General features: G+C 60.8%; 51 protein-coding genes (1 of these 51 cut by a window edge). 24 read left to right on the top strand and 27 right to left on the bottom strand.

Annotation, left to right across the window (positions count from 1 at the left end; genetic code table 11):
- Both NCR39_RS25000 and NCR39_RS24995 read left to right on the top strand, forming a co-directional pair.
- Positions 1-204, top strand: the end of a protein-coding gene (locus NCR39_RS25000) for a circularly permuted type 2 ATP-grasp protein (protein ID WP_250454849.1). 2,379 nt of this gene lie to the left of the window's left edge; the window shows 204 of its 2,583 coding nt (coding positions 2,380-2,583); its start codon lies off the left edge, out of view; its stop codon occupies positions 202-204.
- Positions 201-1,109: a transglutaminase family protein gene (locus NCR39_RS24995; protein ID WP_250454848.1), complete on the top strand. Its 909-nt coding sequence runs from the start codon at positions 201-203 to the stop codon at positions 1,107-1,109. The genes NCR39_RS25000 and NCR39_RS24995 overlap by 4 nt, the downstream gene beginning before the upstream one ends.
- Before the next feature lie 14 nt (positions 1,110-1,123).
- Here NCR39_RS24995 and NCR39_RS24990 read toward each other — a convergent pair whose 3' ends face one another.
- Positions 1,124-1,876: a FadR/GntR family transcriptional regulator gene (locus NCR39_RS24990; protein ID WP_250454847.1), complete on the bottom strand. Its 753-nt coding sequence runs from the start codon at positions 1,874-1,876 to the stop codon at positions 1,124-1,126.
- Between the two features lie 137 nt (positions 1,877-2,013).
- Between NCR39_RS24990 and NCR39_RS24985 the strand changes: the two genes are divergently transcribed.
- The 5 genes from NCR39_RS24985 to NCR39_RS24965 all read left to right on the top strand — a co-directional run bounded on the left by NCR39_RS24985 (position 2,014) and on the right by NCR39_RS24965 (position 5,918).
- The gene (locus tag NCR39_RS24985) at positions 2,014-2,862 is read left to right on the top strand and encodes an NAD-dependent epimerase/dehydratase family protein (RefSeq protein WP_250454846.1); all 849 of its coding nucleotides are present in this window, start codon (positions 2,014-2,016) and stop codon (positions 2,860-2,862) included.
- Between the two features lie 94 nt (positions 2,863-2,956).
- Complete coding sequence (locus tag NCR39_RS24980) at positions 2,957-3,703, top strand: amino acid ABC transporter permease (RefSeq protein ID WP_250454845.1); 747 nt, start codon at positions 2,957-2,959, stop codon at positions 3,701-3,703.
- Positions 3,700-4,353 (top strand): amino acid ABC transporter permease, encoded by a 654-nt coding sequence (locus tag NCR39_RS24975; protein ID WP_250454844.1) that lies wholly within the window; start codon positions 3,700-3,702, stop codon positions 4,351-4,353. Before NCR39_RS24980 ends, NCR39_RS24975 begins: the two co-directional genes overlap by 4 nt.
- On the top strand, positions 4,337-5,065 hold the full coding sequence (locus NCR39_RS24970) for an amino acid ABC transporter ATP-binding protein (protein ID WP_250454843.1): 729 nt from the start codon (positions 4,337-4,339) through the stop codon (positions 5,063-5,065). Before NCR39_RS24975 ends, NCR39_RS24970 begins: the two co-directional genes overlap by 17 nt.
- Positions 5,066-5,123: 58 nt before the next feature.
- A complete protein-coding gene (locus NCR39_RS24965) occupies positions 5,124-5,918 on the top strand; it encodes a transporter substrate-binding domain-containing protein (protein ID WP_250454841.1) in 795 nt (264 codons plus the stop codon).
- Positions 5,919-5,958: 40 nt separating this feature from the next.
- On the opposite strand, the gene NCR39_RS24960 is transcribed toward NCR39_RS24965, so the two are convergent.
- Positions 5,959-6,639 carry a dihydrofolate reductase family protein gene (locus NCR39_RS24960; protein ID WP_250454839.1) on the bottom strand — a complete coding sequence of 227 codons (681 nt, stop codon included), beginning with the start codon at positions 6,637-6,639 and terminating at the stop codon, positions 5,959-5,961.
- Positions 6,640-6,685: 46 nt separating this feature from the next.
- Positions 6,686-6,934, bottom strand: a complete 249-nt coding sequence (locus NCR39_RS24955) for a hypothetical protein (protein WP_250454836.1) — start codon at positions 6,932-6,934, stop codon at positions 6,686-6,688.
- Between the two features lie 92 nt (positions 6,935-7,026).
- Here NCR39_RS24955 and NCR39_RS24950 point away from each other — a divergent pair, with 92 nt between their 5' ends.
- Positions 7,027-7,668 carry an SLATT domain-containing protein gene (locus NCR39_RS24950; protein WP_502800277.1) on the top strand — a complete coding sequence of 214 codons (642 nt, stop codon included), beginning with the start codon at positions 7,027-7,029 and terminating at the stop codon, positions 7,666-7,668.
- On the opposite strand, the gene NCR39_RS24945 is transcribed toward NCR39_RS24950, so the two are convergent.
- Positions 7,592-8,257 carry an ATP-grasp fold amidoligase family protein gene (locus NCR39_RS24945; protein ID WP_350029696.1) on the bottom strand — a complete coding sequence of 222 codons (666 nt, stop codon included), beginning with the start codon at positions 8,255-8,257 and terminating at the stop codon, positions 7,592-7,594. The two genes, NCR39_RS24950 and NCR39_RS24945, sit on opposite strands and share 77 nt — an antisense overlap.
- On the opposite strand from NCR39_RS24945, the gene NCR39_RS29830 reads away from it, so the two are divergent.
- Positions 8,144-8,515 carry a hypothetical protein gene (locus NCR39_RS29830; RefSeq protein ID WP_350029698.1) on the top strand — a complete coding sequence of 124 codons (372 nt, stop codon included), beginning with the start codon at positions 8,144-8,146 and terminating at the stop codon, positions 8,513-8,515. The genes NCR39_RS24945 and NCR39_RS29830 overlap by 114 nt on opposite strands.
- Here NCR39_RS29830 and NCR39_RS24940 read toward each other — a convergent pair.
- The 6 genes from NCR39_RS24940 to NCR39_RS24915 form a co-directional block, all read right to left on the bottom strand.
- A complete protein-coding gene (locus NCR39_RS24940; protein WP_250454832.1) occupies positions 8,497-8,892 on the bottom strand; it encodes a diacylglycerol kinase in 396 nt (131 codons plus the stop codon). The genes NCR39_RS29830 and NCR39_RS24940 overlap by 19 nt on opposite strands.
- On the bottom strand, positions 8,883-9,167 hold the full coding sequence (locus tag NCR39_RS24935) for a hypothetical protein (protein ID WP_250454829.1): 285 nt from the start codon (positions 9,165-9,167) through the stop codon (positions 8,883-8,885). The genes NCR39_RS24940 and NCR39_RS24935 overlap by 10 nt, the downstream gene beginning before the upstream one ends.
- Positions 9,168-10,250 carry a BMP family ABC transporter substrate-binding protein gene (locus NCR39_RS24930; protein ID WP_250454827.1) on the bottom strand — a complete coding sequence of 361 codons (1,083 nt, stop codon included), beginning with the start codon at positions 10,248-10,250 and terminating at the stop codon, positions 9,168-9,170.
- Positions 10,251-10,322: 72 nt separating this feature from the next.
- Complete coding sequence (locus NCR39_RS24925; RefSeq protein WP_250454825.1) at positions 10,323-11,249, bottom strand: ABC transporter permease; 927 nt, start codon at positions 11,247-11,249, stop codon at positions 10,323-10,325.
- Entirely contained in the window at positions 11,246-12,412 is a 1,167-nt protein-coding gene (locus NCR39_RS24920) for an ABC transporter permease (protein WP_250454823.1), read from the bottom strand. Before NCR39_RS24920 ends, NCR39_RS24925 begins: the two co-directional genes overlap by 4 nt.
- 25 nt (positions 12,413-12,437) lie before the next feature.
- Positions 12,438-13,979, bottom strand: a complete 1,542-nt coding sequence (locus NCR39_RS24915; RefSeq protein WP_250454821.1) for an ABC transporter ATP-binding protein — start codon at positions 13,977-13,979, stop codon at positions 12,438-12,440.
- Positions 13,980-14,577: 598 nt separating this feature from the next.
- Here NCR39_RS24915 and NCR39_RS24910 point away from each other — a divergent pair.
- The 3 genes from NCR39_RS24910 to NCR39_RS24900 all read left to right on the top strand — a co-directional run bounded on the left by NCR39_RS24910 (position 14,578) and on the right by NCR39_RS24900 (position 19,808).
- Complete coding sequence (locus NCR39_RS24910) at positions 14,578-17,394, top strand: PAS domain S-box protein (protein ID WP_250454819.1); 2,817 nt, start codon at positions 14,578-14,580, stop codon at positions 17,392-17,394.
- 25 nt (positions 17,395-17,419) lie between these two features.
- Complete coding sequence (locus NCR39_RS24905) at positions 17,420-17,788, top strand: response regulator (protein WP_250454817.1); 369 nt, start codon at positions 17,420-17,422, stop codon at positions 17,786-17,788.
- A gap of 715 nt (positions 17,789-18,503) precedes the next feature.
- A complete protein-coding gene (locus tag NCR39_RS24900) occupies positions 18,504-19,808 on the top strand; it encodes a glycosyl hydrolase (protein WP_250454815.1) in 1,305 nt (434 codons plus the stop codon).
- Positions 19,809-19,898: 90 nt separating this feature from the next.
- On the opposite strand, the gene NCR39_RS24895 is transcribed toward NCR39_RS24900, so the two are convergent.
- From NCR39_RS24895 to NCR39_RS24880, 4 genes are all read right to left on the bottom strand, one after another.
- A complete protein-coding gene (locus NCR39_RS24895; RefSeq protein ID WP_250454813.1) occupies positions 19,899-21,587 on the bottom strand; it encodes a glycoside hydrolase 5 family protein in 1,689 nt (562 codons plus the stop codon).
- A gap of 41 nt (positions 21,588-21,628) precedes the next feature.
- Entirely contained in the window at positions 21,629-22,858 is a 1,230-nt protein-coding gene (locus NCR39_RS24890; protein ID WP_250454811.1) for a hypothetical protein, read from the bottom strand.
- Between the two features lie 125 nt (positions 22,859-22,983).
- Positions 22,984-25,269 carry a polysaccharide biosynthesis tyrosine autokinase gene (locus NCR39_RS24885; protein WP_250454809.1) on the bottom strand — a complete coding sequence of 762 codons (2,286 nt, stop codon included), beginning with the start codon at positions 25,267-25,269 and terminating at the stop codon, positions 22,984-22,986.
- A gap of 403 nt (positions 25,270-25,672) precedes the next feature.
- On the bottom strand, positions 25,673-26,749 hold the full coding sequence (locus tag NCR39_RS24880) for a glycosyltransferase family 4 protein (protein WP_250454807.1): 1,077 nt from the start codon (positions 26,747-26,749) through the stop codon (positions 25,673-25,675).
- Between the two features lie 799 nt (positions 26,750-27,548).
- Here NCR39_RS24880 and NCR39_RS24875 point away from each other — a divergent pair.
- Positions 27,549-28,748: a glycosyltransferase family 4 protein gene (locus NCR39_RS24875; RefSeq protein ID WP_250454805.1), complete on the top strand. Its 1,200-nt coding sequence runs from the start codon at positions 27,549-27,551 to the stop codon at positions 28,746-28,748.
- Positions 28,749-28,762: 14 nt separating this feature from the next.
- Here the strand turns inward: NCR39_RS24875 and NCR39_RS24870 are convergent, their stop codons facing one another.
- Positions 28,763-30,118 (bottom strand): hypothetical protein, encoded by a 1,356-nt coding sequence (locus tag NCR39_RS24870; protein ID WP_250454803.1) that lies wholly within the window; start codon positions 30,116-30,118, stop codon positions 28,763-28,765.
- Positions 30,119-30,230: 112 nt separating this feature from the next.
- Positions 30,231-31,424: a glycosyltransferase gene (locus NCR39_RS24865; protein ID WP_250454802.1), complete on the bottom strand. Its 1,194-nt coding sequence runs from the start codon at positions 31,422-31,424 to the stop codon at positions 30,231-30,233.
- 649 nt (positions 31,425-32,073) lie between these two features.
- Here NCR39_RS24865 and NCR39_RS24860 point away from each other — a divergent pair.
- Positions 32,074-33,186, top strand: coding sequence for a zinc ribbon domain-containing protein (locus NCR39_RS24860; protein WP_250454800.1), 1,113 nt, complete (start codon positions 32,074-32,076; stop codon positions 33,184-33,186).
- 171 nt (positions 33,187-33,357) lie between these two features.
- On the top strand, positions 33,358-34,488 hold the full coding sequence (locus tag NCR39_RS24855; protein WP_250454798.1) for a DSD1 family PLP-dependent enzyme: 1,131 nt from the start codon (positions 33,358-33,360) through the stop codon (positions 34,486-34,488).
- 71 nt (positions 34,489-34,559) lie between these two features.
- Here NCR39_RS24855 and NCR39_RS24850 read toward each other — a convergent pair whose 3' ends face one another.
- Positions 34,560-36,485 (bottom strand): AAA family ATPase, encoded by a 1,926-nt coding sequence (locus tag NCR39_RS24850; protein ID WP_250454797.1) that lies wholly within the window; start codon positions 36,483-36,485, stop codon positions 34,560-34,562.
- A 457-nt stretch (positions 36,486-36,942) separates the two neighbouring features.
- Between NCR39_RS24850 and deoC the strand changes: the two genes are divergently transcribed.
- The 8 genes from deoC (at position 36,943) to NCR39_RS24810 (ending at position 46,599) form a co-directional block, all read left to right on the top strand.
- The gene (deoC, locus tag NCR39_RS24845) at positions 36,943-37,950 is read left to right on the top strand and encodes a deoxyribose-phosphate aldolase (RefSeq protein ID WP_250454794.1); all 1,008 of its coding nucleotides are present in this window, start codon (positions 36,943-36,945) and stop codon (positions 37,948-37,950) included.
- Between the two features lie 24 nt (positions 37,951-37,974).
- Entirely contained in the window at positions 37,975-40,365 is a 2,391-nt protein-coding gene (locus NCR39_RS24840; RefSeq protein WP_250454792.1) for an aldehyde dehydrogenase family protein, read from the top strand.
- Positions 40,366-40,439: 74 nt separating this feature from the next.
- Positions 40,440-40,913, top strand: coding sequence for an RbsD/FucU family protein (locus tag NCR39_RS24835; RefSeq protein WP_250454790.1), 474 nt, complete (start codon positions 40,440-40,442; stop codon positions 40,911-40,913).
- Complete coding sequence (gene rbsK / locus NCR39_RS24830; protein WP_250454788.1) at positions 40,910-41,845, top strand: ribokinase; 936 nt, start codon at positions 40,910-40,912, stop codon at positions 41,843-41,845. Before NCR39_RS24835 ends, rbsK begins: the two co-directional genes overlap by 4 nt.
- A complete protein-coding gene (locus tag NCR39_RS24825; RefSeq protein WP_250454786.1) occupies positions 41,842-42,885 on the top strand; it encodes an ABC transporter permease in 1,044 nt (347 codons plus the stop codon). The genes rbsK and NCR39_RS24825 overlap by 4 nt, the downstream gene beginning before the upstream one ends.
- 67 nt (positions 42,886-42,952) lie before the next feature.
- On the top strand, positions 42,953-43,957 hold the full coding sequence (locus NCR39_RS24820; protein ID WP_040049172.1) for an autoinducer 2 ABC transporter substrate-binding protein: 1,005 nt from the start codon (positions 42,953-42,955) through the stop codon (positions 43,955-43,957).
- A 54-nt stretch (positions 43,958-44,011) separates the two neighbouring features.
- Positions 44,012-45,541, top strand: coding sequence for a sugar ABC transporter ATP-binding protein (locus tag NCR39_RS24815; RefSeq protein WP_250454784.1), 1,530 nt, complete (start codon positions 44,012-44,014; stop codon positions 45,539-45,541).
- 38 nt (positions 45,542-45,579) lie between these two features.
- Positions 45,580-46,599, top strand: a complete 1,020-nt coding sequence (locus NCR39_RS24810) for an ABC transporter permease (RefSeq protein ID WP_502800281.1) — start codon at positions 45,580-45,582, stop codon at positions 46,597-46,599.
- Positions 46,600-46,605: 6 nt separating this feature from the next.
- On the opposite strand, the gene NCR39_RS24805 is transcribed toward NCR39_RS24810, so the two are convergent.
- The 8 genes from NCR39_RS24805 to NCR39_RS24770 all read right to left on the bottom strand — a co-directional run bounded on the left by NCR39_RS24805 (position 46,606) and on the right by NCR39_RS24770 (position 53,191).
- Positions 46,606-47,331, bottom strand: a complete 726-nt coding sequence (locus NCR39_RS24805) for a DeoR family transcriptional regulator (protein ID WP_250455172.1) — start codon at positions 47,329-47,331, stop codon at positions 46,606-46,608.
- Positions 47,332-47,460: 129 nt separating this feature from the next.
- Positions 47,461-47,880: a hypothetical protein gene (locus tag NCR39_RS24800; RefSeq protein WP_250454780.1), complete on the bottom strand. Its 420-nt coding sequence runs from the start codon at positions 47,878-47,880 to the stop codon at positions 47,461-47,463.
- 47 nt (positions 47,881-47,927) lie between these two features.
- Complete coding sequence (locus tag NCR39_RS24795; protein ID WP_250454779.1) at positions 47,928-48,746, bottom strand: alpha/beta fold hydrolase; 819 nt, start codon at positions 48,744-48,746, stop codon at positions 47,928-47,930.
- Between the two features lie 45 nt (positions 48,747-48,791).
- Positions 48,792-49,613: an anti-sigma factor family protein gene (locus NCR39_RS24790; RefSeq protein WP_250454776.1), complete on the bottom strand. Its 822-nt coding sequence runs from the start codon at positions 49,611-49,613 to the stop codon at positions 48,792-48,794.
- Complete coding sequence (locus tag NCR39_RS24785; protein WP_250454774.1) at positions 49,610-50,128, bottom strand: RNA polymerase sigma factor; 519 nt, start codon at positions 50,126-50,128, stop codon at positions 49,610-49,612. The genes NCR39_RS24790 and NCR39_RS24785 overlap by 4 nt, the downstream gene beginning before the upstream one ends.
- 145 nt (positions 50,129-50,273) lie before the next feature.
- Entirely contained in the window at positions 50,274-51,536 is a 1,263-nt protein-coding gene (locus tag NCR39_RS24780; protein WP_250454773.1) for a LysR family transcriptional regulator, read from the bottom strand.
- Positions 51,537-51,588: 52 nt separating this feature from the next.
- Complete coding sequence (locus NCR39_RS24775) at positions 51,589-52,425, bottom strand: siderophore-interacting protein (protein ID WP_250454770.1); 837 nt, start codon at positions 52,423-52,425, stop codon at positions 51,589-51,591.
- A gap of 10 nt (positions 52,426-52,435) precedes the next feature.
- On the bottom strand, positions 52,436-53,191 hold the full coding sequence (locus NCR39_RS24770) for a PadR family transcriptional regulator (protein ID WP_250454769.1): 756 nt from the start codon (positions 53,189-53,191) through the stop codon (positions 52,436-52,438).
- 269 nt (positions 53,192-53,460) lie between these two features.
- Here NCR39_RS24770 and NCR39_RS24765 point away from each other — a divergent pair, with 269 nt between their 5' ends.
- Positions 53,461-54,561, top strand: coding sequence for an NADH:flavin oxidoreductase/NADH oxidase (locus NCR39_RS24765; protein ID WP_250454767.1), 1,101 nt, complete (start codon positions 53,461-53,463; stop codon positions 54,559-54,561).
- A 36-nt stretch (positions 54,562-54,597) separates the two neighbouring features.
- On the opposite strand, the gene NCR39_RS24760 is transcribed toward NCR39_RS24765, so the two are convergent.
- Together NCR39_RS24760 and NCR39_RS24755 are read right to left on the bottom strand one after the other, a co-directional pair.
- Positions 54,598-56,778 carry a TonB-dependent receptor gene (locus tag NCR39_RS24760; protein WP_250454765.1) on the bottom strand — a complete coding sequence of 727 codons (2,181 nt, stop codon included), beginning with the start codon at positions 56,776-56,778 and terminating at the stop codon, positions 54,598-54,600.
- Positions 56,779-56,962: 184 nt separating this feature from the next.
- Positions 56,963-57,313, bottom strand: a complete 351-nt coding sequence (locus tag NCR39_RS24755) for a winged helix-turn-helix domain-containing protein (RefSeq protein WP_250454762.1) — start codon at positions 57,311-57,313, stop codon at positions 56,963-56,965.
- Between the last annotated feature and the right edge of the window lie 358 nt (positions 57,314-57,671).

The raw sequence follows: 57,671 nt of genomic DNA, 5'->3' as shown, positions 1-57,671 counted from the left end.
CGCGCGAATTTCTCGGGCATCGTTCCTCACGTGGATGCCTTGCCTCAACTCGAAACGCTCTGCGAAACAAGCGATGACGGCCGCTATGCGAATCTCATTGCGTTATGCGATTCGATGATCGCATCGGTGAGCGCGGCATCGAACGAAGTCAGCGCGCGCTATTTCAGCCACGCGAATACGCTTGCCGCGCAGGTGTCGTCATGACCGCAACGCTCATTTCAAACGATAAATCCACGACGCTTGCGGTCACGCATCGCACGACGTACCGCTATTCCACGCCTGTCGAAATCGCGCAGCATCTCGCGACCATTCGTCCGTTGCATTGCCCGTGGCAGCAGGTGATCGCGCATACGGAGCGCATCGAGCCGCCGCCTTCGTATGTGCATAGCCGCGTCGATACATTCGGCAATGACGTGCTGTACTTTTCACTCGATGCCCCGCACGAGCGTCTTTCTATGACGAGTGAAACCACCGTGCGTTTGAGCCCGCGCTGGGACCGTCTCGATCCGCATGCAACGCCGCCGTGGGAAAAAGTCGCGCAGAGGCTGCGTTATCGCGCGGGCGCGGCGTTCGTGGCGGAGAGTGAGTATTGCTATGCGTCGCCGAACATCATGATGAACGACGCATTGCGCGAGTACGCGCGCATGAGCTTTGCAAAGGGCACGCCGCTGATTGCAGGCGCGATCGATCTCATGCATAGAATTCATTCGGACTTCGAATATAAACCGTCGTCCACGGCATTCGATACCCCCGCCACGCGCGCATTCGAACTGAAGCGCGGTGTATGTCAGGACTTCGCGCAAGTGATGATCGGATGTCTGCGCGCGCTCGGCTTGCCCGCGCGTTATGTGAGCGGCTATTTGCGCAACGATCCGCCGCCGGGACATCCACGGCTCATTGGCGCGGATGCGTCGCATGCGTGGGTGTCGCTGCATTGCCCGCAAAACGGATGGGTCGATCTCGATCCGACCAACGACGTGCTCGCCGACCTCGATCACGTGACGCTGGCGACGGGCCGCGATTACAGCGACGTGTCGCTATTGCGCGGCATGATACTCGGCGGCGGCACGCATCATGTCGATGTCGCGGTGAACGTGCTCGCGCTCTGAGCACATGACCACGCCTAACTCTGCGCGCGCCGCAAGCGCTCTCTGCTGTTGATGAGATGCAAACGCATCGCGGTGCGCGCTGAATCGGCATCGCCACGTTCGATGGCATCCGCTATCTGCTCGTGCTCGCGATTCACGCGCAGCAGATAGTCCGCATATTCATCGCGCGGAATGGACGTGGCCGTCAGACGCGTGCGCGGAAACATGCGCAGGCCGAGATGCTCCATGATCTCGACGAAATAGCGGTTGCCCGTCGCATGCGCGATCTCCAGGTGAAAGCGGAAGTCGGGCGACACGGTGCCGCCCGCCGTGTCCACGCTGCGCGTGAAATCGTCGAGCGCGGAACGCATCGTGGCGAGCCTCGCCGAATCGCAGCGCATGGCCGCGAGTCCCGCGCATTCGGTCTCCAGGCTGATGCGCAATTCGAGGATCGCGAGCGCGTCCAGCGAGCCGGCGACATCGGCGGGATCGAGCTGCAATAGCGACGATGCCGCTGCTTCGCATACGAACGTGCCGATGCCATGCCGCGTCTCGACGAGGCCCGCCGCCTGTAGCCGCGATAACGCCTCCCGCACGACGGTCCGGCTCACGCCGAAGCGCTGCACCATCTCCGCTTCGGTCGCGATCCTGCTGCCGGCCGCAAGCTCGCGCGATTCGATCTGCGCGCGCAGCGCATCGACAAGTTGCGTCGTGAGGCTGCGTCGGACGCCCGGCGCGAGCGTGGGCGATGCGTTGGAAGCGGCAAGCGAATCTGGCGGTGGCGTCACGGCGCTCCTGGCGTGGTTTTGACAAACGTTGACAAAACATTCGGTAAGTGATGATATGCGCCATGTTGTGATATGACAACGTACAAGAACAGTCGCGCGGGTAATCCCTAGTCGTGAATGCAGGAGACAAAATTCGCATGGCACATCAATTGGACGCGCCCGCAACGGGCGGCGGCTACACACGCTTGCTGCTGACGGGCGCGGCGGGCGGCATCGGGCGGGCGATCCGGCATCGCGTCGCCGAATTTGCATCTTGTATTCGAATCTCGGATTTGCCCGGCGTGCTTTCGAGTGATGCATCCGCCGGCGAGGAAGTCGTGCCGTGCGATCTTGCCGACCGTCAGGCGGTGGATGCGCTCGTCGCCGGTTGCGATGCCATCGTTCATCTCGGTGGCGTCTCGGTGGAGCGGCCCTTCGAGGAGGTTCTCGAGGCGAACATCAAGGGCGTGTTCAACCTTTACGAAGCGGCGCGGCGTCATGGCGTGAAGCGCGTCGTGTTTGCAAGCTCGAACCACGTGACCGGCTTTTATCGGCAGGACGAACGGATCGACGCCACGGCACGCAAGCGTCCCGATGGGTACTACGGCGTGTCGAAGTCCTTCGGCGAAGACATGGCGCAACTGTACTTCGACCGCTATGGCGTGGAGACCGTGAGCATTCGCATCGGCTCGGTGTTTCCGGAGCCGAAGGACCGCCGCATGATGGCGACGTGGATGAGCTACGACGACTTCCACAAGCTCTTGCAATGCGCGCTGTTCACGCCGCAAGTCGGGCACACGATCGTATTCGGCATGTCGGCGAATGCGTACACGTGGTGGGACAACCGCGAGGCCGCGCATCTCGGCTTCGAGCCGCGCGACTCGTCCGAGCAGTTCCGCGCCAAAGTGGAAGCGACGCCGCCGCCCGCCGCCGATGATCCCGTCGCCGTCCTGCAGGGCGGGGCGTTCACGGTCACCGGTCCGTTCGATCCCGTCGCGCCGGTTTAATGCATGCAGCATGCAGCATGCAACATGATGAATGCCATCGCGCGTAGTCAGTCGTCATACGTCGATTGCGCGTGAAGCAAAGGACATCGCCGCCATGTTTTCTCTCGACTTCTCTCCGTTGCTGCCTTACTGGCCGACGTTCCTGTTAGGCGCATGGCTCACGCTCAAGATGACGTGCGTGGCCGTGTTCTTCGGCCTGATACTCGGCATGCTGGTCGCGTTCGCGAAGCGCGCGAAGGTGCCGGTATTGACGCGCCTGTGCATCGTCTATGTCGAGGCCGTGCGCAACACGCCATTCCTCGTGCAAATCTTCCTGCTGTATTTCGGACTGGCGAGCATCGGACTGCGGATGCCGACCTTCGCTGCCGCCGCGCTCGCGATGACCATCAACATCGGTGCATATGCAGCGGAGATCATTCGCGCGGGCCTTGAATCCGTGCCGCGCGGACAGATCGAAGCAGCCGAATGCCTCGGCTTGCCGAAGTGGCGCATCGCGTGGCATGTGATGTTGCAGCCGTCCATCGAGAAGGTTTATCCGGCGTTGACGAGTCAGTTTCTTTTGATGATGCAGGCATCCGCGATCGCATCGCAGATTTCCGCTGAGGAACTCACTGCTGTCGCCAATACGGTGCAATCGGACACGTTCCGCTCGCTCGAAACGTACATCGTGGTGGCGGCCTTGTATCTCGCGTTGTCCCTGCTCATCAAGCTGATTGCGTGGGCCATCGGCGAGCATGTTTTCAAGCGCCGCCGCGCCATTCGACTTGCGGCCAAACGCGCGGGCAAGACGCCGCCGGATCAGCAGCGCATCGATACCGTCATTCCCGGAGGCGCGGCATGAGCGGCGGATTCACTTACGCGCACCTCGTCTATCTGGTGCAATCCATAGGCTGGACGCTCGTGCTGTCCGCGCTCGCTTTCGTGCTGGGCGGAATAGGCGGCTTCGTCGTGATGCTTGCGCGCATCTCGCCGCGTGCGTGGCTCGCACGCACGGCGCTCGTCTATATCGAAGCCATTCAGGGCATCCCGTTGCTCATTCTGCTTTTCATCGTGTATTTCGGGTTGTCGGTCTATGGCTATCAGGTGCCCGCGCTCGTTGCGGCAGGCCTTGCGTTGATGGTTTATTCGAGTGCGTATCTCGGCGATATCTGGCGCGGCTGTATCGAAGCCATGCCCAAGCCGCAATGGGAAGCCGCCGAGTGTCTTTCGCTTTCGCGCTGGCAGAGCTTGCGGCTCGTGATCATTCCGCAAGCCATACGTCTCGCGTTGCCGCCCACGGTCGGCTTTCTCGTGCAACTCATCAAGATGACGTCGCTTGCTTCGGTGATCGGCTTCATTGAATTGACGCGCGCGGGGCAGATCATCAACAACTCGATCTTCCAGCCGTTCCTCATCTTCGGTTTGGTCGGCGTGTTTTATTTCCTGCTGTGTTATCCGCTTTCGCGCTGGAGCCAATCGATGGAGAACAAGCTCAATGTCAGCAATCGTTAAGGTCGATGAGATTCACAAGAGCTTCGGCGCCAATCATGTGCTGAAGGGCGTGTCGTTCGAAGTCAATAAGGGCGAAATGATCGCCGTGATCGGCGCAAGCGGCTCAGGCAAGAGCACGGCGTTGCGCTGCATCGACCGGCTCGAAACCGTCGACCAGGGGCAGATCGAGGTATGCGGCATTCGCGTGGACGATCCGAAGGTCGACTTGCATCTGCTAAGGCGCGAAGTCGGCATCGTGTTCCAGAGCTATAACCTCTTTCCGCACTTGACGGTCGAAGAGAACATCATGCTCGCGTTGCGGCACGTAAAGAAGCTCGCGCGCGACGAAGCGCGGCGCATTGCAACGAACGTGCTCGAACAAGTGGGACTCGGGCAGAAGGCCGAGTCGTACCCCGAGCAATTGTCGGGCGGCCAGCAGCAGCGTGTGGCCATCGCGCGTTCGCTTGCCATGTCGCCGAAGGTCATGTTGTTCGACGAAGTGACATCGGCGCTGGACCCGCAACTCACCGGCGAAGTGCTGCGCGTGATGGAAGACCTCGCCGCCGACGGCATGACGATGCTGCTCGTCACGCATGAAATGGCGTTCGCCAAGCGCGTGGCGGATCGCATCATCTACATGCATCACGGCAAGGTGTGGGAAGTCGGCGATGGCGGCATGCTCGACGCGCCGCGCACGCCTGAATTGCGCGCCTTCCTGGACAACGGGCTTTGACGGTTAGAAGCGATAGTGCGTTTCATTCCTTGAACATCAATAACGACGGAGACATCACTTGAAAGCCAGCCAATTCATTGCACGCGCTTCCCTTGCAGCGTTCATGTTCGCGGGCGCCATGCATGGCGCGATGGCCGATCAGCTCGACGACATCAAGAAGGCGGGCGTGGTGCGCGTCGCCATTGCAATGGGCACGCCGCTTTTCAGCTATGCGGATGAAAATCTCAAGCCCGCAGGCTCGGACGTGGATACCGCCGCGGCGCTCGCCAAAGATCTGGGCGTGAAGCTGGAGCTGGTACAGATCACCAACGCGGCGCGTGTGCCGACCTTGCAGGCGAAGCGCGCCGACCTCGTGATCGCGGACCTTTCGATCACGCCGGAGCGTGCGAAGGTCGTCGATTTCTCGACGCCTTATGCCGTCATCACGATCATCGTCGGTGGCATCAATAGCGCGAAGGTCAAGGACTATGCGGACCTGGACGGCAAGACCGTTGGTTTGACGCGCGCCACCGTCAACGACACGCTCACGACGCAACTCGCCAAGGGCGCGCAAATCCAGCGCTACGAAGACGATGCGACGCTCATCACGTCGATGGTCACGGGCCAGATCGATATCTTTTCGAGCACGCCGTCGAATCTGCAGGAGATGCAGCATCGCGCGCCGCAACGTCACATCGAAATGAAATTCGAGCAAAAGAATTTCGATCTCGGCATTGCAATGAACAAGGATCAGCCGCGCCTGAAGGAGTGGGTCAACAACTGGGTCCACACGAACATGCAGAACGGCAATCTCAATACGATCTACAAGAAGTATCACGGACGTGACTTGCCGGACGCCGTGCGCAAGAGCTAATGGCGGTTGCCTGGCGGCGGGTCATCCGCCGCCGGGCAATTCAGGACTTGCGCGTATAGCGAACCCACACGACGTCATTCTCGAGTTTCTCCACCGAGTCGAGCTTGAGATACGTCGGCTGCTGCCACTTCTCCATGCCGATTTCGAACGACGACGGATGCGTCTCGCGTCCATCGACGAGCGGAATCAGCAGCACACTGACTTCGTCGGCCAATTGCGCATTGACGAAAGCGCCCGACACGTGACTGCCGCCTTCGACGATCAACGTCTTGATCTTCAACTCGCGCTCGAGCGTATCGACCACGCGCTTCAGATCGATGTCGTCCTTTCCGCCGAACAGATACGAAGCGCCGATGGATTGCAGATAGGCGAGATAATCGTCCTCGACTGTTTCGGCCAGTACTTCGACGATATGTGAATCGAGCGCGGTGCTGCTTTTCCATGCAACGCGGCCTTTAGGGTCGATGGAAATGGCATATTGGCTCGCATCGCGCGTGGCGAAATAATCTGTGCGTGGAATGGGGTTCTTTGCAAGTCCGCGCGGATAGTCCCGGTCCTTGCCGTGTGAGATTTCCTGCATCGTCACGCGGCCGCAGACCCACGCATCGGCCTTGAAACGCGCAGCGGTTTCTTCATAGCAAGGGGAAGCGAAGCTGAGATGCCAGCCGTCGGTGAGACTGCGGCCATCGACCGACGACATCATGTGGCAAATGATATGCATGAGTGCTCCAGCGTGAGTAAGTGCAACGCTGGCGCAAGTCACATGCCTATTTTCTTCTTACACCCGAGTCAGTTCCGGGCTTCTCGTCGGGTGGCAGCGGGCCTTCCTCATCGATCGTGCTGCCTTGACGCCAGACATCCTTGCCGGCCTCGGACAGCTCTCCGCTACTCGCGTCCTTGCCGGACTCCGAGCCTTCGATTGCCAACTTGCCACCGGCTTGCTCTTGTGACGGCAGTTTCTTGCCTTCCTCAGCGGCAATGCGGTCCTCTTGCGATCTGCCTGCATACGTGGCCATAGATCCTCCATGAGAGTGCGGTTCCAGGCATTGAGCAGCAAGCAATAAGCCAAGGCCGCGCCGTCGTCCTCGCAAACTCACTCGGACAGAGAGTGTCTCTTCAGGCGCTTATGCTGGCTGTAAATAAATACAGTGCTTCGACCATGACTGAATTACTTTCACGAGGCCCGGCAGACGGCAAAAACTGCCATGTCTATCACCCGCCGGAAAATGCGCAGGCGTTATTGTTTGGCTGGATGAGACGCGCTCGCGACGCGCAAGTGCGCCACTATGCAATGGCGGACCGGTTATCTGCGTATGGCCGACGCCTCGGCCTCGCCGTGATCGGCATTACTGCGTTGACGGGAACGTCGTCGTTTTTGTCGCTTGCCACGAGCGCCGTCACGCCGGAGCTTCGCGTGGTCGTCGGACTGACGAGCATGGGCGCGGCCGTCCTGGCTTCGCTGCAGACGTTTCTGCGCTACACCGAGCGGGCCGATCTGCATCGAAGAGCAGGGGCCCGCTATGGCGCGGTCCGGCGACGGCTCGAAGCCATGCATGTCCGCGATGTCAGTGGCCGCGAGACCGCGGAAATGACCGCCGTGCGCGACGAACTCGACGGCATCGCTCAGGACGCACCGCCCGTTCCGCGACGGGCGATGCGATGCCCCGAGCCGCCTACGAACTCATCAGGCGTCCCCATTCGTAGTCGACGGCATCGGGACGCATCGGAAACACACCCGCCCCCGGCGTGAACGTCAATTCGCCGAAGTAAATCTTGTCGCCCGGCGCGTATAAATCCACGCGCACATATTCGAAACCTTCGGCGAGCGCGGTTGCAATGGCAAGCAGCTTGTCGAAGTTCTCCGGACGCGGCAGCGGCACGTCGCTGCGCGCGTAATGACCGATTGCGATGTCGAGGCGATTCCAGTCGCCGTCGTACATGTCGCCGCGCGGATGCTCGCCGAAGCGATCCGAAATGAGCGCGGTGAACACGGTCGGCTTGCGCTCGCCCGGGCGGAAGAAGCAGTGCATTTTGATGTCCGCGGGCACGATGCCGGTTTGTTCGAGCAGCAGTTCCTCGAAGAAAATACGCGGACTGATGGTGCGGTAATGCCGTTCGCGCGCAACACGATAAAAGTCGGTCGCGAGCCACTGCTGCGCAAGCGCGTGCAGTTCTTCGAACGTGGTTTCCGACTTGTCGTGGACGAGCTTGACGAATCCGCTCCCGTGATTCGCCTTCATCACGAAGCGCTGGGGCAGGGCGTCGAACACCTCGCGCGTAAATTTGTCCGGGGCGGCAAAGAGTTCGGGCAGATGTCCGTCGCCAATCCGGTCCCGCACATAATCGCGAACGGTCAATTTGTCTGTCAGATCGACAAATCGCGGGTCCGGATGAAGGCAGCGGTACAGGATTTTCTCATTGAACGTCCTCGGCGCATTGATGTTCGGAAAACGTCCGACTTTATGCAGATGCGCGATACGCAAGAAAATGCTGTCGGGAAGCCAACCTTTGGCGTTGTCGACCAGCCTTTTGGAAAGCGACATTCTTTCTCCTGGATAGGACGCGGTGTGTCGTTGTGTCAGTTAGCGAACGAATGATACTTACGTTTGTAAAATAGGCAACGACCAAGTTCCCTGTAATCACTGCCGGTAATGACATGCGGGGTATCGCACAGACGCGCGCTGCTTTCGGCGTTCATCGAACGCGGACGTTCGTCCGCCAGGAACGAAGCCCATCGGATAATCACGGGAACACATTGCGTGCCCCAGGTCAATATGCAAATCGCGATGGAAAGCGTGACGGCCGCACTTTCACAGTCTCTCGCGCGCGCCGAAAGTTCATGGCGTTCGAGCGAAATGCGATCGATTACCGCTTCGATGCTCGAATGGACCAGTTCGACGAGTAATACCAGTAGAAGCGTAGGATTAGCAAGAAACAAGCGCTGAATGGCCGGAACGAGCTTTCTTATTCCCACGCTGACTTAAAGCCTTTAGCTGAGTTTTTCAGCGCAAAGAGGCCCCGGAAAGCGCCGGTCAATTTTTCTCTTGTTTTCTTGTCCTCAACGATCGCGTTATTCGATTCACCCATGCATAGAGGCGCGTCGAGTAACTTAGGATGGCAAACCAATATTGCCGATTCGGGCGCGCCGTCGGTGGGCGATCCAGTGCCGGTTTGAACGACGGTTCCGCGCAAGCAGACACGCCGCCGATCGATTTCGACGACGCATCCGCCTGCCATACGGCACAGCATTTACTTCTGCGTGATCACGCCCTTGACGAACCAGTCCATTTTCCAGAGATCCTTGTCCGACAGCACTTGGCCTGCGGCCACGCGCTGCTGGCCATCGCCGGAGCCGAGCGGACCCGCGTAGATCTGCTTGCCCTTGATGATGGCGTCGCGCTCGGCACGAATCAGCGCCTGCTTGTCGGCGGGAACGGCGTCGCTGAAACCGGCGATATCGGTCCCGCCGTCCTTCATTTCGATCAGCGCGCCGTTGGGCGCGGGCTGCCAGTTGCCCGCCTTGATCTTGCGCACTTCGGGGATCAGGAACTTGTCCCACACCCACACGGACGAGCAAAGCGTCGACTTGGGGGCGTACTGTCTCATGTCCCTGTGATGCCCGGTCGCATGCACGCCGCGCTCCTGCGCGACGAGCTGAACGGTCGGCGTATCGGTGTGCGCGCCGAGCACGTCATCGCCGTGGTCGATTAAAGCGGTCGCCGCCGCACGTTCCTTCACGGGATCGTCCCACGCGCCGGTGTACACGACCGTGACCACCGCATTCGGATTGATCTTCCTCGCACCGAGCGCATACGCGTTGATGGTCCAGTTCACCACGCCAAACGGGTGCGCGGCGACGAAGCCGAGCTTGCCGGTCTTCGATACCGCCGCTGCCGCCATGCCGCAGAGATACTGACTTTCGTAGGTGCGGCCGTAGAAGGATTCGAGATTCGGGCCATTGGTCGTGCCCGCCGCGTTCAGGAACGCGACATCGGGATGACGGCTTGCGAGTTCCTTGAATGCATCGGAATAGCCGAACGCGGTGCCGATGATGATGTTGTTTCCACGCTTGATGAGTTGCTCGACAGCGGGCACGACCACCGCGGGATCTTCGCGAATGCTCTCCACGTAGGCGATCTTGTCGCCGAGCGCGGCTTCCATCTTGACTCGCGCTTCATCGAATGATTGAGTCCATCCGGCGTCGTTCTTCGAACTGAAGTACACCATGGCGATCTTGGGTTTGGCCTTCAGCGTGAAACCGTCCGCATACGCGGTGGTGGCAGCGCCACAGCAAGCAATCGACATCGCAAGCAGGAGACAGCGAGTGTTCATGGATCACCTTTTCTATAACGTTAGGATAACGACGCATTACTGATGGATGAATCGACTACGGAATGCGCAAGCTCAGCGCCGCTCTTCGCGAACGTAGGGTTCACCGAGGGCGCATGGCGTTTCGTCGTTGCCGCGCTGCACGACCGCGACCTGGATCATCACGGCGAGCGTGATCAGGTAGGGCGCGCAGAGCACGTAGTACTGAGGCAGGCTGATGCCCGCTGCGGCCATCTGCGGGATGAGCGCTTCGATCCCGCCGAAGAGCAGTGCGCCGATCAGCGCGCGACCCGGCGACCAGCGCGCGAAAATCACGAGCGCCACTGCAATCCACCCGCGTCCGCCGGTCATATCGGCGATCCACATATGCGTGCTCGCCACGGAGAGGTATCCACCGGCGAGTCCCAGCAACGCAGCGCCTGCCATGACGGCCAGAAACCGGATGCGCAGCACCGCGATGCCGGCGGCGTCCGCGGCCTGCGGGTTCTCACCGACCGAGCGCAGGCGCAATCCCCACACCGTGCGATTCAGATACCAGGCCACGGCCACGAAGATCAGCGGTGTCAGATACACCACGACGTTCTGATTGAAGAGCGAACCGACGAGCGGAAGATGAGCCAGCGGTCCGAGCGAGATGGCTTGCAGACCTTGGACCGGCCGATTGATCCACCCGGTCACGGTACCCAGCAGCCCTGTCAGTCCCTGACAAAAGAACACGAGCGCGAGGCCCGAGATCACCTGATTGACGCGCAACCAGACGACCATCACGGCGAACAGTATCGAGACGGTTGCGCCTGCGATCATCGACATGAAGAGAGCAAGGCCGGCATTGTTGAACGTGAGTTGAGTGCCGATGCCAGCGAGCGCACCGACGAGCATGATGCCTTCGGCGCCCAACGAAAGCACGCCGGCACGTTCGCTCACGATGAGGCCGAGTGCCGCGAGCGCGAGCGGCACGGCAACGTCCGGTATATTTCCGATCCAGCTAAAGAGCAGACTCATTCGGTGGTCCCCACGGGCGACAGGCGGTAGCGAGTAAAGAAGTCGGATGCCGCGACGACAATGACGAGAATCGCCTGGATGAGCTGCACCATCGAAAACGGTATCTGGTACAGCACCTGCAGGCTGCGGCCCGTGACGAACAGCACGGCGATCAGCAACGCGACCACGCTGGCGGCGATCGGGTTGTTGCGTGCAAGGAAAGCGATAAGGATTCCGGAGAATCCATAGCCGCTGTAGAAATCCTGCGTGAGGCGTCCGGCCTGTCCCGCGGTCACGGTGAATCCCGCGAAACCCGCCAGCGCTCCCGAGAGCAGCACGACGCCCGCCACGACGTTGCGCACGGGTATGCCCATTGCCTGCGCCGCGCGCGCGTTGACATTCACGAAACGCACATAGATGCCGGCCCGGCTGCGATGAAGAAACCACCATGCGGCGAGCGACAACAACACGGCCAGCAGGATCGCACAGCTATACCCGTTGACGATGTCGGGAAGCCGTTCTTCTGGCAGAAAGTTGCGCGAGTGAGGAAACGAATCCCTCGGGTCTTTCCATTGGCCGTACACCAGATTCAGCAGAAGGTTGGCCGCGACATAGTTCAGCATGAGCGTCGAGATGATTTCGCTGATGCCGAAGCGCAACCTGAGCACGAGCGGCAACACGGTCCATAGCGCGCCGCAAACCAGCGCTGCCGCGCCCATCAGCCACAGTCGCGTTCCGGGCGTGCTGGCATCGGCGAGCGCAACCGCAGTGGCACCGATTGCGCCCCACACCATCTGACCTTCCAGCCCGAGATTCCAGAATCTGGCGCGAAAGGACAGCGCGGCTGCGAGGCCGACCATCACCGTTGGCGCGGCCTGAAAGAGGACCGCGCGGACGTTGTCGGCATCGCCCAGAGTCGCGACGACGAATTCATCGAAGAGATCGCCTGCCGAAACGCCTGCGGCCATCAGGATCGCCACACAGACTGCAAGGCCTATCGCAACCGACACGGCCAGCACGACAGCTTGCTTGTGCCATGCAACGTCCTGGCGCAACTCGACCGCATAACGCCGCGACAACAGCGATGGCCGGCGCGTACGCCGATGAGTCGAGCTGGCGTCGCCGTCGAGCGCGGGGTCGGGAACGCGCACGTCGGTCTGGTTGGACGGTACGGTATTTGTCATAGATGCTCCATGGTTGCAGGACTCCTTATGAATGAGCGACCATCGCCTGGCCGATGGCCTGTCTGTCCACGGGCGCGCTGAAGTTGCCGACGATGCGTCCGCGCACCATGACACCGGCCCGGTCGGCGAGCGCCAGCACTTCGTCGAGGTCTTCGCTGATGACGAGCACGGCGGCGCCTTCATCGCGGGCCGCGCGAAGCCGCGCGTGGACCTGTGCGCTCGCGCGCGCATCGAGTCCCCGGCTGGGGCTATGCGCAAGGACGACGCCGGGGCGCCGGGCGAACTCGCGCGCGATCACCAGCTTCTGTGCGTTGCCGCCTGAAAGCAGCGAGACGCGTTGACGAAGCGAACGCACGCCGAGCACATCGAAGTGCTTGACGGCTTGGGCAGCGTCTTCTTCCATGCGCCGATAGTCGAGCCACAACGGATTGCCGTACCGCCCCGCATGCACCTGACCGATGGCGACGTTCTCGACCACCGAAAGCAGCGGGGCGAGCGCGAACGTCTGCCGGTCAGCGGGGATGCACGCGATACCCATCTCGCGACGATCGACCGCGCTCGCGCGACGCAGGTCGCCCGCGCCTTCGATCAGCATGGAGCCGTCGTCGAGCGGCAGCAGGCCCATGATCGCCTGCATCAGTTCGCTCTGGCCGTTGCCGCCCACGCCGGCAAGCCCGTAGATTTCGCCTGCGTGCACGGTCAGGTCGACGCCATCGAGCGCAGGCAAGCCCTGCCGCGCGCCCGATTGTGAAGCCGCGCTGCGCACGCCCCGAAGACGAAGGCGCGGCGCTGCGCGGTCGCCCATCGCAGCCGTATTCGACGGCTTCTCCGCTGCGACGGTCTCGCCCACCGCGAGCCGCACCATCTCCGCCTCGGACATGTCGGACGGCTTGAACGTATCGACGGTGCGGCCGGAGCGCATCACGGTGACGCGGTCGGCGTAGCGGCGGACATCGGCCATCTTGTGCGTGACGAGCACGACAGCCGATCCTTTCGACGCCAGAAGACGCATGGTTTCGAGCAGTCTCGCGGCTTCCTGGTCGGTGAGCACGGCAGTCGGCTCGTCGAGCACGAGAATGCGCGCGCCGGCCAGCAGCACTTTCAGTATCTCGACGCGCTGCTGTTCGGCCACCGACAATTGCGAAACGCGCCGGTCCGGATCGATTTCGAATCCGAGCGCCGCGCACTGCGAACGAATGGCCTCGCGCACCTTGGCGAGCCGTTTGCGATAAGCGAGCCGTGCGCCGTTCATCGGCATGCCGAGCAGGATGTTCTCGGCAACGGTGAAGCGGGACACCAGCTTGAAATGCTGATGAACCATGCCGATGCCGATACGCGCCGCATCGCGCGGCCCGCTCAGCCGCACGGGATGACCGCCGACCGAAATGGTGCCCGCCTCGGGCGCGTAGAGACCCACAGCCACGTTCATGAGCGTGGATTTGCCCGCGCCGTTCTCTCCGAGCAACGCGTGCACTTCGCCCCAGCTCACATCAAACTGCGCATCGCTCAACGCGATGAATCCATCGAATGACTTGTGGATTCCAACAAGATCGAGTGCCGTCGACATGCGAGTCCCTCGTTAGTATCGTTCGTGGTTCGCCAGGTAATCAGGCGGTTGCCTGCGTTTCTAATAGTTATGCATCTCAGTCTGCAGCACGGCCTTAAAGCGCTTCCTTCGTTCGAAGTCTCGACAGTCAAAATAGCGTCGAACATGCGCAGTCGATGCCGCATCCAATCTGCCGTGAGGGATGTGAAGAGCAGCCGTTAGCTCGTGTTATCTGTACAGATGCGTCGATGCGGCGCGTTGGCGGCAAGCGGTTCGAATCAACTGAAGACGTGGACAGGGAGCGCTCTGCACGCAGGAGCGTGCCGTGGCAGCGCTCATCTATCGCGACGCGTTATCGCGAGCAGCGCAAGATAGCGGCGACAGTCTTCAACCGCTATTCGCCGTTCACGCGTTCCTGCGTCGAGGCCCGCTTCTTTCATCCGATGGAACGCGGCGCGTGGCGTTCCATCCTTTGCCCTGGTTCAGCAGCAACGCAAAGCGGCCACGATTCGGTCGGGTCCGGATGCGTCTGCGCCGCGCGAATGCGCCTTCGATCGATCGCGGAACGCTTTATGCGAGGACTGGCGTGTTCTCCATACGTCATACCCGCTATCGCCACATGCCTTCCGACGTCGAATACACATCCTCCCGTCCTTCCGCAAGTGTCCTTCTCGCCCGCGACTGGGCTGACACGCCGCTCGGACCGCCCGAGCGCTGGCCGGTCGCGCTGCGCACCTTATGCGATGTCATAGACGGCTCCGCGCAGCCGATGTTCATCGTCTGGGGCCCCGAGCGCGTGCTCATCCATAACGGCGCTTACGTGTCGATTCTCGCGGACAAGCAGCAACACGCACTCGGACGCCCGTTCCTCGATGTCTGGTCCGAAATCGCCCGCGATCTCGCGCCGCTCGTCGATCAGGCGTATGCCGGCGTTCCCGTGCATATGGACGACATCACGTTGACGATGCTTCGTCATGGACGCGCCGAAGAAGCCCACTTCGCGTTTTCGTACACGCCAGTGCGCGTGGAGAGCGGCGGCGTGGGCGGCTTTCTGTGCGCGTGCGTGGAGACGACCGAACGCGTGCTCGCGGACCGGCAGCGGCGCGCGGTCGAAGAGCGGCTGCGCGCGACGCTCGCCATCAAGACCGTTGGCGTGATCCGCTGGGACGGCCAGTATCGTTTGGCCGACGTCAACGAAGGTTTCCTGCGCATGACCGGATTTACACAACAGGAAGCGCTCGGGCGGACGTGGCGCGAACTGACGCCGCCGGAGTTCTGGCCGGCGTCGGAGCGCGCGGTATCGCAAGTCATGACGCTCGGCGAGGCGGTGCCCTACGAGAAGCAATATTTTCGCAAGGACGGCTCGCGCTGGTGGGGACTCTTCGCGCCACGGAAGTTCGCCGACGGCGCGATCGAGATCGTCCTCGACATCACCGAGCGCAAGGAAGCCGAGAAGCGCTTGCGGGAGCGCGAGCAGCGGCTGCGGCTCATCGTCGAATCGGCGACGGAATATGCGATCGTCACCGCCGATTCCGATGGCCGCGTGACGACCTGGTCGCCGGGCGCCGCGCACACCTTCGGGTATCGCGCGGACGAGATCGTCGGGCGCTCGTGCGACATTCTTTACGTGCCCGAAGACGCCGAGGCCGGCGTGTCGGCGCAGGAGCTGGAGAAGGCGCGCCGCGACGGACAGGCTTCCAATACGCGATGGCATCAGCGCAAGGATGGCAGCCGCGTCTTCATGAGCGGATCGACGAATCTGCTGCGCGACCCCGCCGGCGCGGAGATCGGCTTCCTCTTCGTCATGCACGATGAAACCGAGCGCCGCCGCGCCGAAGAAGAGCTTCGCGAGGCGGAAGAGCGGTATCGCTTTGCCGCGCGCGCGACCAGTGACGCGATATGGGACTGGGATGTGATCACGGACACCATTCAGTGGAACGAGGCCGCCGAGGTGCATTTCGGCTTCGCGCCGGACGACATTCCGGAATCGAGCGCGTGGTGGAAGGAGCACATTCATGCGCAGGATCGCGAGAGCGTGGTGGCGTCGATCGAGGCGGTGATCGCGAGCGATAACGATAGCTGGATGGCCGAGTACCGGTTCGAACGCAGCGACGGCTCGTACGCCGATGTCCTCGACCGTGGCACCGTGCTGCGCGATGCCGAAGGCCGCGCCGTGCGGATGGTCGGCGCCATGCACGACCTGACGCGCCGCAAGCAGGCAGAAGCGACGCTGCGTCATCTGAACGAGACGCTGGAAGAGCGCGTCGTGCAGGAAGTGAGCGCGCGCCTCAAGACCGAAGAAGCGCTGCGTCAGAGCCAGAAGCTCGAAGCGATCGGGCAACTCACGGGCGGCGTGGCGCATGACTTCAACAACCTGCTGACCGTCATTCGCGGCGCGGCGCAAATGCTCGCGCTGCCGAGCCTGCGCGAAGAAAAGCGCGCACGTTATGTCAGCGCCATCGCGGAGACGGCGGACCGCGCTGCAAAACTCACGAGCCAGTTGCTGACCTTCGCTCGCCGGCAGGCGCTAAAGCCCGAAGTGTTCAACGTCGGCGAACGCATCGATTCGATCGGCGAGATGCTGCGCACCGTGGTGGGATCGCGCGTGAAGCTGACAATCGATTCGAAGTGCGAAATATGTTACGCCGATGCGGATATCAGCCAGTTCGAGACCGCGCTCGTCAACATGGCCGTCAATGCGCGCGACGCGATGGAGGGCGACGGCGAGCTGCTCATTGCCGTGAAAGCGGCGCACGCGGTGCCGAAAGTGAGAGGGCATGGCAAGGCGGACGGCGAATACGTGGCCGTGAGCATCACCGATACCGGCTCGGGCATCGCACCGGAAAACCTTGCGCAGATTTTCGAGCCGTTCTTCACGACGAAGGCAATCGGCAAGGGAACGGGCCTCGGATTGAGCCAGGCGTATGGCTTCGCGAAGCAGTCGGGCGGCGAAGTCGATGTGAAGAGCGTGCTCGGGCAAGGCACGACGTTCACCGTCTATCTGCCGCGCGTGCCCGCCGCGGTCGCGGAGGCGACGCTCTCCAGGACCGCGACGGAAGACACGCGCGGCCATGGACGCGTGCTGCTCGTCGAAGACAACGAGCAGGTCGGGCAGTTCTCCAGCGATCTTCTCTCCGAACTCGGCTTCGAGACATCGTGGGCGGCGAACGCCGAGGCGGCGCTGCGATTGCTCGACGAACAGCCGGACAAGTTCGCCGTCGTCTTCTCCGATGTCGTGATGCCCGGGATGAACGGCGTCGAACTGGGATCGGAAGTGCGCAAGCGTTATCCCGATCTGCCCGTGATTCTGGCGAGCGGCTATAGCCATGTCGTGTCGCAAGGCTTGAATCACGACTTCCAGTTGTTGCAGAAGCCTTATTCGATCGACGAACTCGCGCGGGCGCTGCGCAATGCCATCACAAGTCGCGTGAAATGACTCGGTAAGACCTGGAGGACCTTCAATGCACGAGCTTCACGGTGTCAGCGTGCTGCTGATCGAGGACGAAAGCAGCATTGCCATGCTCATGGAAGACATGCTCGAACTGCTTGGCTGCGACGTGGCCGGCTGCGCGTCGAATCTGGAGGACGCCTGCGCGCGCGCCCGAAGCGACTCATTCGATGTCGCCATTCTCGACGTGAATCTCGGCGGTCATCCCGTGTACCCGGCCGCGGCGATTCTCCGCGAACGAGGCATTCCGTTCGTGTTCAGCACCGGATACGGTCACGGCGGCGTAAGCAATGATTACCAAGGCGTAGCGATTCTGGCCAAGCCGTTCGCAATGGCAGATCTCGAACGCGCCATAGTCAGTGCCCTGGCGTCGCGCCGGTAGTTAATTCATCGCGCATTGCCGCTTCAAACGGGCGAAAGAGAATTCTTTCGCGTACACGCGCGCTCGCGCGTGATTTTCCCCTTGCGATTTCCCGTCTCTTTTACCGATTTCAGGCGCTTCGGCGTTTGGATGCATTTCCGTAGAGAGGGAAAACCCGCTGTCAATCGTTCTCTTTCTGTTTTTCCGACCGGAAAAAATGTCACTCCTGGACATTTAGCCGACACAGAGGCGATGCTCCACTTCGCCCTGTCAAATCTGCCGATCCCAAGCCCAGCAAGCCTTCAAGCGCCAATTTCATCGGTAATTCCCGTTCGAAGGCCTAACGATCGATCGCGCGATTTGGTCGGCTAAATGCCAAAAATCGGCAAATGTGACTTGAGTAAAAAATCTGATCAAACAAAAACCGGCCAATAATGACCGATCGACGGGTATTCATCTTAAATAATGCGAACGTTTGTTCCGCATCCGCAAACGATTGCAGGAGTATTTCCCACCTACGATATGAATAAAGCAAACCCTTACTTTTTTCCTAATCTGTTACATTCTGAAACGTCTTAGGCAGTTTTAGGACCCTATACTGCGGTCTCCTTAACGCCAACACGAATAAATTCCCGTGCCGTCTAACCAAACCATCAGATCGCAGGACGAAACTTCCTTGTTGAACATCGCCCAGCAGAGCAAGTCGCCCCTTTCGCGTAGAAGCTTCCTGTCGTTCATGATGGCAGGTGCCGGCAGTGCCGCCCTTGCCGCTTGCGGCGGCGGCGGGGAAGGAACCGGCGCCGACAGCGTCGTCAATGCACAAGCCGTTTCCAAGGCCGCCTCGGCAAGCGGAACGGTCATTCCGCCCGCAGCATCCATTACCGACGGCTCGGGCGCCGTCTGGACGCTCGTCGGCGGCCGCGTGACCCGCAACGGCAGCGGCGTGTCGACCGGCTCGTCCGTCGCGCTCTCGGCCATCCTGTATTACAACGGCACGATCTACGCGAAGAACTCGTCCGGCACGTGGTACAAGAACGGCAGCCCGTGGCAGAACATCGGCACGACGGACCCGCGCGGCGTCGCTTCGGCGGCGGCAGCGGTGACCAGCAGCAAGCCGCTCTTCTACGGCATCAACGGCCACCTCGCATACGGCTCGGGCATCTACAAGACGATGACGGCCGCAGCGCAGCTCGCCATCCTCAAGGATCTCGGCGTGACCAACTACCGCTGCGACGTCGCCGATTCGGGCATGGCGAAGACGCTCGCGGCAGCGCTCACGGGCGCGTTCAAGGGCAGCGGCGTGTCGATCCTGCCGGTGCTGAACCCGCTGTCGTGCGGCTGGAACACGTCGCTCAGCGAATCGTCGGCTTACACGCTCGGCTACAACCTCGCAACGGGCGCCGCGACGCAGCTCAAGGGTCTCGTGACGCACATCGAATGCGGCAACGAACTCGACGTTCCGCTGAAGGTCAGCGGCGACGGCAGCAGCGCGACGAACTGGAGCCCCGCGATGTGGCCTTCGCTGCGTGGCGTGCTGCGCGGCATGATCGACGGCGTGCGTGCAATCGACCCGACGATCAAGGTCGGCGTGGGCACCGGCATTCCGCTGTCCTACCGCGCATTGCAGATGCTGTGGAATGGCGTCACCCCGAACGGCACGACGAACGGTGCGAGCGGCGCAGCCTCGGTTCGCTGGGACTTCACCTGCTACCACTGGTACGAAAGCTCGGGCGACATGCTGTGCGGCTGGCAAAACAGCCAGTGCTACGACGTGCTGCAGGCGCTGAAGGATTCGTTCGGCGTGCCGATCTGGTTGACCGAGTGGGGTTGGAACGCTCAGAAGGACACGGCGGATCAGCAAGCCGCGTACATCCCGAAGGCGTTGGCCGAGTACTACTCGCTGAGGGACAAGTACAACATCGAGTCGATCCTGATGTACGCGGTCATCGACGACAACTACGGTCTCGTCGCAGGCGATGGCGTCACGAAGCGCGCGTCGTACAACAACTTCAAGAACTTCGTGAAGGCGAACCCGGTTTAAGCGGATCGCGCAACAAAGCAGTTCAGAACGCTCTGGCTCCTTGCGGGCCAGAGCGTTTTTTTCATGCGCGCGCGCTTAAGCGTGGCTTCATCACTTTGCAGGAATCAGGTACTTCGGCAACGCGCCGAGTTTCCACTGAAAACCTTCATTGACCGTGACCGTCGACTTCGCGCCCTGCCAGTCGATCTGCGTGTACGTGCCCGGCGGAACGGGAACGGATGTCGGCACGGGGTCCGCATCCACATCGCTTCGCCAGCCGACGATCACGCGGTCGCCCTCGCCGTACTGATACACCTTCGTGGCCTGGTCATCGACGAGCGCGTGGTCCCACTTGCGCGAGCCGATGTTGCGCATCAGCGTGGCGACCGCCACGTACGAAGGCTTCGGCGTGAGATCGAGCCGCACGAGGCCGAAGTTCGCTTCCTTGTCGGCGGGCTTCACGCCGTCGTCGATGAAGTCGTACCACATCACCGCTTCCACTGCGTTGAAGCGCCGCGAAAGCAGGAACGTGCGCGCCGCGTAAGCCGCCTGCTTCTGCTCGGAGAGGCCCGCCGCCTCCGGACTCGACGGCCAGCCGATCTCCGTGATGTACAGCTTGAGCCGTCCGATGTCCGGCCGTGGGTGAGACTGCGTCATGTTCCGCAGATACGGCCATACGCTCGGCACATTCACGCGCGGTAACGGCGAACCCTTCGCGGTATAGCCGTGATCCGGATCGTATGGCGACATGTACGGATGAATGCTGAAGGCGTCCTGATACTGAAGCGCATTGGCCTTCGCGATCTCCACGATGCAATCGCCGCCGGGACCGCCGCCCGCGCCGCCGCCGCCGCACGACACGACGGTCGCATCGGGACTCACCTTCTTGATCGCGGTATAGACGGGCTTGAGCAGCGCGATGTAGTTGTCATAGCCGATCTTCGGGAACGCGGGCTCGTTCCAGATCTCCCACGTCTTCACATCGCTGCCGAAGAAGCCGACCACCTTTTGCGCGTATCGCACGAACAGATCGCGCTCCTGGTCCGTTCTCGGGAAGGCTTGCGGTCCCTTGAAGAGGGAAGGGTAGGCGCGTCCGTTGCCATAGTCGAGCACGATCAGCGGCTTGATGTTCATCATCGCCGCCTGATGCACGTAGCCGCCATAATCGTTGACGCCGCGTCCGAGTTGAAACTTGCCCGGCGTCTTCTCGACTTCGCTCCAGTAGATTTCGTCGCGTATCCACGTGAAGCCCGCGCGCTTGATGAGCGGAAGCACCGTCGCCGGATTGCCCTTGCGCTGGCCGAAGTGCGTGGCGACGCCCGCGTCCGCGAAGCTGCCGTTGCCCGACGCGAGCGCGGCGAGGCTGACCTTCACGGAATCGCTTTCCGCGCCGCCGGGCGACACGACTTTGGCATCGAGAACATACAAGCCGGGACCGGGCAATGAAATCGATACGGACACCTGACTACCGCTCTTGCCGCCCGATACCGGCGCGCGATACGTATCGACCGGCGTTTGCGAAAGTTCGGCGTTGTCGTCATAGCGATACAGCGTGGCCACGACCTGCGTGCCTTCCGACACGCTTCCCGGCGGCAGCTTGAACGTGATGCGCTTGCTGCCGGCATCGTCGCTGATGAGCGAGCCCGGCGCATTCGCCACGGTGAGGCCGCTGTCGGCGAAGGCATCGTTTGCAAGCGCGAGGCCCGCGCACTGTGCCGCCAGCATGAGCGTGGCGTGTGCGATCAGTCGGGCGTGACGCGGGTAACGCGGCACGCCCTGCTTCATGCGAAGCACTGGCATTGAAACTCCTGTTGGCTGCGTACCTGTGGATGAATCGGCGCTCATTCGCCTTCGATGAGGTGCGCGGCATGCGGCCGTGGCGGACGCGGCGCGCGCGCTGGCGTGAAGCGCCGCACGAGCGCGCGTCGTGGTCCCTGATGCCACGCGGCGAGACGCTGTTCCGCGATATACGTCTGGAAACGCGGCCAGTACAGCAGCAGGTAGCCGAGCGGCACGAACGACGTGACCGTGGTGATGCTTACCGTCGACGAGATCAGCAGGAAGAGCAGAAGCACGAAGCCATCCGACGCGGTGAAGGCCACGACGCCGAACAACATCAGCGCGCTGAAAAGGCCCATGTCCGCGATCGATGCGGGCAGTCCCGCGAACGGCACGCCGGCCACCATCATGTCGCCTTCGATCAGGCGTATGTAAGGCAGATAGCGATAGTGCTTGAGAATCTCAGGCGCGGTGATGCCGGATATGAGGTCTTCGAGCCGTGCTTCGACCATGAACGGATAACCGCCGAAGCGATGCCCGAACGTCTCGGAGCCGAAGAACACGTGGTTCCCCATGTAGACCCCAAGCAGCGTCATCGCCACTGCGAAGCAGCAAAACACGATGAGCGGATGCGTGGCGCGCAGCGGCCTGCGGAAAGGGTAGAGCGCGGCGAACAGGAACAGCAGCATCGACGACTTCGAGAAGCTGATGACGAGACCGAAGAAATACAGCGCGACGACCCGCTTGTCGATGCGCTCGTTGGTCACGAGATACACCACGAGCGATGCCACCAGCAGCGACGAGAAGAAGCCCGCTTCACGCGACAAGCCCGACACGCGCGCGAAGTAGAACACCTCGAAGAAGTTGGTGTAGGCCGCGGTCGCATACGAACCCCAGATCATTTGGCCGAGCTGGCGCGGACCGAGCGCCATCGCGAGATCGCGGTTCACGTAGTACAGCACGAACTGCAGCGCGGCGAAGCCGATGTTGATCATCATCCACGTGTGCAGATAGAAGATGCGCCGCTGCTTCGTGTACATGAGATAGCCGATGCAGACCGCAATTGACAAGACGCGCACCGCTACCGTCGGCGATCCGATCAAACTCACTGCGACCGCAACCACGAGGGGTCCGCTCCAGCGGCGCGCGGTGGCGCCGAGAAAGCGCAGGAAACCGGGATCGAAGAACGGAATGAAGAGGTAGAAGTAAATCGTGAAGCCCGACACTTGCGGATTCAGAATCACGCAAGTGAAGAACATGAAGAACAACATCGAGATGGTACGTGCGTACATGGGTCTCTCCGGACGCTAGCGTCCATCGACTCGAATTGTTATGACGTGCTCAGCAAGACAACGCGCCAATGCCTGGGCGGCATTGGCGGCGGTCCGACTTACTGATCGGAAAGGGGACGATGCGCTTATTCCTCTTCCGTCGCCACGTTGGACATATAGGCGCTTGCATAGGCATACGTGCGCTTCTCGCTGCGGCGCTTGGGCACCGCATTGAAGATCACGCCCGCGATACGCGCGCCCGTGAGATCGAGCCGCTTGATGGCTTCCTGCAGTTCGCCTTCGCTCTGCGCGCTCGGGCGCACCACGACCACCGACGATCCCGCGTTCGCCGCGATCAGGTTCGCGTCGCTGACAGCAAGCACGGCCGGCGTGTCGATGATGACGAGGTCGTAGCGCTGTTGCAGCAGATCGAGGATCAACGGCAGACGCGGCGTCGACAGCATCTTCGACGGATTGGCCGGGAAGCGGCCCGAGGTCATCAGCGAGAGACCCGGCACGTCTGTATCGCGGATGGCCTGATCGATCTGGATCTTGCTCGCGAGCACTTCAGCAAAGCCGTTGCCGCCATGTTGTCCGAAGATCGAAGCGATGCGGCCGCGTCGCATGTCGCCGTCGATCAGCAACACGCTCTTGCCGGTTTGTGCGTGCAGCACAGCCAGATTCGATGCAACAAAGGTCTTGCCGGTGCCGGGCGTGGCGCCCACGACTGCCAGCACGTTGTTCGGCGCCGGCCCGATGTCGAGCATCAGCGATGCATGCACTGCGCGCAACGCTTCGACGGCCATGTCGCGATCGCCGAGGGCGGAAAGCAGGTGATGATTCGCGTCGTCGGGCAGGACCGTATCGGCATCGCGCTCGTCGCTCAGCACGCGGCGCGACGGGTCGCCCGCAATCGCACCGGGACGGCTCTTGCCGGGCAGGAGCGATGCCTTCGACGGACGATCGAGACGCGCCTGCATCGGACTGAAGCTGACCGCGCCGAACACCGGCAGGCTCAGACGGCTTTCGACCGAATGCGGGCTCTTCACGCTGCGCGAGAGTTGATCGCGGAAGAACACGAACAGAATGCTGAGGACGAGGCCCGCGGCCGCGCCGCCACCGATCACGAGCGGACGCTTCGGCTTCGACGGATCCGTCGGATAGATGGCCGAGTCGATCAGATGCACGTTGCCGATGGTGCCTGCACGCGTGACGGCAAGCTCGCTCGCCTTCTGACGCATTGCCACGTAGATGTCTTCGGCGACCTTCGAATCACGCGTCAGATCCATCAGCTTGCGTTCGGATACCGGCAGGCGGCCGAAGCGCTGATCGAATGCCTGTTTCTGGGCCTTGAGCGTCGCGAGTTGTTCGTCGATGGTGCGCACTTCGCGCGTCGTCGGTGCAAAGCGGGCAGCGGTCTGCGTGCGCTGCATCTCGAGCGTCGCGATCTGACGTTCGATGTCGATGCTTCCCTGCAGATACGAATTCGCTTCCGTACCGGGCTGCATCGAATTCGACGACATGCGGTAGTTGCTCAACTCGGTCTCGGTGCGCTTCAGTTCGCTCTCGAGTCGCGGCAGTTCGCCGAGAATGAAGTTGCGCGTGACGCTCGCTTCCTCGCGGTGCTGATCGACATGCGCCGCGATATAGGTCTGCGCGATCGAAGTCGTGATGTCCTGCGCGAGCTTCGGGTCCTCGTTTTCATAGAGAATCTGCACGACGCCGGAATCCTTCATCGATTCCATGACCTTCAGGTTCTTCGAGAAACGCGCGACCGCCTGATACTCGCTGAAGCGAATGACGTTGAATTCCGTGCCCGGACGAGCGACGAGCTTGTCGATCATGATCGACGTGCCGTCCGACGTCGCGACGCGGCCAACGGTGCCATGAAGGATCGAGTTGCCGTCGTTGTCGACGAGCTCATACGCGCCTTGCGGGAGCACGCGCAGCATGAGTTTCTTGTTTTCGAGGCGCGCCGGCACTTCGAGCTGGCTCACGTTCACGTCTTCACCGCCCCATGCGAACGAGCTGAAGCCGAGAAGCGGCGCAGTGGGTTGGCCCGGCGTGGCCAACATACTCGAAATACGGCCGAGCAGCGGCATCTCGCGCGGCGTGATGGAGATGTCCTGATGAAACTTCTTGATGACCGGCAGAAGCACCGCGCGGCTTTGAATGATCTGAATCTCGGCGTCCGTCGGCAATTGCGAAGGGACGACCTGTTGCTGCACTTGCCCGCTATTCACGCCGAGTGCATTGGGATTTGGAAAGTCGACCTTGACGAGCGCATCCGACGAAAAAACGGGCGTGGCAAGGAATGCGTAAGCCGTTGCCAAAGCCGTCACGCCGATGATGATCGACACGACGAGCCAGACGTTATCGACGATGAGTTTCCAGAAATCACTTGCAGAGAATCTATCGTCTCGGCTGCGCATCGGGACTGGATCGATCCCAAGAACTGGTGTGTTCATTAGAGGGTTTCCTTATGGATTCGAATGTCGGTCCAAAGATTCACGGCGCGCGGCGCAAGGAATACCGTTCCCGCGACCGCACGACCCGTAAAAAATTCCAACGTTTGCTAAAGAAGGAGAATGTTTGGGACGGCCAAACATCAGACGGTAGCGCCCCGCGGCAGAAAACTCGGGAAAACGCGTAGCCGTCGCAATACGGTTACCTTCCAGCCTAGTCAATTTACGGTACGTGCGCTAACGCACATTACGAAAAAAGGGACGTAGCAGGCGTGAAAAGTTTTAGCCGATCGCATAGTTAGGCTTGACTCGCGTCTGCTTTTGCTTCTAGCCACTAAATTCAATGGCTTACAAAAGCGAACGTGTAATCTCAACCTGCTGTTTGTAGAATCTGCATGAGTTTCTTTGCAGCGCCTTCCCATCTGAATTGCGATGCATGCGCCAACCCCGCGCGACGATGTCTCTCGCGCAATTCGTCGTTGGTCGCCATCGATTCGATCTTGGCCGCAATGTCCTCGACCGACGTGGCGTCGCAATACATGGCCGCATCGCCGCATACTTCAGGAAGCGACGCTTCAGCCGATACGATCACCGGGCATCCGCAATACATCGCTTCAAGCGGCGGCAAGCCGTATCCTTCATAGAGTGAAGCAAAAACGAGGCACGCCGCGCTGCTGTAGAGCGCCTTGAGTTCGCCGTCGGTGACGAAGCCCGCCCATATCACGCGATCCGACTCCGGCTGCTGTGTCGAATCACGATTGGCGAAGACGCGTGGATTCGCGCCGCCCGCGATGACGAACTTGAAGTCGTCGTCGAGGTGATTGAGCAGCCTGGTTGCAGCGAGCACGCGCTGAAGATTCTTGCGCGGGTCCAGGCTGCCGACGAGGATGCAGTACTTGTCTCTCTTGAGCGCGAGCTTCTGAAGAATGCCGGGTTCGGCCGTGACGCGATCCATGTGATCGGCGCCGGGCCGGATGACTTCCACGCGAGACTCGTCGAGGCCGAGATGATGGCAAATGCGCTCGCGTGAGAAGCGCGATACGGTCAATATCAGGTTCGCTTGCCTGCGCAGCACCGAGAATCTCAGGCGGTACCACATCACGAATTTCTTGGAGAAGCCATGCGGGACGTCGTAGACGGCCATGTCATGGATCATCAGCAGATGATGGCGCTTGAAAAGCGGCCCGGTATTGCAGAGACTGATGAGCGTATCGCGCCGCGATTCCAGCGGAAGTGTGATCTGCTCCCAGAGATTGCCCTTCAGATTACGAGCGATGTGCGTACGGCGCGCGGCCAGTCCCAGGTCGTTCGCATCGGGAGGCACGAGAACGGGAAGCTCGGTTGGCGACGATGCTCGCGACTGCATGGCGCGCGTGAGTTCATACGCAACGCGTTGCACGCCAGTGATGCGCTGTGATGCGAACTTACCGTTTATTGCAAAGCCCATCGAGTGTCCTTGTTTATTGCAAATGCTCATGCTGCATACGACGCGGACGCCGGCCCTCGCATCGAAAGACGTGCGCCAACACGCAGACGAACGGAGCAGCCTTTCTATCAGAGAGTAAGTCGCTTGTCATGCGTGTTCTAATTTATATGTGCGGTACCGGACGCAATTAATCGCGCTTAACAGGGAATTGCTAAAGAAATGCTTTCGTCATGACGATCGGGCGTTTTTATTTCGTTACTGAGTATTTCGTTCATTGCCGAAGCACGATGCATCGCTTAGAGTGTCGTCTTCGCGGGACGGTTGCTGCCTCCAGGACCAGCGCCTTTTAACTGACCAACGAAGTCACACAGGCTCGCATTCCATTTGCGCCTGCCTTGCGCGGTCCTGGCATCAACCATGCTAATAGTCGGTGCCTCGAGTCGTTACCATCGAATCAGCATGCGAACCATAACGTCGTACCGGGGAAGTACGGCTGCGCGCGCCGCGTGTGGCGCGACACACAGGAACGTATGGGACAGGCAATGTCATTCGTTACGCGCGTGCACTCGTTCATCGGGCTCATCGCACGCGCAATCGATATCGTCCGGGTTTTAGGCTTGTTTCTCGTGGCGACGGTCTCGATGTGGTTGTTCGAGACGGCCGAGAGACTCTTGAGCCGCATGAAGAAAAGCCGTCAATAAATCTGGCCGGGTCGCTTCACGTCTGCTGGCTTTTTAGTGAGCGGCGCGGTGGTTAGCACATTCAAATCATCATTGGCAGTCTGCCAAGCCCCGGGAGCGCCCATGTATCAGGAGATACTGTGAAAGTTGCCATTGTCCACGATTGGCTCGTGGTGTCGGGCGGAGCCGAGAAAGTATTGCAGCAGATCATCGACTGCTATCCGAATGCCGACATCTTTACGCTCGTCGACTTTCTGGAAGATCGCACCTGCCTCAGAAATCGTCCGGTTCATACTTCCTTCATTCAGAAGCTGCCTTCCGCGAAGAAGCGCTACAGGAGCTACTTGCCCCTCATGCCGCTCGCGATCGAGCAGTTCGATCTCTCCGGCTACGACCTCGTGATATCGAGTTCGTACGCGGTCGCCAAAGGCGTGATCACCGGCCCGGATCAATTGCATATCAGCTACATGCATTCGCCGATCCGCTATGCGTGGGACCTGCAGCATCAGTATCTGAACGAGGCGGGTCTTTCCAAGGGCATCAAGTCCCTTCTTGCGCGCGGGCTGCTGCACTACATTCGCGGCTGGGACGCCCGTTCGACGAACGGCGTGGACCATATCATCGCCAATTCGCATTTCATCAGCCGGCGCGTCAAGAAGGCGTACCGCCGCGATGCGACCGTGATCTATCCGCCGGTCGATGTCAGTGCGTTCGGCATGCGCACGCAGAAAGAAGACTTCTATGTGACCGCATCGCGCATGGTTCCGTACAAGCGCATCGACATGATCGTGAAGGCGTTCTCGATGACACCGGAGCGGCGTCTCGTCGTGATCGGCGACGGGCCGGACATGCACAAGGTCCGCGCGGCCGCAGGCCCGAATATCACGATCATGGGCTATCAGTCGTTCGAAGTCCTGCGCGATCATCTCCAGCGTGCGCGCGCTTTCGTCTATGCGGCCGAAGAAGATTTCGGCATCTCGATCATCGAAGCGCAGGCATGCGGCACGCCCGTCATCACGTTTGGCAGAGGCGGTGCGCTGGAAACGGTCATCGGCATTCCGCGCGAGCGGCCGACCGGCGTGTTCTTCAAGGACCAGACGCCTGCATCGCTGAATGAAGCCGTTTCGCGCTTCGAGCGCAATAGGCATGCATTCGACCCGCGAGTCTGCCGCGAAAACGCGGAGCGCTTCTCCAGCGAAATCTTCAAGGCCTCGCTCAGCTCGTTCATCGACATGCGGCTCGCGCGCTTCCAATCGGATGCGGCCGCCGATCGGCGTCCCGTGCATGGCGACGTTGCCGTGCCGAGAGGTGCTGTCGAATCGGTCGAGCCTCTCGAGTGATCGAGAGTCAATGATTAGGTGACCGTATCGAAGCGCTTGGCTTGCGCATGCGCCGCGTTCTTCTCGGTGTCGATGAGGGACGTGGCGGCAATCGTCCTGAAGCCCGATGCGATAGCCGCGAGCGCTCGTCCGATGGTGCGTGCGGCCATCGGCACATGTACCTTCGATGGCGCGTGCGCGTTCTCATGGCGCTCCAGTTCACTGGCGGCGTTGGGCGCCTGTCCGTAGAAGCTGAGAAACGGACCCGCGTTCGCCCTGGCGCGGGCATACATGCGCGACTTCTCCAACAAAGCCGCTAGCAGGTTCTGATCGATCTGATCCGCATGCCTTCGTAGCGTCTCGAGCGCCGCGGCCGCCACGGTCAGCGATTGCGCGAGCACCGGAAGATTGCGCCCGATGCCGACATCGAGCAGGCGAAGGACACGGGGCAGATCGGTCGGCGTGTCGGCAAGCTCGCGGTTAGCGAGCAGGATGGCCGCGTCAGGCGATCCGCGCGCGGTCTGGAACAGATTCACGGCATCCGCGAGCGTGAATCTGTCCCGCGCTCGAAGCCGGATGGCGACATGAGCGAGCGCACATGCAATGAGCGGATCGTCACGCACGCTATTCCAGTCGAAGCCGTTAGTGAGTTCTTCGGCGAGGCGCGGCGCCTGCACCATTTCATTCATTGCGAGAAGCGAGAGCAATGCACTGCGCGGTCCTTCCGATGCGCGAGAAACGACGACGCTCAATGGATACTCTTGTCCTTCAGCGCGCATGTTCGGCGTAAGAAGAACCTTCACGTGGCCCGCCGGAAGCGATACGAAGCACGGCGGCAACTCGGGTCCGCCAATCTGAAAGAGACATGGCTCGCGCATGTCCACTTCGAATTGCTCGGCATAAGCGCACGATCGATGCTGATGGATAACAAGCTCGACGGGGCGCCACGTTCCGAATCGCGGCGCCCATAGTTGTCCCCATACCTGATAGGCGGGCGTCTCGTCGAACGACACGCGCGACGCTTCCGCGAGATCGACATGCGCGGCGGCCCACGTGAGCCATTCGGGAATGTCGTCGGGAACGAGGTCGATCGTATGTTGAGCGAAGCGTCCCACGAACGGAATGCGGCGCGTGATGTTCGGACCGTTCATCGTCGACACCTTGACGACCACGGCCGACAAGCCGCTCGCGCCGGGCCGTCCCGTGCTTTCCGATGATCTGCCGCCGCTGTTCGTGTCGTCCGGCAATTCGACCGTGGTTGCGTGCTTCGTGGATATGATGACGCGCTCGACTACCGATCCCCGCTCGCTCTTGACCTCCGCAGGCAATGCGACGTCTTCTTTGTCGTCATCGCTCAACGACGCGAGACTGAGGATAACGACTCGGCTCATGACATGGGGCTCTCGGAATTAAGAAAGTACATAGTAGGTCAAATCAATGAGTTTGACTACGATCGACGTTCGTACCGCATGCTCCGTGCAAGGCGGCGCTTGAATGCGGGCGTCACTTCTTCAGCACATCGGGACTGGGCGCTGACGCGGAGTCGAATGCGTCGGCGTAAGGCGCGGGACGCGTGATGACGCGCTGTGCCTGCGCATCGAATACTTCTCGCGAGAAGCGGCGGCGGAATTCCTGCGCAAGCAAAGCGACCGGCACATCGCGAGCGGCAAAGACGCGTTCGACGAATGCGTCGTGATCGCCCGGGGGAAAGAGCAGCGCTTGGGGCAAGTAGGCATCGAGTCCCGAGACGCGCGCCACGACAATCGGCCGCTCGGCGAGTATCGACTCGATCATGACGAGCGGCACACCTTCGAATGCGGAAGGAAGCACGAGCGTGTCGCTTGCGGCGATATACGGAAGCACGTCACTCTTTTTGCCCAGTATGCGAACGCACTCCGACAGCACCGGGCTCGCTTCGACCATCGCGCCAAGGCGCGCCGCGTCCGGCCCTTCGCCGATAATCAGCACGATGCTGCGCCTGAATGCACCGGCGTGACGTTCGATCGATTCGAGCAGGAAGTCGTGACGCTTCTGTTCGAAATCGATCCGCCCTATGTGCGTGATGATCGTCGTGCCGTCATCGGGCAAACCGAGCGACGCGCGCGCTTCGGCGCGCGTGAGTATCGTGCGGCCGAAGCGGTGATCGACGCAATTCTCGAGGATCATCGTGCGCGCATGTGGTGCGAACATGCGCAACTTGGCGCGCAAATGCTCGTTGAGGGTGATGAACTCATTCGGCATGCGATACACGCCACGCTTGGCAAGCCACTTCGCTTTGTCGATGAGACGAGTGCTCTTGGGTCTGTCGTCGACGAGCGGCAGATAGCTGATGCTTCGCGTGCCCGACAAGCGCGCGGCAAACAGGCCCGCGAGCCCCGAGACGATGGTGCCTTGCGCGATCAGCAGTTTATGCGGCTGCAGCTTGCGAAGAATGGACGCGGTGAAGCGGGCCATGCGCAACATTGCGAGGAGATTGCCGCGTATGGATTCGGCGGTGAAGGGAAGGGCAATTGTCTGTACTTTGCGATGTTCGCTGGCAAGCTCGCTCACATATCGAAAGAGGGCCGCGTTCTCTCGCGGGACGAAGACATGCAAGGCCTCGATATCCGCACTCTGAACGAGTGCGAGCAAGAAGCGCTTGAGCATCTCTTCATGACCGCCGTTGATGCCGGAGTCGCAATAGATTCCCACCTTCACGACGTTCTCCCTTGTTGCGCGCATCGGAGCGCGTCTTTACGGCCTTCGTGACGACATGGACGAACTCGTTCCAGCATCCAAAGTTTAGTGACGGCTTGCTGTCGATGTCCAGAAAACATCGTTGAAGGGCGCTTTACCAAGGGCATGCATGCAAGCGGCTTAATATCAGAAGTAATGGATTTCAAGGAAGTCTCACGTGAGCCGCCATCGCCTCGGAGCGGGGCAGAAAGCGCTAAACGCGGTGCCGTTTCATTATTGGGGCCATCTAAACGTGCAGCCCTTCATGTCGTGCAGACCGGCGCGTCGCATATGCGCGACGCACGTGTGTTCAGCTTACATTCTTCCTGCGCAGAACGCTTGAACGATCGTTCGCAGGGCTATCGATATTGTTGTTCGAAAGCGTTTTCTCGGGTACATAACGGTGCATCGGTATGCTAACGTCGGTTGGAATCATCGTTTGAACCGTTGACATCAGGCCAGGCTTTCGCGTCGACATTGTTACTTGAGTCTCTGAAGCGTTCGTGTCGAAGGGTCGACTCTTTGTCGAGGCGACGCTGCCTCTAGCGGCAAATTGCCCGCCGAACGCGTATCGAGCGCCACATCGGTGCACTGCGCGTTGCGGACGGCACTCATTCGATCGGGTATGACCATGGACCAGCACGATGAGTTGCGGTCGCTTTACTCAGTCATCTGCCCTCGCTGTCAAAGCATCTCTCCGGCGGATGACATCGCATGCCCATATTGCGGCGCGGATCGCCACGGCGCAACGCTCACGAGAGCCGACGAATCGGCAGCCGTCATGTTGCGCGAGTCGTCCGGCATGGGACTCCACGCGCAAACGGAAGGCTACGAACCGGATTCCCGCGCTTCGGCGATCGAGGCCAGCAGAACTTCATTGCTTGCCTTGCCACGCGTGCTATCACCGAAGCCGAATCGCGCGATCTTACTCGCGGTCGGCATTTGTATCTTTGCCAGTGCTTACGCGTTGATGCGCGCCACATTCAATGACGGCGCCCGATCGCAACACACTGGAGTGAGTGCCGTAGGCACCGTGGGACTCGCCGCACCGATCACGCCGGCAGCCCGAACTAACGAACGCCAGGCGACGAAGACGAAAGAGGGTAGCGAATCCATTCCATTTGCGCCGGACCGCTTGCTTGCCTTCGAGACATCGCTACAACGGGTAGCTTTTATCGTGCCAGGGCCCGCGCAAACGACTCCTTGCAGTGTGACGCCCGCCGCGGCGCTCGGCCTCGATATGCTTTGGTGCAATTCACGCCCAAATCAGCGCGTGGCGAACGCTGTCGATTTGAATGAACAGCGCCCAATGAAGGTGGAGAATGCGAAGCCGGATCGTCTGATGAATGCGCGGCCTGCGACGAATGCACAACACACCGCGCGTGTCGAAGAAAAGCAACGGGTATCGCGGTCAGTAAGCAAGGGCAAGGCGACCGTTGCCTCCAGGTCGAACACGTGCTCACGAAAGGGCGATGCATGCATCAAGAAAGCGGTGAGTCGGGGATCGCGAACCGATAAGAAGCCGCAGCGCACAGCTTCGCGGGAGAAAAAGCTAGACACCGGTTATACGCAAAGTCCGACTGTCCTGCCGCCGGTCGTCAATCCCGCGATGACATCGGCGGGCAGTTGGACGCCCAGCACCGGCCCGGATCCATATGCCGCTGCCGTTCGCGAAGACAACGGTGGTTCCGTTCCGCACCCCCGTGCGACGACTCCAAACAAGGGGCGCGGTGAAGCGCATTAATCGTTAGCATGACGGAATAAACGAGCGCGAGTCATCGATGCATCGGCGTCGTCTCCGATTCCACCCGCGACATGATCGCCATGCGCCAACGGGCAAGATCGATGGTGTGCGCGGTGCAGAACGCACATTGCCTTTATAGTGCTTCTACCTGAAACGCCAAAGAGAAGAAGCATGAGTATCCAGACCCTCAACACGCCGGCCGCGCTGATAGACATCCGCCGGATGCGCCATAACATCGAACGCATGCAGTCGCAACTCGATCGGCTAGGCGTGAAATTCCGCCCTCACGTGAAAACGACGAAATGCAGCAAGGTCGTCGCCGCGCAAATCGAAGCCGGCGCGCGAGGCATTACTGTCTCGACGCTCAAAGAAGCGGAGCAATTCTTCGATGCAGGCATTCGCGACATTCTGTATGCCGTCGGCATGGTTCCCGCCAAGTTGCCGCAAGCGCTGGCCCTGCGACGCAAGGGTTGTGACCTGAAGATCATCGTCGACAGTCTGCAAGCGGCGCATGCAATTGCGAGTTACGGTCAGACGCACGGCGAGCGCTTCGAAGTGTGGATCGAGGTCGATGTGGATGGCCACCGGTCCGGCGTTCAGGTCGAAGACAACTTGCTGATTGAAATCGGCCGGGCGCTCGTGGACGGTGACATGACCTTGGGCGGTGTTCTCGCGCACGCAGGCTCCAGCTATGAATACGACACGAAGGAAGCGCTAGAGAAGATCGCGGAGCAGGAGCGCGCGCTGACGGTTCGTGCGGCCGAACGGCTTAGAGAGGCGGGGCTTCCGTGTCCGGTCGTGAGCATCGGGTCGACGCCTACCGCGCTTTCCGCGCAGCATCTCGAAGGCGTGACCGAAGTCAGGGCCGGAGTGTATGTGCTCTTCGATCTCGTCATGCACAACGTGGGCGTGTGCGAGATCGAAGACATCGCGCTTTCCGTGCTGACGACGGTCATCGGTCATCAGGAAGAGAAGGGCTGGGCTATCGTCGATGCGGGCTGGATGGCGATGAGCCGTGATCGCGGCACACAGCGCCAGTCACGCGATTTCGGTTATGGCCTCGTATGCAGCGAGGAAGGCGAGGTGCTCGGCGACTACGTGATGAGCGGTGCGAATCAGGAGCACGGCATCGTGTCGCGAGCCGGTTCGATCGATACGGAAATCGCGGCGAAGTTTCCCATCGGCACGCGCCTTCGCATCGTGCCGAATCATGCTTGCGCAACGGGGGCGCAGCATCCCGAGTATCACGCCATAGCAGAGGATGGTTCGGTCGAGACGTGGCCGCGATTCTATGGCTGGTAAGCGAAACTGACTGAAGTGAATTTGCCGCCGGATGCCTGTTTCAAGGCTTCCGGCGGTCTCGTCGATGCGCTTCAGGCTGCGAGCGCTTCATCGATCTTGTCGATGTCCACGATGGCTTTCACGGCCGCCGCATGCTCGCGAATCAGGCGATAGACGGTTTCGCCCGGCACCGTCTCCGATTCTAGCAATTGATCGGCAATGGCGCGCAACACCGGTTCGTTCGCCTTGAGCAACGAGAAACAGGCATCGTTGAGATCGTGCAGAAGTTCGTTCGCATGCGCAATGGCCGTCTTCAATTGCAGACCTGCGACCTGTTGCGGCAACGCGGCAAGACTGAACAGATTGCCCTCGCTGTTGAAGCCGAACTTCGACACCATATCCAGACCGATACGCGATGCTTCCTGCAAATCTTGAGCCGCGCCGCTCGATGCTTCGTTGAACATCAGCAGTTCCGCATTGCGCCCGCCGAGCAGCACTTGAATCTCATTGCGCATCTCCGTCTCGCGATAAAGATGCTTGTCCTGCGTCTTCGTGATGAGCGCGACACCCAACGCACCGCCGCGCGGCAGGATCGTGACTTCTTCGAGCACGCCCGTATTGAGCAATGCCGCGACGAGTCCGTGCCCGGCTTCGTGAATTGCAATGCGCGTGCGTTCGTCGTCGGACAAGGCGCGCTCTGCACCGTTTATATCGCCGATGCGCGCAATCTTGATCGCTTCGACAAAATGCCCGGCCGCGACTTCTTTCTCGCCGGCCTTGCGCGCAACGAGTCCCGCCTGATTGGCGATCATCGCAAGCGTGGCCGGCGAAAGACCGGTGGTGAGGCGTGCGAGTTGCGTGAAGTCGATGTCGCCGCTCTTCGTCTTCAGGCTCGCCGCATAAAAGCGCAAGATCTTCTCGCGGTCTTCGATATCGGGTAGACGAACCTGAATGGTTCGATCGAAGCGACCCGGACGACGCAGCGCTTCGTCGAGATTGTCCGGATGATTCGTCGCCGCCACGATGATCACGCCTTCGTTCGACGCGAAGCCATCCATTTCGGCAAGCAGTTGATTGATGATGCGATTGCTCTCGGCTTCAACGGGACCGCCGCCGCTATCCGTGCGCTTGCCGAGGCCATCGGCTTCGTCAATGAAGATCACCGTCGGCGCATTCTTGCGCGCAAGCTCGAACAGATGCTTTACTTTCTGAATGCCGACGCCGTAGTACTTCGCGCTGAAATAACTGCCCGTGATAGCGATAAAATTCGCGCCACATTCGCCGGCGAGCGCCTGAGCAAGACGCGTCTTGCCGACGCCAGGACCGCCGGTCATCAGAATGCCGCACGGCGCGCGCACGCCCATGCCGGTGAATTGCGCGGGCTCGGTGAGCCATGCACGCACATCGGTAAGCGCGGCCTTTGCTTCGCCTGCGCCGATCACATCGTCGAAGCGCATCGTCGGAGACTTGGCGAGCAGTTGCGCGCCGCCGCGCATCTCGCGTCGCATGAACCACAAGAGACCGCCGACCATCAGAACCGGCAGCAGTATGCTCAGGATATCGCGCAGACGATCGAAGTTGTCGGCCCAGCGCGCCATGCCGGTCTGCACATTCGCGTCCGGCAACCAGACCAGTTGATACGGAGCGTTCGCACCCGACTTCAAATCGCCGATCAGGAGCGCATTGGAAAATGAGCCGTTGTGGTCGGCCACATAATATTTCTCGCCGTGCTGCGTGGACACGAGAATCGCATCGCGGCTCACGCCGATTGCGCTGACGTCGTGAGCGCGAATATCGGTCATCAACTCGGAGACGTCTTTCTCGCGATGCGTCCACGGCGTGGCATCCGCACGCATTTCCTTCGCGACGCCGGGCAAAGCCAGCCCCTCATGCTGTGAGAGCGTTGCGTTGTGACGCCAGATGAACGCGCCAGCCGCAGCAGCAAGCGCAACGGTGGTCACGCCATATGCAATGAAGCGGCCAACGCGTGACCGCAGAAAATTCCTTACCGGTTTCATCAGGCAAATCCTGAACGGGTCCGCAATGCGCGGCCGTTAATGTATGGTCGGAGCGTGAGTCCGAAGTGTGTCGGGGGTATTGCTTCGGTGGTGGGATGTCCGCCGCGCGCGGCTTGACGATTGACCTTGAACCGCTGGAGAGAGCAGTGCGTCATGCATGCCGTTTTCTTAACGGCAATCGGCGCACCTTCTTGACCTGAAACGAAAAGCGGTACTTCTTACTCGCGTTTCGTCCATTCAAGTGTTTTCTTTAAAGCGTTTCTGAGGATATCACAGCATTAATTCGCGCTCCACGCGGTAAAGAATGCCGCCTCTTATATTCACTAGTTTTATCCGAACATGAAGTCGGCGTCTACGCATTTTCCCTATGTTACGATCGTAACAAGACTGCTGTAAACTGAGATCAATCTATCAAAACCTGTTGTGCATCGCGCAAGCGTGCAACTCACTCGATCTCATGGTGGAAACTGTCTCGAAGTCTGTCGTCGCGTGGCCCGGCAAGGCGCAGGCTCACACCAGCGCGCGCAATCCTGGCGTGCCGTTCGATCTCGCATGGCTCGAAGGGCTGCGAGTGAATCAATCGGCTGTATCGCGAAGAACGTCCACGCTCGGCACGCGTCGCGCCGTCAAGAAAGATGCGCAAGCGGCGTGGCTGCTCAAAGCCATTACCTGCATCGATCTCACTACGCTTAACGGCGACGACACCGCCGCGCGCGTCGAACGGCTCTGCGCTAAAGCACGCCGTCCTTTGCGCGACGATCTGCTGGACGCACTCGGCATGTCGGGTCAGCCCATCACGACGGGCGCGGTCTGCGTGTATCACCGCTTCGTCAGGACGGCCGTCGATGCGCTGGATGGCAGCGGCATTCCGGTTGCGGCCGTATCCACCGGTTTTCCCGCCGGCCTCAATCCCCATTCGCTGAAGTTGAAGGAAATCGAGGCTTCGGTAGCGGATGGCGCCAAGGAAATCGATATCGTCGTCACGCGCGAGCATGTGCTGACGGGGAACTGGCAAGCGCTTTATAGCGAAATGCGCGACTTCCGTGCCGCTTGCGGCGATGCGCACGTGAAGGCCATTCTCGGCACCGGCGACATTCACACGTTATCGAATATCGCCAAGTCGTCGATGATTTGCATGATGGCGGGCGCGGATTTCATCAAGACATCGACGGGAAAGGAAAGCGTTAACGCAACGCTCGACGTGTCGCTCGTCATGTTGCGCATGATTCGCGAATATCTCGCACGCACGGGCGCGGCAGTCGGTTTCAAACCCGCGGGCGGCGTGTCCAGCGCGAAGTCAGTGCTTCAATACCAGATCCTCATGAAGGAAGAACTGGGGCGCGCATGGCTCGAAGCCGATCTCTTTCGCATCGGCGCTTCCAGTCTTCTTGCCGATATCGAGCGGCAACTCGAGCATCACGTAAGCGGGCGCTATTCGGCGTTCAATCGTCATCCGGTTGCTTGACCAAGCACTCACACAGAAAGCCTCATGAGCGTAGCCGAATACTTTTCTTCGATGGAATACGGACCCGCACCGGAAGACGATAGCGCCGTGCGCGCATGGCTCGACGAACACGCCGGCCGCTTCGGTCACTTCATCAATGGCGCGTGGCGAGAAGGCGCCGATGACGAGCGATTCGATTCGCGCGAACCGGCGACAGGCCGCGTGCTTGCATCGATTGCTCAGGGCGCGGGCACGGATGTCGACGCAGCCGTGCAGGCCGCACACGGCGCGCTCGAATCGTGGCAAGCCTTGGGCGGCGCAGGCCGCGCACGCCATCTTTATGCTTTGTCGCGGATGGTGCAAAGGCATAGCCGTCTCTTTGCCGTGCTCGAATCGCTCGACAACGGCAAGCCGATCCGCGAGTCGCGTGATATCGATATACCCCTTGTTTCAAGGCACTTTCTGCATCACGCGGGATGGGCGCAGTTGCAGGACCGCGAGTTCGCGGACTGGGCGCCGCTCGGTGTGATCGGGCAGATCGTGCCGTGGAACTTCCCGTTGTTGATGCTCGCGTGGAAGATCGCGCCCGCGCTCGCGCTCGGCAATTGCGTCGTGCTGAAGCCTGCGGAATATACGTCGCTGACGGCGCTGCTCTTCGCGGAGCTGGCGCATCGCGCGGGCTTGCCGAAGGGCGTGCTCAACGTCGTGACCGGCGATGGCCGCACGGGCGCCGCGTTGGTGGAACATCCACGTGTCGCGAAGATCGCGTTCACGGGATCGACGGAAGTCGGTCGGCAGATTCGTGCGACGACTGCCGGATCGGGCAAGTCGCTCACGCTGGAACTGGGCGGCAAGTCGCCGTTCATCGTATTCGACGATGCCGATATCGATTCCGCCGTCGAAGGCGTGGTCGATGCAATCTGGTTCAATCAGGGCCAGGTGTGCTGCGCGGGTTCGCGATTGCTCGTGCAGGAAGGCGTCGAAGCGCAATTCATCGACAAGCTCAAGCGCCGCATGGAAACGCTGCGTGTGGGGCATTCGCTCGACAAGGGCATCGACATGAGCGCGATTGTCGATGACGTGCAGCTCGAACGCATTCGCGCGCTCGTCGAAAGAGGGCAAAGCGAAGGCTGCGCCATTCATCAGCCGTCGCGTCTCGCATTGCCTGAAGGCGGCGCATTTTTCCCTCCGACGCTCGTGACCAACGTTGCGCCCGCTTCGACGCTTGCGCAAGAAGAAATCTTCGGGCCGGTTCTCGTGACGATGAGTTTCCGCACGCCGGAAGAAGCCGTCGCCCTCGCGAACAATACGCGCTATGGCCTCGCTGCAAGCGTGTGGAGCGAGAACATCAGCCGGGCACTGGATGTCGCGCCGCGCCTGCAATGCGGTGTCGTGTGGATCAATGCGACGAATCTCTTCGACGCAGCCGTGGGTTTCGGCGGTTATCGCGAGTCCGGCTTCGGCCGGGAAGGCGGACGCGAGGGCATTTACGAATATCTCAAGCCGCGCGCCTGGTCCAAGCTGCCGGTACGCGATGAATCGAAAGCGCTTTCTCCGCAATCGGACTCACTGACGGATGCGGGCAATGTCAGTGCGATAGACCGCACCGCGAAGCTTTATATCGGCGGCAAGCAGACGCGTCCCGATAGCGGATATTCGCGGATCGTGCGCGCGCCGTCGGGCGCGATCGTCGGAGAAGTGGGCGATGGCAGTCGCAAGGACATTCGCGATGCGGTGACTGCGGCGCGCGGCATGACGAAATGGTCGGCGGCGACCGCGCATAATCGCGCGCAAGTGCTGTATTACCTGGCGGAAAATCTGAGTGCGCGTGCCGATGAATTCACTCGGCAACTCACTCTTCGCGCCGGCTGTAACGAGCGCGATGCGAAGCGCGAAGTGGACGCATCGATCGCGCGTTTCTTCACGTACGCGGCATGGGCCGACAAGTTCGATGGCGCGGTGCATGCACCGCCGCTGCATGGCGTGGCGCTTGCAATGCATGAACCGCTTGGCGTGGTGGGTATCGTGTGTCCCGATGAAGCGCCCCTGCTCGGTTTCGTATCGTTGGTCGCGCCTGCGCTTGCGCTGGGAAATCGCGTGGTGGTGGTGCCGAGCGAAACCTGTCCGCTGATGGCGACCGACTTTTATCAGGTTGCGCAAACGTCGGACGTGCCGGGCGGAGCGCTCAATATCGTCACCGGCGATGCGCGCACGCTCGCGCATACGCTCGCAAGACACGACGACGTCGATGCGCTATGGTGCTTTCACGGCCTCGCGCTCTCGGCGATGGTCGAGCGCGAGTCGGTCGGCAATCTCAAGCGCACGTTCGTCGATCAGGGCCGCGTGTACGACTGGCACGATGCATCGAGTGAAGGCTTGCCGTTCTTGCGTCAGTCGGTACAGGTCAAGAATATCTGGGTGCCTTACGGAGATTGATCGAGGCATTGAATCAGTGAGTTTATTGGGCGTAGATTGCGAACGAGACACGCCCTTCGCATGGAGGAGACGCTGTGCTGAAGAACATCGATCCGCTGTTGAACGCCGATATCCTTTACGCGCTTGCCGCGATGGGTCATGGCGATGAAGTCGTGATTTGCGACGCGAATTTTCCTGCCGATTCCGTCGCGCGCCAAACGGTGCTGGGCAAGCTCCTGCGCGCCGATGGTGCGAATGCGCCGCGTGTCGTGCGTGCGGTGTTGTCGGTAATGCCGCTGGATACTTTCGTCGATGATCCCGCGGGCCGTATGGAAGTCGTCGGCGATTCATCCGCGCTACCCGCCGTGCAGCGCGAAGCACAACGCGAAGTGGATGCAGCGGAAGGGCGTGCATTGCCGTTCGCACCGATCGAACGATTCGCTTTCTATGAGCGCGCAAAGAAAGCCTATTGCGTGATTGCGACAGGCGAAGGACGCGGCTATGGCTGCTTCATCTTCAAGAAGGGCGTTCAGCTTGCGCCCGATGCACCGCAAGGGGACGCACGATGAGCGGTAGCGTCGTCATTCTCGGCATCTACGTGACGGACCTTGCGTTTCGCGCGCAACGCATGCCCTTGCTCGGCGAGACGGTAGCGGGGTCCGCTTTTGCAATGGGGCCGGGCGGCAAAGGCTCTAATCAGGCTGTCGCGGCAGCGCGTGCGGGCGCGGACGTGATCTTCTGCACGCGCATTGGCAACGATGCGTTCGGCAACATCGCGCGAGCCACGTGGGCTGCCGAAGGCATCAGTTCGCGCGCTACTGTCATGGACGAAGTGGCCACGGGCGCCGCGCATATCTATGTCGACGAGAACACGGGCGGCAATGCAATCATCGTCGCGGCGGGCGCGGCAGGCACGCTCGGCCCGGAAGATGTCGATGCAATCGAAGACGATATCTCACGCGCAGCCGTTTTCGTCACGCAACTCGAGCAACCGATTCCTGCTGCGCGGCGCGGCCTCGAACTGGCACGAAAGCATGGCGTGGCGACGGTGTTCAATCCCGCACCGGCTGTGCCGCTTACTGACGACATCTATCCGCTTTGCGACTACATCACCCCCAATGAAACGGAAGCGGCGGCATTGACGGGCATCACAGTAAGTTCTGTCGACGATGCGCGTCGCGCCGCGAATATGCTCTTAGCGAAGGGCGTTCGCGCCGCGATCATCACGCTCGGCGAAGCGGGCGCGCTACTGCATACCGCGAATGAATCGGTGCTGGTGCCGGCATTCGATTGCGGGCGTGTGGTGGAGACGGCCGGTGCAGGCGATGGCTTCACCGGCGGCTTCGCAGCGGCGCTCGCACGTGGCGAAAGTGCCTTGGATGCGGTGCGTTTCGGCTGCGCGCTCGCGAGCATTTCGGTGACACGCGCGGGCACCGCGCCTTCCATGCCGCGCCTCGATGAGATCAACGCGCTGCTCGCTGAAAGGAGCGTCACGCAATGAAAGCGTCGAAGTGGCTCGCCGACCGGCAATTCAACTTTCTTGTCGGCGTGAACTTACTGGTGATCGTTGTCGCGACGTGGCTTTCGCACGGCCAGTTTCTCGACATCGACAACCTGCAGTCCATGGGCGGACAGTTGCCCGAACTCGGCCTGCTTGCGCTCGGCATCATGCTTTCGATGGTATCGGGCAATGGCGGCATCGACCTGTCGGGTGTGGGGCTAGCCAATCTCTCGGGCATGGTCGCGGCAATGCTGTTGCCGCAGTTGGTATCCGCCGACGATTCGCCCGCGTTGTACACGGCGGTGTTCGTCTGCATCGTCGTGGCGATGGGTTTGATCGGCGGCTTGCTCAACGGCGTTGTCATTGCCAAACTAAAACTCACTCCCATTCTTTGCACGCTCGGCACGCAATTGCTGTTCACCGGCATCGCAGTGGTATTGAGCAATGGCGCTTCGGTACGCGTCGAGTACGTCGATCCTCTATCGAATATCGGCAACGGGACATTCCTGCAAGTGCCGATCGCATTCTGGATTTTCATCGCCGCCGTCTTGCTGCTCGGCTGGATACTCAAGCGCACGCCGTTCGGCTTGCGGCTCTATTTGATGGGCACCAATCCGAAAGCCGCGTTCTATGCGGGTATTCCGCGCGCACGCATGCTGATTCTCACCTATGGCATGTGCGGCGTGCTTGCATCGCTTGCCGGTCTCATCAGTGCGACGCATACGTCCAGCGCAAAATGGGACTACGGCAATTCGTATCTGCTGATTGCCATTCTCATCGCGGTCATGGGAGGCGTGAATCCGGCAGGTGGCTATGGCCGCATTGTCTGTGTATTTCTCGCCGCGACCGTGCTGCAGTTCCTGTCGAGCCTCTTCAACCTGCTTGGCGTGTCGCAGTTCTTCGGCGATTGCGCTTGGGGGTTTCTGCTGCTCGCTTCGCTCGCGTTCGCTGGTGGCGAACGCGTCCGTGCGATCTTCGGCATCGGCGGCGCCGCGCCTACGACTAAAGTTCCGCCGCCGCCTGCATCGACGGGACGTTGATACTCGCCATGTGATTTTCTTTAAAAGACCAATCGAGAGCCATTCGAAACATAAAGGAGACAGCGCAATGAAGCTCAAGAAATTCGGCACCGCTCTTACGGCAATCGCGCTTGCCGCAGGCGCGATTGCAGCCGCGCAAGCCGCCACTAACGAGACGATCGTGACCGTGGTGAAAGTGACCGGCATCAACTGGTTCAATCGCATGGACGACGGCGTGAAGGAATTCGGTAAAGAGAATCCGAATATCAACGTCTATCAGACCGGACCGGGCCGCGCCGATGCCGCGCAGCAGCTCAAGATCATCGAAGATCTGATCGCGAAGAAAGTCACTGCGATCGCAGTCGTTCCCTACGATCCGCCGACGCTCGAACCCGCGCTCAAGAAAGCGATGGATCGCGGCATCAAGGTCGTCACGCATGAAGCCGACAATGCGAAGAACACGATGGTCGACATCGAAGCGTTCGACAATACCGCCTATGGCGCGGGTCTGAACGAACGGCTTGCGAAGTGCATGGGGCAGCAGGGCAAGTGGGCGGTGCTGGTCGGCTCGCTCGGCAGCCGCTCGCAAGTGCAATGGGCCGATGGCGGCATCGGCAACGCAAAGGCCAAGTATCCGAAGATGGATCTCGTCGAGCCGAAGCTCGAAACGAATAACGACGGCGAGCGCGCTTATCAGGTTGCCAAGGAAGTCTTGCGCAAGCATCCGGACCTGACCGGCTTCCAGGGTTCCTCGTCGCTGGATGTGATCGGCATTGGCCGCGCGGTCGAAGAAGCGGGCAAGGTCGGCAAGATCTGCGTCTATGGCACCGGCTTGCCGACGGAAGCGGGTAAGTTCCTCGAGAGCGGCGCGATCAACGGCATTGCCTTCTGGGATCCGAAGCTCGCGGGTATCGCGATGAACAAGGTCGCGCAAATGCTCGTCGACGGCAAGACGGTTCAGAATGGCGCCGATCTCGGCATTCCCGGCTATAACAAAGTCACTGTGAGCAAGGGTCCGGGCAAGGGTGTGATCGTGCGCGGCACCGGCTGGGTAGATGTCGACAAGACGAATTACAAGCAATACCCGTTCTGATGTAATGCTTGCGGCGCGTGAGTTTCAGGCACGCGCCGCGCGAAAACATACGCCATGACCATAGAGACACCGCTTCTCGAAGTCGTCGACATTCATAAGCGCTTTACCGGCGTCTATGCGCTGCGCGGCGTGAGCCTTGCGTTCGAGCGCGGGCAGATTTATCACTTGCTCGGCGAGAATGGCTGCGGCAAGAGCACGCTCATCAAGATCATTTCGGGCGCGCAGCCGCCGGATGAAGGCGAACTCGTGATAGAAGGCGCGCGTCATGCACGCCTCTCGCCGCTGGATGCGCTTTCGGCTGGCATCGAGACGGTCTATCAGGACTTGTCGTTGCTGCCCAATATGAGCGTGGCAGAGAATGTCGCGCTGACATCCGAGCTTGCCGAACACGCGGGAAAGCTCGCGCGCACGTTCGATCGTCGCGCGCTTGCCGCCACCGCCGCGCGCGCGCTCGAAGCTGTCGGCTTGCCGGGCGATCTGAATTTTCAAAAGACTTTGATCGAGCAATTGCCGCTGGCCACGCGTCAGCTCGTGGCGATTGCACGCGCCATTGCCAGTGAAGCGAAGTTCGTCATCATGGATGAACCGACGACCTCGCTCACTCAAAAGGAAGTGGACAACCTGATCGCGGTGCTGGGCAAGCTGCGCGCTCAAGGCGTTGCGGTGCTCTTCGTCAGTCACAAGCTGGACGAGTGTTATGCGATCGGCGGCGAAGTCATCGTGCTGCGCGACGGCCAGAAAATGGCGCAAGGTCCGATCGAAAACTATACGAAGGCACAGATCAGCGAACTCATGACGGGCAAGCATCTTTCGACGGAGCGCTACCGCGATGAGAGCGATGCCCATGCGTCGCAAGTGGTGCTCGATGTAAAGGGCCTGGGACGTAAAGGCCAGTTCGCGGATGTGTCGTTTGCCTTGCACAAGGGCGAAATTCTCGGCGTGACCGGATTGCTCGACTCCGGGCGCAACGAACTGGCGCGCGCACTGGCCGGCGTCGCACCGGCGGATACCGGCATGGTGACACTCGACGGCATGCGCGTGCGGCTGCATTCGCCAGCGGACGCGAAGGCGCAGCGCATTGGCTATGTGCCCGAAGACCGCCTGAACGAAGGCTTATTTCTCGACAAGCCGATACGCGACAACGTTGTTACCGCGATGATCGCGAGCTTGCGCGACCGCTTCGGCCAGATCGATCGCAAGCGTGCGCAAGCGCTTGCCGAGCGCACCGTGAAAGACTTGCAGATCGCGACGCCCGATGTCGACAAGCCGGTGCAATCGCTATCAGGGGGCAATCAGCAGCGCGTGCTGATCGGCCGCTGGCTGGCAATCGATCCGCGCGTGCTCATTTTGCACGGACCGACGGTGGGCGTCGACGTGGGTTCGAAGGACATTATTTACCGCATCATGCAGCGGCTGTCCAAAGAGGGCATCGGCATTATTTTGATCAGTGACGACTTGCCCGAACTGCTGCAGAACTGCGACCGCATATTGATGATGAAGAAAGGCCGCATTGCGAGTGAGTATCGTGCGGACCGCCTGAACGAGGCCGATCTTTATCACGCGCTACTTTCAGAGGCAGCATGAGCATGAGTGAATCCGTCCGCCGCGCAGGAAACGAGACGATGGCGCCAGCAGTGAGCGATGTCTCTCCGCGTGTGCGCAAGGGCAATCTGTATGCGCAACTGATGCGCAACCCGGAGTGGTTTACGCTCGGGCTAATACTGGTCACGTGTTTGATCGTGGGCAGCCTCAACCCGCGCTTCTTTCAGTTCGCCACGTTGTTCGACATGCTGCATTCGGCGACGACCGTATCGCTGTTTGCGCTGGGCACGCTCGTGGTGCTGGCATCGGGCGGCATCGACGTGTCGTTCACCGCCATCGCCGCCTTGACGATGTATTCCATCACCAAGGCCGTATTCGCATGGTGGCCGGACTGTCCGTTCGTCTTTATTCTGCTTGCGGGCGCGGTGGGCGGCGTGCTGCTTGGCATCGTCAATGGGATGCTGGTGCATCGGCTAAAAGCGCCTTCGCTGATCGTCACCATCGGCACGCAGTATCTGTTTCGCGGTTTGCTGCTGACGTTCGTCGGCACGCAATTCTTCATGAATATTCCGCACAGCATGGATACGTTCGGCCGCTTGCCGCTCTTCTTCTATCACACGGCCGACGGACTGCGTGCGGTGTTGCCCGTGTCGGTGCTTGCGCTCGTGATTGCAGCCGTCGTCACGTGGTGGCTGCTCAATCGAACGATGATGGGTCGCGGCGTGTATGCAATGGGCGGCAGTCTCGCCATTGCGGAGCGTCTGGGCTATAACCTGCGCGCCATTCATCTCTTCGTATTCGGTTATACCGGTTTGCTGGCGGGCGTCGCGGGCATTCTGCACGTATCGACTAACCGGCTCGCGAATCCGTTCGATCTCGTCGGCACGGAGCTCGATGTGATCGCTGCTGTCATTCTCGGCGGCGCGCGCATCACGGGCGGCACGGGTACGGTCATCGGCACGCTGCTTGGCGTCGTGCTCGTGACGCTCATCAATAGCGTGCTGATTCTGGTGGGCGTGCCTAGCACGTGGCAGAAGGTGATTATCGGCGCGTTTATTCTCGTCGCGGGAACGCTGTTCGCTCTTGGACGCAGGCAGTAAGTTCGGTCAGGCGCGCTTTTGCTGCGCCTGTCCCTTTTCGGTGATGATCGAATCGAACTCGGCAAGTTCAGCGAAGCGCACGGCTTTCACCTTGCCGAACTTACTCGAATCGACGACGAGATGCCGCTCCACGGCGCTCGCCATGGCGGCCTGCTTGATGGCCACTTCATGGAAATTCCAGCACGTGACACCGCGCGCTTCGTCGGCGCCGCCCGCCGACATGAACGCCTTGTTGATGCCCATGCGTCTCAATGTCTCCACACTTTCATCGCTTGCAAACGATTCGGACGAAGGCACATATACGCCTCCAAGCAAAATCATGCGGACATTGGGCTTGCGCCGCAAAATCTCCGCGACGTTGAGTGAATAACACACTACCGTCAAATGCATTTCGGCGGGAATGTGACGAGCAAGCGTGGTCAGCGTCGTGCCGCAATCGATGAAAATGGTTTCGCTGTCCATCAGGAGATGCGCCGCATGGCCGGATGCAATGGCCTTCGCCTGCGCGAAGTGATCCTTCTCTTCGTCGATGGTGTAGCCCGCCGCGTTCGGTAAATCCGCTGCGCTGACGATATAACCGCCAAGGTAAGTGAATTGGCCGGGATGTGCTGCAATATCCCGACGAACCGTCATTTCGGATACGCCTAAAAGTGCCGCCGCATCGCGCAGACGCATGACGTTTTGTTTCTCTAGCGCGCTGGAAAGCGTGCGTAGGCGGTCGCTCTTGGCCATTGAATTCGCAGTCTCGCAACGCGTCGCCGCGGTGTTAGATTTTAGTCGTGAGTTGAAAGAATTATAACAATGCAAGGCGCATCGTCGTGCGCCTTGACTGTGCATAGCGGGTAAATACGGAGTGGGAATCTAGATCGCTTCGGCTTCGTCCAGCATGACGGACAGCGTGCCGGCTTCGCTTTGCACGCCCGCATCGAGATCGATCTCGTGAGGCGTCATCTTTGCGATGGCTCTCAAAAGACGCGGGGAAAATGTTGCGCCGAACAGGGCGATCGCATCATTACGTTCGCGTTCATTGGCATTCGCCAACGTCCGCAACTCCGCAAGCGGCAAGCCGACGAAGAGGTCCAAGGAATAAGGCGGAGCGTCGACTTCGAGCGTGGTTGCCGGTGACTCCGGAGCGCGGATTCGCAGGCCGGGCTGAAGATGATTCTCCAGTTCCATTGTCACTTCATAATTCGCTTCGGCTTCGAGCGATGTGCGCGCTTCGCTTTGCAAGAACGGCGCGACAGGCTGAAGGCGGGCAAGTTCTTCATCGGTCAGTAGCATGGCGGTTCTCCTTGATCGGCGTTCGATGGATCGCCTGATCCTAGCCCTTAAGCTAGATGCTTGCCCGATACTTCGACGAAATGCGAGATTGCATCGTTCACCGCACTCGCAGCGTCGCGATGAGGCGAGTGTCCGCAATTCGGCAGCTTCGCGAGTTGCGCGTGTGGAACGTACGCGTTGATCCTGTCGATCTGCTCCATCGATGCATATTCGTCGTCGCAACCCTGAATGGCAAGCAGCGGCCGCTTGATCGATGCAAGCGTTGCCGCAATATCCCAATGACGAAATTCGGGGGCGAGCCAGGCATCGTTCCATCCGTAGAAAGCCGAGTCGACGTCTTCATGATAGGGGGCGAGCCTTGCGCGAAAGCCCCTCGTTTCATAGGCGATTCTTGCGTTGGCGATTGCATCCACGGTCATTGCTTCGACGAACGTATGCGGCGCAAGCACGGCCGCGCCTGCGAGTGCTTCGGGAAATGCGCTTGCATAGAGCAGCGCGATGGAGCCGCCGTCGCTATGACCGATAACCCACATGCGCGCCCGCTCGGCATGATCGATGGCGAGCGCATCGAGGAATGCAGGCAGCACGGCTTGCGCTTGACGATGCAGAAAGTCGACCGGCCATTTCTCGTGCCGTGGTCGCGGTGTCGAGCGTCCATAGCCGGGACGCGAATAAACCAGGCCACGGCAATCAAGACGGTCGCACAAGGACTTGGGCCAATCTTTCCATAAGGCAATTGACCCCAGGCCCTCATGCAGAAAGAGCGCGATTGGCGCATCCGTGCGTTCAGCGTTGATCCATTGATACTCGATGTCAAGCGGATAAGGGCCGCAATTGAGTCGAGCGAATGTCACGTGGTCGTTCATGGCGTTCCAAGGTCTTTGGATGCGCCCAAGATTAACAGAGACCGCTTAGCCCGGCGACGCTGTCAATTGCGAATGGACGTCGTGTGCGAGTTCCAGCATGACTTGCCGGTCGATGCCGCCCGACACTGCATAACCGAAATCGCCATCGACCCAATAGAACACACTGACCGGGCCATCCTGATACAGCTTGAATGCAGTCGTATTCGCGCTTGTCTTGCGACGGGAAATGCAAAGCGTCACGCGTTCGCCTCTTGCGTCGCGGTACATGAATTGAGCCATTGGACCGTCATCGCCGGGAATGAGCCGGCCGCCCATCAATTGAAATCCGCTCTTGGTGAGCATGGGCGGATGCACGTCCGTTCCCAGCCTGTTCGACAGGTACTGCACGAATTCTTCTTCGCGGCCTTGGCTCATGTCCGCCGGACGATCGACCGTCGGCATATACACCACATGCGCAAGCGCGGCCTCGCGCGCCATGGTTTCGTTGTTGTCCGCGCCGAGCGCAATTGACTGCGATGCATTCGACCACGGCCCATACGCGTGCATGCCGAATCCGAAGCCTGCACCGATGCCGATGCCGAGCACGAGCGTCGCAGCAAGGCCCGCGAATTGCGGCCAACTGGCGATGCTCCATGTGCGCCGCTTGCGCTCCAGCGCGCGCAAACGAGACGGCACGGGCTCGTTCAGCACACGGTCGTAACGCTCATGAAACATGTTATTCAGCGAGAAATAATCGCTTACGCGCGCAGCCAGCGCGGGATTCGATTCGATTGCACGTTGAACCTGCTCACGACGTTCCGAGGACAGTGCGCCATCGACATATGCATGAATTTCTTCTTCGCTGATAGCAGTCGGTTGCTCGCTCATCGCACCACCTTCAGTTTTGCTCCGGGCTGCGCGCCCGCCATGAATGCTCTTAGTCGTTCGCGGCCGCGCGAGAGCCGGGACATGACCGTGCCGACGGGCACGTCCAGCGCGATCGCCACTTCCGCGTAGCTCATCTCTTCCAGGCCGACGAGCAAGATGACTTCACGCTGCTCGGCGGGCAGGCGCTGCAACGCATAGTCGAGATCGCGCACTTCGAGGGAACGCAACTGGTCGCCGGGTGCGGCGAAATCGCTCTCGCGGAACGCGTCGTCGTCGACTGAAACATGCACCGCGCGCGCCGACGCCTTGCTGAGTTGATTGACGAACACGTTATGCATGATCGTGAAAAGCCACGCGCGCAGATCGGTGCCGGCTTCGAACATCTTGCTTCGCGAGAGGGCGCGTTCGAGTGTGTCCTGTACGAGATCGTCCGCGAGTTCGCGGTTGGTCAGGAGCGCGCGCGCGTATCGGCGCAATCGCGGCACGTGCTCCATCAAGTCATTGCGGATGTCCATGTTCGATCCGTCGCTCATTGCCCGTCGCAGCCGTTATCAACTGCGGTCATTCAAAGAGATGAACAGGCGCGCCGGCATTTTATTCCCGCTTTTAGTGAATTATTTTCTCCAGAGACAGACGGTCGCTGAATAGAGTGTGCGCGCTCTATGCGATGTTCGTCGCTTCCTTGACGATACCCGATGTGTGCCGCAACTGATCGACGGTCAGCCGTATCGCGTCGATCAACGCACGCGCGGCCGGTGAAGGCGTGCTGCCCGCGCGCATCGTGAGGCCGATATCGCGCCGCGTGTTTTGCATGGCGATGTCGAGCACGACGAGTTGTCCCGCCTCGCATTCATAGTGCAATTGTTGGGCCGAAACGGCGGCAAGCATGTCCGTACGAGCCAGCAAGCCGCGAATGATGGCGAGGTCCGCCGTCTCGACAGTGGGCATCGGCGGTTTGAGCTTGAGGCGCCTGAATTGCGCTTCGAATATGCCCCGCGCGGGTGCGTGGCTGCGTGGCAAGACCCATTGGGCTGCGATCAATTCCTTGAGCGTCAGGTCGCGCTTGCTCGCTAACGGATGATCGCGCCGTGCAATGACCACCATGTCCTCCGACATGAGACGCTCGTTCGCGAGGCCGCTCGATGCATCGTTTGCTCTTAGCGCGCCGAGTACGAAGTCGATATCGCCCGCCCGCAATCCGGCGACGAGCGGTTCGTACGCGCTTTCATCGGTTGCGATTCGCACGCCCGGATATTGAGCGGCAACGCGCGCAATCGCGCCGGGAAGAATCAGGGTTCTGCCAAGCGGCAGCGCGCCGACGGTGACATAACCCTGAATGGTCCCGCGCAAGGCGGCCAGATCATCGGGAATATGCCGCAACTCATTGAGCGCGCGGCGCACGTGCAGCACGAAGGTTTCGCCTTCGCTCGTGAGCAACAGGCCGCGCGGGCTGCGATGAAACAACTGCATGCCCGCGCCGGTTTCCATGATGCGTATGGCGCTGCTGACGGCGGGCTGACTGAGGCCGAGTGTTTGCGCGGCGCTCGGCATGTGACGATGACGCGCCAGTGCGGAAAACAATTGCAGCCGCCGCGTGTTCAACAGAAACGCCGGCAACGCATTTCCCGATGCCGAGCGCCGACGCGACTGCCGCGCGGCGCACCATTGCGCGAGCGTTTCGAGTTCGAAGAATATGCGCTCGCAACGCAATAGAACAGCGCGTCCGGCGGGCGTAGGCAACATGCCCGATGGACGGCGTTCGAGCAGCGTTTCGCCTACCGCCGATTCGAGTTCCTGCAGCGAGCGGGTCACGGCGGATTGCGCGCGAAAGAGCGCAGATGCCGCGCGCGTGGCGCTGCCGGTCTGGACCACGAGTCTGAATGCGCGCAAGTACGCGAGATTGAGCAGTTCGCGGGTGTCCATGGAACTTGCCAAAGGAAAGGGGCGGGCATCAGTTTAATTTATCGCTTGCCGTTCAATCGTCGATGGTTCCATGCACGCCAAGCTCGCCGCGCTTCCAGTAAGCGGAGGCACGGATGCGCCGCTTGTCGATACCGCGTTCGTCGCAAAGCAACTGGCGCACCGAACGCATGAGCGTCGCTTCGCCGGCTGCCCACACATAACCTTCGCCATCGGGCAAATACAACTCGCGCAGCGCGGACAACACATCGCCCGATTGCGCGGACTCGTTGCGGTAACACCATTGCGCGTAGAGATCGGCGCGCGAATTCAGTTCGATGCGCGCAGAAGGATCGGCGACTTCGATCAGCGTGGCCGCGCGCGTGCCTTCGGGCAGTTCTTCGAGACGACGCGCGATGGCGGGCAGGGCGGTTTCATCGCCGATCAGAAGATGCCAGTCGAAATGCGACGGCACGACGAACGAGCCGCGCGGCCCGCCGATGCCGAGAGTTTGACCCGGCGCGGCCTGCGACGCCCACGCCGTCGCCGGACCGGCTTCGTGCAAAGCGAATTCAATATCCAATTCGAGCGCCTCGCGGTCGAAACGCCGCGGTGTGAAATCGCGCGCGATGGGCTTGGGCTTCGCCGGATCGAACACGGGACCGTCGGGGCCCGCTTCGGGAATGACGGGCATCGTCTCGCCGGGGTGCGGGAAAAAAACCTTCACGTGATCGTCGAAAGATGCGGTTTCGAAGTCGGCAAGCGCTTCGCCGGTGAACGTCACGCGGATGAAACGCGGGTTCATTGCATGCACGCGCTTCACTTGAAGCAGGCGGAACTTGAGCGCATGGCGCACGCGCGTGACTTCCAGATTGGAGCGGTCTTGCCGCTCGTTCGTCGCGGAATGATTCATCGTGTGGTCTTTAATCGTTGGCCTGTGTTTTTGCTTGCGGATTCGCGTCGCCCTGTTCGATCTCCGCCGTGGCACGCGCGAGAATGGCCGCGATACGGCGCTGCTCTTCCTGCGATGCATCGGTGCGCAGCAGCAAGGCGCGCTTCAACGCGTGCCGCGCGGCGATCAGTTCGGGCGCCCAGCCGCCGTCGGCTGCGGCGTCGTCCGGATCCTCGCCCGCGTAGGCGCGGCGTACGAGGTCCATCTTGCGTGCAAAATGCAAAAGCCTCGCGAGCATCAGATCGACGCGCTCACGGTTCGCAGCGAGATACGCGCGGCCCGACTCCGATAGCGCATAGCGCTTGCGGTTGCCTTCCAGTTCGACGGTTGCGTGGCCGAGTTCCTCCAGATACGTGAGCGCGGGGTAGACCATGCCGGGACTCGGCGCATAGAAGCCGTTGGAGCGGTCCGCCAGGGCCTTGATGAGTTCGTATCCGTGGCGCGGGGCCTCTTCGAGCATCGCGAGAAGCAGCAGTTGCAGGTCCTCCGATGAAAACTTGCGGCCACGCGGCATGCCGCCCATGTCGTCGGGACCGCCGCCGAATCCGCCCATCCCTCCAAAGCCACCGCCTCCGCCGAACCGCCCGCCGCCGTGCCGATGCCGGCCGACCATGCCCCAGCGTTCGAACATGAACCACGCGGCTCGGAAGGGCGAATCGAATTCAAAATGCCGTTCGGGGCCGGGCGCACCGGCGCGGTTGCATCGATGAAAACCTCGGGATTTCATGATCACACTCCTGTGGATATCGTAAAACATATCTAAAGATATATATCGTAAGAGTGTCTGTCAAGGATGTTTTCGGGCGTGCGATGCGCGAGCCAAACGAGCGGAACGAATCAGCCGTGGTGCCTGCCGATGAGACGCGCAAGCGCGGCGTTCTTGCTGCATCGCCCGGCCTTTTCCACGCGATGGACGAGCGCGGCACGTCGAAGCAGAGATCCACGTTTACCCTTATCCTTCTTCTTCCGCATGATCTGGGCTCACCCGAACACACTATGTCCGCACTCTTTTCACCGATCGAACTCAAAGACGTCAAGCTGCGCAACCGCATCGCCATTCCGCCGATGTGCCAGTACCGCGCGAACGACGGCTTCGTCAACGACTGGCACCTCGCGCACTACGCAAGCATCGCCCGTGGCGGCGCGGGCCTCGTGATCGTCGAGGCGACCGGCGTCGCGCCGGAAGGCCGCATCACGCCGGGTTGCACCGGTCTCTGGGACGATGCGCAAATCGAAGGAATGGCGCGCATCGCCGCTGCGATCAAGGCAGCCGGCGCGGTGCCGGGCATTCAGATCGCGCACGCGGGACGCAAGGCAAGCGCCAATCGCCCGTGGGAAGGCGACGACCATATCGCCGACGACGACCGGCGCGGCTGGGACACTTTCTCGCCCTCGGCAATCGCATTCGGCGCCAACTTGCCGAAGGTGCCCAAGGCAATGACGCTCGCGGACATCGAGCGGGTCAAGGCGGATTTTGCAGCCGCCGCCCGTCGCGCGAAACAGGCCGGCTTCGAGTGGCTCGAATTGCATTTCGCGCACGGCTATCTGGCGCAGAGCTTCTTCTCTGTCCATGCGAATCAGCGGGACGACGAGTACGGCGGCGACGCGATTCGTCGCGGCCGCTTCCTGCGCGAGACCTTTCAGGCGGTCCGCGAGGTATGGCCGGAGCGCTTGCCGCTCACGGCGCGCTTCGGGGTCATCGAATACGACGGCCGCGATGAAGAGACGCTGCAGGAGTCGATCGATCTCGTGAAGGCGCTGCGCAGCGACGGTCTCGACATGTTGAGCGTGAGCATCGGTTTCTCCACGCCCAAGGCGAGCATTCCGTGGGGGCCGGCGTTTCTCGCGCCCGTTGCGGAGCGCGTCCGGCGCGAGGCAAACATTCCGGTGTCCTCGGCGTGGGGCTTCGACTCGCCGGCCAACGCGGAACGCGCCGTGGCGCAGGAGCAGCTCGATCTGGTGATGATCGGTCGCGCGCATCTGGCCGATCCCCACTGGCCGTATCACGCGGCGAAGAAGTTGAAGATCGAGCGGCCGTCGTGGGTGCTTCCCGCGCCCTATGCGCACTGGCTCGAACGATACGCGGTCGCCGAGTAACGCTCGCCCGCATCGCGATGCGCGCCGCCGCGCGCATCACCAGAAGTAAGTCGCCTTGACGCCGAAGGTGCGCGGCGCCGCGAACGCATAACGATACGAGTCATCGAACGTGTATTCCTCGGCGGCCGTGAACACGCGCTGATTCGTCACGTTGCGGATGTAGGCCATCAACTCGATGTCCTTGCGGTTCGGCATCCAGGTCGCCGAGAGATCGGCGGTCAGATACGGCTTCTGATAGTCGTCCGCGTAGTTGTAGACCGTGAAGTGCTGGCCGCTCTGGAACTTCGCGTCCACGCGGCCGACGATGCGTCCCGCCGTCGTCATCCACGCATGTTCGAGTCCGAAGCCGACCGTGAACGCCGGGCTCTGCGGCGGCGCATTGCCGGCGAGTTGCACGTTCTGGCCGCTGCCATCGTCGACGACGAAATCGGTGAAGCGCGCGTGCAGCCACGCCACCGACAGCGTCAGCAGGCCGACGTGATCGACCAGCGCGCGGATATCGGCGTCGGCGCCATAAATGTGCGTGCGCCCCGCGTTGACGATGCTCGTTCCCGTGCGCCCGTCCGCGAACGGCACGAGCTGCGAGATCTGCTGGCCCGAATAGTCATAGTCGAAGACGCTCGCGTTGATCTGCACGCGCTGCGCGTTCCACAACGATTTCGTGCCGATCTCGATACCGCGCAGCGTCTCCGGCGCATACGATCCCGACGAAGAGAAGCCGCCCGACTTGTAGCCGGTGTCGTAGCGAATGTAGTTCATCACCGCCGAGGTGGGCGCGTATTCGGCCGCGAGGTGCACCGTCGGCTTCGACCAGGTGCCGGCGTTGTCCTGCGGCACGTGCGTATAGACGAACGGCGGCTCGTTCGAATCGGCGAAGAAGTATTCGCCATCGCGGCTCTTTTCGTCGCGCGTGACGCGCATGCCCGCGGTCAGCTTGATCTTGTCGGTCACGCGGTACGAGGACTGTCCATAAGCCGCCGTCGATGTCGTGCGGATGCCGTACGCGAACGCAAGCGTGGGCAGATACACGCCGCCGTCGAACGGCGATTCGTTCGCGCTATTGAGCGACGACGACTCGCGAAAGTACGACACACCCGCCTGCCACGACCACCGCTCATTGTCGAGCGAACTCACGCGCACTTCCTGGTTCAGCGTCTTCGGAAACTCGTTCTGCCGGTACGACACCGGCTCGGCGAAGCTCGGGCTGCTGTCCGCTGCGTGATGCCAGGTCAGATTGTCGTAGCTGCCGATATAGCTCAGTTCGACGTTGGGGAAGTCATAAGCGACGCTCCATCGCACGACCGTATCGTCGATGCTTTGCGATTGCGGCGTCGCATACGTGAACGTGCGCGGATCGGCCGAGAAGGGCGGCTTGTCGTGGGAGAGGTTGCCGTTCGCGTCGTAGATATAGGGAATGTCGAGCGAAACGGGGCCGACGCCCTTCAACGTCGTCTGTTGCGCGGTGAACAACATGCGCAGATGCGAGGTCGGTTCGAGCGCGACGGAGAGTCGCCCAGAGCGCGTGTTCTCGTCGTCACCGTCCGCCTGCGGCGCGTTGTTCAGATAGCCGTCGTGACGTCGCGAGATGGCGGCCACGCGAAACTGCAGGACGTCGTTCACCGGAACGTTGACCATCGCTTCCAGATTGCGCGTCGCGTAGTTGCCGAGATCGACCGATGCGCGGCCCTCGGCATTCCGCGATGGTTTCGCCGTCACGATATCGACGATGCCGCCCACCGCGTTGCGCCCGTACAGCGTGCCTTGCGGTCCGCGCAGCACCGAGATGTGATCGAGATCGTAGAGCGTGCCGCTCAATGCATACGGGCGATTGTTCGAGCTGCCGTCCGTCACGACGACCACGGACGGATCGCCGACCTCGGTCGTGTCGCGGCTCGATATGCCGCGTATCGTCAGCACGGGCACGACGGTTTGCACCTGCGCATAGCTTACGTCCGGCGCGATCGTGGCAAGCGATTTGATATCGCTCACGCCTGTGCTGTCGATGAAGGCATTGCCATAGACGCTCATGGCGACAGGCGTGCGCTCTTCGGGCGCGGGCAGCTTTTCCGCTCTGACGATGATCGGCTTCAACTGTTGCGCGCCCGGATCGCTTTCATCCGCGCGAACGCCGGGAGCAAGAACGAGGCTCAGGAAAAGCACGCTCGCCGCCGTCGAAGCATGGCGGCGATGAACGACTTCGGTATCAGGGAAGGACATGACAATCGCGGTCTGGATGCAGCACAACACCTGCGATTGCTACAGAGGCTGTCGGATACTGCTGGCCGTCCCCGCTCTCCGGAGGGATTCGGCTCGATGGAAAAATTTACTGCGCGCATGCGCCGGGAGGCGACGAATTATAACGTTCCCGGTGCAGCTTTGTGGTAGGGCGTTGCAGCGGCGCTTAGCGCTTCTTCGCCTCTTCAAGACATGCCGCCAGCTCTTCGAAATACGCCAGCGCCTTGCGCGTGGGTGTGACCGTCTTGATGCGCAGATCGCCGCTGTTTTCGTCGACCGATACGAGACCCTGGTTCTTCAGACTCGTCAACTTGCGATGCACGGTGGCCGGCGCGCCGGCGGCCGATAGCGCCATCGTTTCCGTGACGGTCAGCGCACGCCCCGCATGCCACGACGCCGTGAGTGCTTCCAGCAAGCGTTCCTCGACGGCGTCGAGTTGCGGCACCGAGGGCAATGCCTGGACCGCGTGAGCCAGATTCAGGAAGCGGAAATAGGCATCGAAGCTCTCTTGGGCCATGTAGAAACCACTGAAGGGGATGATTCGGTCATCGCATCGAGGGCAAAAAAGAAGATCGAGCGACGCAGCGTGCTTATCAAAATGATAAGCAAATACTAGCATCATTCGCGAAGCAGAGGCATCGGGAAGACGCGAAGCGTCCACTTGCCGGAGTTGCCATCAGGGGCACGTCCGTTGTTCAACAACGCGACTTCACTCGCATCACAGAAGCCGTTTTCCTACAAATGTAGCGGTTCGCAGGGCTAAGAAAGATACAACTCTTCGCGCACACAGCTACGAATGCCCGTGGCTGCGCCCATCGCTTTTTAGCAATATTCCACTCGATGGCCGTCGTCGAAAGACATTCGGTCATCGAAAG

It is taken from the genome of Caballeronia sp. ATUFL_M2_KS44 (assembly GCF_023630965.1).
GTDB lineage: Bacteria > Pseudomonadota > Gammaproteobacteria > Burkholderiales > Burkholderiaceae > Caballeronia > Caballeronia concitans.
This window is presented reverse-complemented; position numbering and strand designations above follow the sequence as displayed.

Excerpts from the sequence above, each read along its gene's own strand:
- NCR39_RS24995 (WP_250454848.1), top strand. The coding sequence starts at position 201 with ATGACCGCAACGCTCATTTCAAACGATAAATCCACGACGCTTGCGGTC.
- NCR39_RS24985 (WP_250454846.1), top strand. The coding sequence starts at position 2,014 with ATGGCACATCAATTGGACGCGCCCGCAACGGGCGGCGGCTACACACGC.
- NCR39_RS24980 (WP_250454845.1), top strand. The coding sequence starts at position 2,957 with ATGTTTTCTCTCGACTTCTCTCCGTTGCTGCCTTACTGGCCGACGTTC.
- NCR39_RS24975 (WP_250454844.1), top strand. The coding sequence starts at position 3,700 with ATGAGCGGCGGATTCACTTACGCGCACCTCGTCTATCTGGTGCAATCC.
- NCR39_RS24970 (WP_250454843.1), top strand. The coding sequence starts at position 4,337 with ATGTCAGCAATCGTTAAGGTCGATGAGATTCACAAGAGCTTCGGCGCC.
- NCR39_RS24960 (WP_250454839.1), bottom strand. The coding sequence starts at position 6,639 with ATGCATATCATTTGCCACATGATGTCGTCGGTCGATGGCCGCAGTCTC.
- NCR39_RS24955 (WP_250454836.1), bottom strand. The coding sequence starts at position 6,934 with ATGGCCACGTATGCAGGCAGATCGCAAGAGGACCGCATTGCCGCTGAG.
- NCR39_RS24935 (WP_250454829.1), bottom strand. The coding sequence starts at position 9,167 with ATGCTGTGCCGTATGGCAGGCGGATGCGTCGTCGAAATCGATCGGCGG.
- NCR39_RS24930 (WP_250454827.1), bottom strand. The coding sequence starts at position 10,250 with ATGAACACTCGCTGTCTCCTGCTTGCGATGTCGATTGCTTGCTGTGGC.
- NCR39_RS24925 (WP_250454825.1), bottom strand. The coding sequence starts at position 11,249 with ATGAGTCTGCTCTTTAGCTGGATCGGAAATATACCGGACGTTGCCGTG.
- NCR39_RS24920 (WP_250454823.1), bottom strand. The coding sequence starts at position 12,412 with ATGACAAATACCGTACCGTCCAACCAGACCGACGTGCGCGTTCCCGAC.
- NCR39_RS24915 (WP_250454821.1), bottom strand. The coding sequence starts at position 13,979 with ATGTCGACGGCACTCGATCTTGTTGGAATCCACAAGTCATTCGATGGA.
- NCR39_RS24910 (WP_250454819.1), top strand. The coding sequence starts at position 14,578 with ATGCCTTCCGACGTCGAATACACATCCTCCCGTCCTTCCGCAAGTGTC.
- NCR39_RS24905 (WP_250454817.1), top strand. The coding sequence starts at position 17,420 with ATGCACGAGCTTCACGGTGTCAGCGTGCTGCTGATCGAGGACGAAAGC.
- NCR39_RS24900 (WP_250454815.1), top strand. The coding sequence starts at position 18,504 with ATGATGGCAGGTGCCGGCAGTGCCGCCCTTGCCGCTTGCGGCGGCGGC.
- NCR39_RS24895 (WP_250454813.1), bottom strand. The coding sequence starts at position 21,587 with ATGCCAGTGCTTCGCATGAAGCAGGGCGTGCCGCGTTACCCGCGTCAC.
- NCR39_RS24890 (WP_250454811.1), bottom strand. The coding sequence starts at position 22,858 with ATGTACGCACGTACCATCTCGATGTTGTTCTTCATGTTCTTCACTTGC.
- NCR39_RS24885 (WP_250454809.1), bottom strand. The coding sequence starts at position 25,269 with ATGCGCAGCCGAGACGATAGATTCTCTGCAAGTGATTTCTGGAAACTC.
- NCR39_RS24880 (WP_250454807.1), bottom strand. The coding sequence starts at position 26,749 with ATGGGCTTTGCAATAAACGGTAAGTTCGCATCACAGCGCATCACTGGC.
- NCR39_RS24870 (WP_250454803.1), bottom strand. The coding sequence starts at position 30,118 with ATGAGCCGAGTCGTTATCCTCAGTCTCGCGTCGTTGAGCGATGACGAC.
- NCR39_RS24860 (WP_250454800.1), top strand. The coding sequence starts at position 32,074 with ATGGACCAGCACGATGAGTTGCGGTCGCTTTACTCAGTCATCTGCCCT.
- NCR39_RS24855 (WP_250454798.1), top strand. The coding sequence starts at position 33,358 with ATGAGTATCCAGACCCTCAACACGCCGGCCGCGCTGATAGACATCCGC.
- NCR39_RS24850 (WP_250454797.1), bottom strand. The coding sequence starts at position 36,485 with ATGAAACCGGTAAGGAATTTTCTGCGGTCACGCGTTGGCCGCTTCATT.
- deoC (WP_250454794.1), top strand. The coding sequence starts at position 36,943 with ATGGTGGAAACTGTCTCGAAGTCTGTCGTCGCGTGGCCCGGCAAGGCG.
- NCR39_RS24840 (WP_250454792.1), top strand. The coding sequence starts at position 37,975 with ATGAGCGTAGCCGAATACTTTTCTTCGATGGAATACGGACCCGCACCG.
- rbsK (WP_250454788.1), top strand. The coding sequence starts at position 40,910 with ATGAGCGGTAGCGTCGTCATTCTCGGCATCTACGTGACGGACCTTGCG.
- NCR39_RS24825 (WP_250454786.1), top strand. The coding sequence starts at position 41,842 with ATGAAAGCGTCGAAGTGGCTCGCCGACCGGCAATTCAACTTTCTTGTC.
- NCR39_RS24820 (WP_040049172.1), top strand. The coding sequence starts at position 42,953 with ATGAAGCTCAAGAAATTCGGCACCGCTCTTACGGCAATCGCGCTTGCC.
- NCR39_RS24815 (WP_250454784.1), top strand. The coding sequence starts at position 44,012 with ATGACCATAGAGACACCGCTTCTCGAAGTCGTCGACATTCATAAGCGC.
- NCR39_RS24810 (WP_502800281.1), top strand. The coding sequence starts at position 45,580 with ATGGCGCCAGCAGTGAGCGATGTCTCTCCGCGTGTGCGCAAGGGCAAT.
- NCR39_RS24805 (WP_250455172.1), bottom strand. The coding sequence starts at position 47,331 with ATGGCCAAGAGCGACCGCCTACGCACGCTTTCCAGCGCGCTAGAGAAA.
- NCR39_RS24800 (WP_250454780.1), bottom strand. The coding sequence starts at position 47,880 with ATGCTACTGACCGATGAAGAACTTGCCCGCCTTCAGCCTGTCGCGCCG.
- NCR39_RS24795 (WP_250454779.1), bottom strand. The coding sequence starts at position 48,746 with ATGAACGACCACGTGACATTCGCTCGACTCAATTGCGGCCCTTATCCG.
- NCR39_RS24790 (WP_250454776.1), bottom strand. The coding sequence starts at position 49,613 with ATGAGCGAGCAACCGACTGCTATCAGCGAAGAAGAAATTCATGCATAT.
- NCR39_RS24785 (WP_250454774.1), bottom strand. The coding sequence starts at position 50,128 with ATGGACATCCGCAATGACTTGATGGAGCACGTGCCGCGATTGCGCCGA.
- NCR39_RS24780 (WP_250454773.1), bottom strand. The coding sequence starts at position 51,536 with ATGGACACCCGCGAACTGCTCAATCTCGCGTACTTGCGCGCATTCAGA.
- NCR39_RS24775 (WP_250454770.1), bottom strand. The coding sequence starts at position 52,425 with ATGAATCATTCCGCGACGAACGAGCGGCAAGACCGCTCCAATCTGGAA.
- NCR39_RS24770 (WP_250454769.1), bottom strand. The coding sequence starts at position 53,191 with ATGAAATCCCGAGGTTTTCATCGATGCAACCGCGCCGGTGCGCCCGGC.
- NCR39_RS24765 (WP_250454767.1), top strand. The coding sequence starts at position 53,461 with ATGTCCGCACTCTTTTCACCGATCGAACTCAAAGACGTCAAGCTGCGC.
- NCR39_RS24760 (WP_250454765.1), bottom strand. The coding sequence starts at position 56,778 with ATGTCCTTCCCTGATACCGAAGTCGTTCATCGCCGCCATGCTTCGACG.
- NCR39_RS24755 (WP_250454762.1), bottom strand. The coding sequence starts at position 57,313 with ATGGCCCAAGAGAGCTTCGATGCCTATTTCCGCTTCCTGAATCTGGCT.